50 protein-coding genes (2 of these 50 running past the window's edge) are annotated in these 57,671 nt (G+C 67.2%); 22 read left to right on the top strand and 28 right to left on the bottom strand.

Translation table 11 applies throughout. The features are described 5' to 3' along the window. Nucleotides 1–978: the 3' portion of an ABC transporter permease gene (locus F7O44_RS02840; protein WP_162448648.1), read on the top strand. Its footprint begins 690 nt before the window's first position; only the last 978 of its 1,668 coding nucleotides appear in the window; its start codon lies beyond the left edge, outside the window; its stop codon occupies nt 976–978. A gap of 239 nt (nt 979–1,217) precedes the next feature. Then, entirely contained in the window at nt 1,218–1,685 is a 468-nt protein-coding gene (locus F7O44_RS02835) for a hypothetical protein (protein ID WP_162448647.1), read from the top strand. 112 nt (nt 1,686–1,797) lie between these two features. Here the strand turns inward: F7O44_RS02835 and F7O44_RS02830 are convergent, their stop codons facing one another. The 3 genes from F7O44_RS02830 to pdxT all read right to left on the bottom strand — a co-directional run bounded on the left by F7O44_RS02830 (nt 1,798) and on the right by pdxT (nt 4,277). Then, nucleotides 1,798–2,835, bottom strand: a complete 1,038-nt coding sequence (locus tag F7O44_RS02830; RefSeq protein ID WP_162448646.1) for an ABC transporter ATP-binding protein — start codon at nt 2,833–2,835, stop codon at nt 1,798–1,800. A 70-nt stretch (nt 2,836–2,905) separates the two neighbouring features. Continuing rightward, complete coding sequence (locus F7O44_RS02825; protein ID WP_162448645.1) at nt 2,906–3,667, bottom strand: YebC/PmpR family DNA-binding transcriptional regulator; 762 nt, start codon at nt 3,665–3,667, stop codon at nt 2,906–2,908. A 4-nt stretch (nt 3,668–3,671) separates the two neighbouring features. Further along, nucleotides 3,672–4,277, bottom strand: coding sequence for a pyridoxal 5'-phosphate synthase glutaminase subunit PdxT (gene pdxT / locus F7O44_RS02820; RefSeq protein ID WP_162448644.1), 606 nt, complete (start codon nt 4,275–4,277; stop codon nt 3,672–3,674). Between the two features lie 282 nt (nt 4,278–4,559). Between pdxT and F7O44_RS02815 the strand changes: the two genes are divergently transcribed. From F7O44_RS02815 to F7O44_RS02805, 3 genes are read left to right on the top strand one after another with little or no spacing between them, the layout of a single operon-like run. Beyond that, a complete protein-coding gene (locus F7O44_RS02815; protein ID WP_162448643.1) occupies nt 4,560–5,531 on the top strand; it encodes a succinylglutamate desuccinylase/aspartoacylase family protein in 972 nt (323 codons plus the stop codon). Continuing rightward, nucleotides 5,528–6,616, top strand: a complete 1,089-nt coding sequence (locus F7O44_RS02810; RefSeq protein ID WP_162448642.1) for a pyridoxal-phosphate dependent enzyme — start codon at nt 5,528–5,530, stop codon at nt 6,614–6,616. The genes F7O44_RS02815 and F7O44_RS02810 overlap by 4 nt, the downstream gene beginning before the upstream one ends. 49 nt (nt 6,617–6,665) lie before the next feature. Next, complete coding sequence (locus F7O44_RS02805) at nt 6,666–7,697, top strand: NAD-dependent epimerase/dehydratase family protein (RefSeq protein ID WP_162448641.1); 1,032 nt, start codon at nt 6,666–6,668, stop codon at nt 7,695–7,697. A 100-nt stretch (nt 7,698–7,797) separates the two neighbouring features. On the opposite strand, the gene F7O44_RS02800 is transcribed toward F7O44_RS02805, so the two are convergent. The 6 genes from F7O44_RS02800 to F7O44_RS02775 all read right to left on the bottom strand — a co-directional run bounded on the left by F7O44_RS02800 (nt 7,798) and on the right by F7O44_RS02775 (nt 13,302). Next, nucleotides 7,798–8,376, bottom strand: a complete 579-nt coding sequence (locus F7O44_RS02800; protein WP_162448640.1) for an NUDIX domain-containing protein — start codon at nt 8,374–8,376, stop codon at nt 7,798–7,800. Nucleotides 8,377–8,403: 27 nt separating this feature from the next. Then, entirely contained in the window at nt 8,404–9,372 is a 969-nt protein-coding gene (gene pdxS, locus F7O44_RS02795) for a pyridoxal 5'-phosphate synthase lyase subunit PdxS (RefSeq protein ID WP_222850986.1), read from the bottom strand. A 586-nt stretch (nt 9,373–9,958) separates the two neighbouring features. Continuing rightward, nucleotides 9,959–11,209 (bottom strand): cysteine--1-D-myo-inosityl 2-amino-2-deoxy-alpha-D-glucopyranoside ligase, encoded by a 1,251-nt coding sequence (gene mshC, locus F7O44_RS02790; RefSeq protein WP_162448638.1) that lies wholly within the window; start codon nt 11,207–11,209, stop codon nt 9,959–9,961. 18 nt (nt 11,210–11,227) lie between these two features. After that, nucleotides 11,228–12,055: an SCO1664 family protein gene (locus tag F7O44_RS02785; RefSeq protein WP_174255870.1), complete on the bottom strand. Its 828-nt coding sequence runs from the start codon at nt 12,053–12,055 to the stop codon at nt 11,228–11,230. Then, complete coding sequence (locus tag F7O44_RS02780; RefSeq protein ID WP_162448637.1) at nt 12,033–12,602, bottom strand: DUF3090 family protein; 570 nt, start codon at nt 12,600–12,602, stop codon at nt 12,033–12,035. Before F7O44_RS02780 ends, F7O44_RS02785 begins: the two co-directional genes overlap by 23 nt. 10 nt (nt 12,603–12,612) lie before the next feature. Next, a complete protein-coding gene (locus F7O44_RS02775; RefSeq protein WP_162448636.1) occupies nt 12,613–13,302 on the bottom strand; it encodes an MSMEG_4193 family putative phosphomutase in 690 nt (229 codons plus the stop codon). A 390-nt stretch (nt 13,303–13,692) separates the two neighbouring features. Between F7O44_RS02775 and F7O44_RS02770 the strand changes: the two genes are divergently transcribed. Then, nucleotides 13,693–15,141 carry a M23 family metallopeptidase gene (locus tag F7O44_RS02770; protein ID WP_162448635.1) on the top strand — a complete coding sequence of 483 codons (1,449 nt, stop codon included), beginning with the start codon at nt 13,693–13,695 and terminating at the stop codon, nt 15,139–15,141. Between the two features lie 70 nt (nt 15,142–15,211). On the opposite strand, the gene F7O44_RS02765 is transcribed toward F7O44_RS02770, so the two are convergent. Then, on the bottom strand, nt 15,212–16,261 hold the full coding sequence (locus F7O44_RS02765; protein ID WP_162448634.1) for an LLM class F420-dependent oxidoreductase: 1,050 nt from the start codon (nt 16,259–16,261) through the stop codon (nt 15,212–15,214). 61 nt (nt 16,262–16,322) lie between these two features. Between F7O44_RS02765 and F7O44_RS02760 the strand changes: the two genes are divergently transcribed. Then, the gene (locus tag F7O44_RS02760; protein ID WP_162448633.1) at nt 16,323–17,288 is read left to right on the top strand and encodes an aldo/keto reductase; all 966 of its coding nucleotides are present in this window, start codon (nt 16,323–16,325) and stop codon (nt 17,286–17,288) included. Here the strand turns inward: F7O44_RS02760 and F7O44_RS02755 are convergent. Next, nucleotides 17,274–19,022, bottom strand: a complete 1,749-nt coding sequence (locus F7O44_RS02755; RefSeq protein WP_162449295.1) for a fibronectin type III domain-containing protein — start codon at nt 19,020–19,022, stop codon at nt 17,274–17,276. The genes F7O44_RS02760 and F7O44_RS02755 overlap by 15 nt on opposite strands. Before the next feature lie 275 nt (nt 19,023–19,297). Beyond that, complete coding sequence (locus F7O44_RS02750) at nt 19,298–19,915, bottom strand: hypothetical protein (protein ID WP_162448632.1); 618 nt, start codon at nt 19,913–19,915, stop codon at nt 19,298–19,300. Nucleotides 19,916–19,974: 59 nt separating this feature from the next. On the opposite strand from F7O44_RS02750, the gene F7O44_RS02745 reads away from it, so the two are divergent. Continuing rightward, nucleotides 19,975–20,196 (top strand): DUF5703 family protein, encoded by a 222-nt coding sequence (locus tag F7O44_RS02745; protein ID WP_162449294.1) that lies wholly within the window; start codon nt 19,975–19,977, stop codon nt 20,194–20,196. Nucleotides 20,197–20,261: 65 nt separating this feature from the next. On the opposite strand, the gene F7O44_RS02740 is transcribed toward F7O44_RS02745, so the two are convergent. The 3 genes from F7O44_RS02740 to F7O44_RS02735 form a co-directional block, all read right to left on the bottom strand. Further along, nucleotides 20,262–21,593, bottom strand: a complete 1,332-nt coding sequence (locus F7O44_RS02740) for a M20/M25/M40 family metallo-hydrolase (protein ID WP_162448631.1) — start codon at nt 21,591–21,593, stop codon at nt 20,262–20,264. 102 nt (nt 21,594–21,695) lie between these two features. Then, the gene (locus tag F7O44_RS30900; protein ID WP_281353367.1) at nt 21,696–21,827 is read right to left on the bottom strand and encodes a hypothetical protein; all 132 of its coding nucleotides are present in this window, start codon (nt 21,825–21,827) and stop codon (nt 21,696–21,698) included. 12 nt (nt 21,828–21,839) lie between these two features. Next, nucleotides 21,840–23,354, bottom strand: a complete 1,515-nt coding sequence (locus F7O44_RS02735) for a sodium-dependent transporter (protein WP_162448630.1) — start codon at nt 23,352–23,354, stop codon at nt 21,840–21,842. Nucleotides 23,355–23,793: 439 nt separating this feature from the next. Between F7O44_RS02735 and F7O44_RS02730 the strand changes: the two genes are divergently transcribed. Then, complete coding sequence (locus tag F7O44_RS02730; protein ID WP_343073824.1) at nt 23,794–24,267, top strand: GNAT family N-acetyltransferase; 474 nt, start codon at nt 23,794–23,796, stop codon at nt 24,265–24,267. 21 nt (nt 24,268–24,288) lie between these two features. On the opposite strand, the gene hemQ is transcribed toward F7O44_RS02730, so the two are convergent. After that, complete coding sequence (hemQ, locus tag F7O44_RS02725; protein ID WP_162448628.1) at nt 24,289–24,993, bottom strand: hydrogen peroxide-dependent heme synthase; 705 nt, start codon at nt 24,991–24,993, stop codon at nt 24,289–24,291. Beyond that, on the bottom strand, nt 24,990–26,420 hold the full coding sequence (hemG, locus tag F7O44_RS02720; RefSeq protein ID WP_162448627.1) for a protoporphyrinogen oxidase: 1,431 nt from the start codon (nt 26,418–26,420) through the stop codon (nt 24,990–24,992). The genes hemQ and hemG overlap by 4 nt, the downstream gene beginning before the upstream one ends. Nucleotides 26,421–26,616: 196 nt before the next feature. Here hemG and F7O44_RS02715 point away from each other — a divergent pair, with 196 nt between their 5' ends. Beyond that, the gene (locus tag F7O44_RS02715; protein ID WP_162448626.1) at nt 26,617–27,549 is read left to right on the top strand and encodes a DUF4349 domain-containing protein; all 933 of its coding nucleotides are present in this window, start codon (nt 26,617–26,619) and stop codon (nt 27,547–27,549) included. Here the strand turns inward: F7O44_RS02715 and hemE are convergent. Next, entirely contained in the window at nt 27,519–28,544 is a 1,026-nt protein-coding gene (gene hemE / locus F7O44_RS02710) for a uroporphyrinogen decarboxylase (RefSeq protein WP_162448625.1), read from the bottom strand. The genes F7O44_RS02715 and hemE overlap by 31 nt on opposite strands. Nucleotides 28,545–28,611: 67 nt before the next feature. Here hemE and F7O44_RS29400 point away from each other — a divergent pair, with 67 nt between their 5' ends. Beyond that, nucleotides 28,612–29,229, top strand: a complete 618-nt coding sequence (locus F7O44_RS29400) for a DUF3000 domain-containing protein (protein WP_222850982.1) — start codon at nt 28,612–28,614, stop codon at nt 29,227–29,229. Further along, complete coding sequence (locus tag F7O44_RS31555) at nt 29,226–30,440, top strand: HRDC domain-containing protein (protein WP_222850981.1); 1,215 nt, start codon at nt 29,226–29,228, stop codon at nt 30,438–30,440. Before F7O44_RS29400 ends, F7O44_RS31555 begins: the two co-directional genes overlap by 4 nt. Nucleotides 30,441–30,491: 51 nt before the next feature. On the opposite strand, the gene F7O44_RS02700 is transcribed toward F7O44_RS31555, so the two are convergent. Further along, nucleotides 30,492–31,895: a protoporphyrinogen/coproporphyrinogen oxidase gene (locus F7O44_RS02700; protein ID WP_162448623.1), complete on the bottom strand. Its 1,404-nt coding sequence runs from the start codon at nt 31,893–31,895 to the stop codon at nt 30,492–30,494. 194 nt (nt 31,896–32,089) lie between these two features. Between F7O44_RS02700 and F7O44_RS02695 the strand changes: the two genes are divergently transcribed. The 3 genes from F7O44_RS02695 to F7O44_RS02685 all read left to right on the top strand — a co-directional run bounded on the left by F7O44_RS02695 (nt 32,090) and on the right by F7O44_RS02685 (nt 36,390). Continuing rightward, nucleotides 32,090–32,797, top strand: coding sequence for a DNA alkylation repair protein (locus F7O44_RS02695; RefSeq protein WP_222850980.1), 708 nt, complete (start codon nt 32,090–32,092; stop codon nt 32,795–32,797). Between the two features lie 240 nt (nt 32,798–33,037). After that, nucleotides 33,038–34,279: an acetyl-CoA C-acyltransferase gene (locus tag F7O44_RS02690; protein WP_162448622.1), complete on the top strand. Its 1,242-nt coding sequence runs from the start codon at nt 33,038–33,040 to the stop codon at nt 34,277–34,279. Further along, the gene (locus F7O44_RS02685) at nt 34,279–36,390 is read left to right on the top strand and encodes a 3-hydroxyacyl-CoA dehydrogenase NAD-binding domain-containing protein (protein WP_162448621.1); all 2,112 of its coding nucleotides are present in this window, start codon (nt 34,279–34,281) and stop codon (nt 36,388–36,390) included. The genes F7O44_RS02690 and F7O44_RS02685 overlap by 1 nt, the downstream gene beginning before the upstream one ends. Before the next feature lie 137 nt (nt 36,391–36,527). Here the strand turns inward: F7O44_RS02685 and F7O44_RS02680 are convergent, their stop codons facing one another. The 3 genes from F7O44_RS02680 to dxs form a co-directional block, all read right to left on the bottom strand. Continuing rightward, nucleotides 36,528–39,392: a family 20 glycosylhydrolase gene (locus F7O44_RS02680; protein WP_162448620.1), complete on the bottom strand. Its 2,865-nt coding sequence runs from the start codon at nt 39,390–39,392 to the stop codon at nt 36,528–36,530. Between the two features lie 473 nt (nt 39,393–39,865). After that, complete coding sequence (locus tag F7O44_RS02675; RefSeq protein ID WP_162448619.1) at nt 39,866–41,101, bottom strand: AI-2E family transporter; 1,236 nt, start codon at nt 41,099–41,101, stop codon at nt 39,866–39,868. Nucleotides 41,102–41,104: 3 nt separating this feature from the next. Beyond that, on the bottom strand, nt 41,105–43,030 hold the full coding sequence (gene dxs / locus F7O44_RS02670; RefSeq protein WP_162448618.1) for a 1-deoxy-D-xylulose-5-phosphate synthase: 1,926 nt from the start codon (nt 43,028–43,030) through the stop codon (nt 41,105–41,107). A 107-nt stretch (nt 43,031–43,137) separates the two neighbouring features. Between dxs and F7O44_RS02665 the strand changes: the two genes are divergently transcribed. Continuing rightward, complete coding sequence (locus F7O44_RS02665; protein WP_162448617.1) at nt 43,138–43,605, top strand: hypothetical protein; 468 nt, start codon at nt 43,138–43,140, stop codon at nt 43,603–43,605. Between the two features lie 480 nt (nt 43,606–44,085). Here F7O44_RS02665 and F7O44_RS02660 read toward each other — a convergent pair whose 3' ends face one another. Then, the gene (locus F7O44_RS02660) at nt 44,086–44,991 is read right to left on the bottom strand and encodes an NADP-dependent oxidoreductase (RefSeq protein WP_162448616.1); all 906 of its coding nucleotides are present in this window, start codon (nt 44,989–44,991) and stop codon (nt 44,086–44,088) included. A 226-nt stretch (nt 44,992–45,217) separates the two neighbouring features. Here F7O44_RS02660 and F7O44_RS02655 point away from each other — a divergent pair, with 226 nt between their 5' ends. Continuing rightward, nucleotides 45,218–46,141 carry a helix-turn-helix domain-containing protein gene (locus F7O44_RS02655; RefSeq protein ID WP_162449292.1) on the top strand — a complete coding sequence of 308 codons (924 nt, stop codon included), beginning with the start codon at nt 45,218–45,220 and terminating at the stop codon, nt 46,139–46,141. A 284-nt stretch (nt 46,142–46,425) separates the two neighbouring features. On the opposite strand, the gene acnA is transcribed toward F7O44_RS02655, so the two are convergent. Continuing rightward, on the bottom strand, nt 46,426–49,242 hold the full coding sequence (acnA, locus tag F7O44_RS02650) for an aconitate hydratase AcnA (protein ID WP_162448615.1): 2,817 nt from the start codon (nt 49,240–49,242) through the stop codon (nt 46,426–46,428). A 221-nt stretch (nt 49,243–49,463) separates the two neighbouring features. Here acnA and F7O44_RS02645 point away from each other — a divergent pair, with 221 nt between their 5' ends. Then, nucleotides 49,464–49,889 carry a hypothetical protein gene (locus tag F7O44_RS02645; RefSeq protein ID WP_162448614.1) on the top strand — a complete coding sequence of 142 codons (426 nt, stop codon included), beginning with the start codon at nt 49,464–49,466 and terminating at the stop codon, nt 49,887–49,889. Here the strand turns inward: F7O44_RS02645 and F7O44_RS02640 are convergent. Beyond that, complete coding sequence (locus F7O44_RS02640) at nt 49,867–51,255, bottom strand: acyltransferase family protein (RefSeq protein ID WP_162448613.1); 1,389 nt, start codon at nt 51,253–51,255, stop codon at nt 49,867–49,869. The genes F7O44_RS02645 and F7O44_RS02640 overlap by 23 nt on opposite strands. Then, entirely contained in the window at nt 51,252–51,998 is a 747-nt protein-coding gene (locus F7O44_RS31550; protein ID WP_222850977.1) for a phospholipase A2, read from the bottom strand. The genes F7O44_RS02640 and F7O44_RS31550 overlap by 4 nt, the downstream gene beginning before the upstream one ends. 106 nt (nt 51,999–52,104) lie before the next feature. On the opposite strand from F7O44_RS31550, the gene F7O44_RS31545 reads away from it, so the two are divergent. Together F7O44_RS31545 and F7O44_RS02625 are read left to right on the top strand one after the other, a co-directional pair. Further along, nucleotides 52,105–54,009, top strand: coding sequence for a sensor histidine kinase (locus F7O44_RS31545; protein ID WP_222850976.1), 1,905 nt, complete (start codon nt 52,105–52,107; stop codon nt 54,007–54,009). Further along, nucleotides 53,999–54,676 carry a response regulator gene (locus tag F7O44_RS02625; RefSeq protein WP_343073801.1) on the top strand — a complete coding sequence of 226 codons (678 nt, stop codon included), beginning with the start codon at nt 53,999–54,001 and terminating at the stop codon, nt 54,674–54,676. Before F7O44_RS31545 ends, F7O44_RS02625 begins: the two co-directional genes overlap by 11 nt. 61 nt (nt 54,677–54,737) lie before the next feature. Here the strand turns inward: F7O44_RS02625 and F7O44_RS02620 are convergent, their stop codons facing one another. Together F7O44_RS02620 and F7O44_RS31540 are read right to left on the bottom strand one after the other, a co-directional pair. Continuing rightward, nucleotides 54,738–55,661, bottom strand: a complete 924-nt coding sequence (locus F7O44_RS02620; RefSeq protein ID WP_162448611.1) for an LLM class F420-dependent oxidoreductase — start codon at nt 55,659–55,661, stop codon at nt 54,738–54,740. A gap of 12 nt (nt 55,662–55,673) precedes the next feature. After that, on the bottom strand, nt 55,674–56,933 hold the full coding sequence (locus F7O44_RS31540) for a class I SAM-dependent RNA methyltransferase (RefSeq protein ID WP_222850975.1): 1,260 nt from the start codon (nt 56,931–56,933) through the stop codon (nt 55,674–55,676). Nucleotides 56,934–56,976: 43 nt separating this feature from the next. Here F7O44_RS31540 and F7O44_RS02610 point away from each other — a divergent pair, with 43 nt between their 5' ends. Together F7O44_RS02610 and F7O44_RS02605 are read left to right on the top strand one after the other, a co-directional pair. Beyond that, on the top strand, nt 56,977–57,642 hold the full coding sequence (locus F7O44_RS02610) for an NAD-binding protein (protein WP_162448610.1): 666 nt from the start codon (nt 56,977–56,979) through the stop codon (nt 57,640–57,642). Next, nucleotides 57,642–57,671: the 5' portion of an NAD-binding protein gene (locus F7O44_RS02605; RefSeq protein ID WP_162449288.1), read on the top strand. 633 nt of this gene lie beyond the right edge of the window; 30 of the gene's 663 nt are visible here — the first part of the coding sequence; its start codon is at nt 57,642–57,644; the stop codon falls past the right edge of the window. Before F7O44_RS02610 ends, F7O44_RS02605 begins: the two co-directional genes overlap by 1 nt.

Here is a 57,671-nt window from a genome sequence, read left to right as displayed (position 1 = left end):
CTGATCGACCGCTCGGGGGCGGCCGTGCTCGCACTGTTGCTCGTGGCGCTGGCGGTGGTGGTCCTGATAGCGGAGATGCGTTCGCGACGGGCGACGGCCGCCTCGCTGCACGCAGGTTCGCGTCGGGTCTGCCCGCAGCGGCTCGGAAGGTTGCGGTGGCCGGCGTTCGCGGCCGCCTCGGCCGTGTTCGTCGTCGGGGCTGCCCTGCCGGTGAGCGTCGTTTGCCTGTGGCTCGTGCGCGGTATACGTGCTGGCGAGCCGCTCCGGCTGACCGGCGAACTCGTCACCAACAGCTTGCAAGCGTCTACGCTCGCGGCAGTAGCGGTCGTGATCGCCGCCTGGCCGATCGCGCTGCTCGCGGCGCGGCACCAGAGCCGCACCACCCGGATGCTGGAGTCGGCCAGCTGGATCGGGTACGCGCTTCCGGGCGTGGTGGTGGCGCTCGGGCTGGTGTCCTTCGGGGCGCGGCAGGCACCGTTCGTCTACCAGACCATGACGATGGTGGTCATCGCCTACCTGGTGATGTTCTTGCCGCTGGCGATCGGCCCCATGAAGGCCTCGGTTCAGCAGGTCAACCCGGCGTGGGAGGAAGCCTCACGCACGCTCGGCCGGGGGTCGGCGCGCACATTCTTCGGTGTGGTGATGCCGTTGTCACGTTCCGGTGTGCTGACCGGCGGCGCGCTGGTCTTCTTGACCGTGATGAAAGAGCTGCCCGCGACGCTGATGCTGGCGCCCCCCGGCTTCTCCACCCTGGCTACACAGGTCTGGAACGCGACGTCGGAGAACTTCTACGGTCGCGCGGCCGCCCCGGCACTGGCGTTGGTGCTGCTGGCCAGCCTGCCCACCGCTCTGCTGGCGATCCGCGACGAGATCCGTCCGGACAAGAGTCGCCGGCCCGTCGAGCCGGCGCCGACCGGCCCGGTCGCGCCAGCTCTGCCGGAGCCGGAGCGCGTCCCCGTTGGCGCAGGTTCCCGCTAGCCATCTCCCGCTAAGACCCAGATTCGTCATCCCCTTTGTCGGTGATCGTCAGTGGGTTGTGGTCGTTGGCAACGGCCACAACCCACTGACGATCACCGCCGAGGTGGCGGCATGGTACGTGCTGCGCGGTATTCTCGAAGGCGATCCGGCCAGGGGCCGAATCGCCGCATCCGTACCGCGTCCCGGCACCGGATCACCGCGGAATCTCGACCGGCTGAACCACGAGAGGTGTGTTCCACGTGAGCGATCAACCCGGCTCGGCATCCGGCGGGCAGGCCAAAGGTCAGCAAACCCAGGGCGCTACGGCTCCGCCGGTGTCCGAAGAGGAAGCACGCCAGTATCTCGAACAGTTGCGAGGCGCCCCTGCCGAGCAGCTCCTCGCCGACGTCTTGTCCAGCCTGCTCACCGGGGCACAGGCGAAACTCGGCCGTCGTGATGCCCGGCTGTTGATCGACTCTAGCGGTCTCGTGGTGGATCACGCTCGGCCACACTTGCCGCAACAGTTCGTGAGCCAGGTTGACAACGTGCTCGCCCAGCTTCGGATGGCACAGATCGAGGCGGAGAAGAAGGTGGCCAGCGAGCAGCAGGACGAGCCGAACGACCTCGCGAGCGTTCCCGCGCCCCCGGCTCAGCCCGGAACGGCGACGCCCGCCCAGCAGACCCCGCCGCAGGCTCCCACCTCGAAGCTCTGGGTCCCTGGCCGCTGACCAGCCCGAAGTCGGCGCCTGAGCAGTCACCCGGCGGCAAATACCAAACCGTGATACCGCTGCGGACCTGAGTTCACCCAGCACACACGACCCGGTACGGGCTGCTTGGGCTTCAGGGCGTACGAGGATAGGCGACGGCCCCGGCACCGCTGTAGGTCAGCCGGACCCTGTCGTCGCGCCGGGCCACCGGCGCGCCGGGTGTACGGACCCGGATGATCTCATCACCGGCCAGCCGGACCAGGGACACGGTGTCATGACCGTAGAACTCCACCAGTTCGACCTGTGCGTCGCCGGACGGGTCCAGGGCGATCGCCAAAGACTCCGGGCGGACGAGTACGTCCACGGGCCCGGCAATGCTCTCTTCGAGTGTGACCGGCCCCAGCACGGTGGTGGCGAGCCGCCCGTCGGCGTGACCCGGCATCAAATTCGCGTCTCCGACGAACTCCGCCACCCATCGGTCGGCTGGCCGGGCGTACACAGCCGTGGGGGCGGCCTGCTGCACGATCCGGCCCTCACGTACCACGGCGACGTCGTCGCCCAGGACGAAGGCTTCCTCTTGATCGTGGGTGACGAACAGGGTGGTGATCCCCAGTTCGGCAAGGAGCTGGTGAACCTCTGTGCGGACCTGGCCACGCAATGCGGCGTCGAGGTTGGAGAACGGTTCGTCCAGCAGTAGGACCGAAGGGCGCGGCGCGATGGCGCGCGCCAGCGCGATCCGTTGCTGCTGGCCGCCGGAGAGCGTCTCCGGAGAACGGTCGCCGAGGTGACCCAGCCCGACCATGGCCAGGGCGTCAGCGACTCGCTCTCTGGTCTCGGCCGCCGGCAGTTTCCGCAACCCGTACCCGACATTGGCGGCCACGCTCAGATGCGGGAAGAGAGCCCAGTCCTGAAACACCATGCCCACATGCCGCCGCTCCGGGGGAACCACGTTCCGCCCGTCGGACAAGACGTGCTCTCCCACGAGGACAGTGCCGGCGTCCGGTTGCTCCAACCCCGCGATGATGCGCAGCAGGGTGGTTTTGCCGCACCCGCTGGGGCCGAGCAGCGCGAGCATCCGCCCTGCCGATATCGACAAGGAGACACCGTGCAGCACCTCGACCTCGCCGAACGACTTGGTGACGCCGACGACGTGCACGCCCGCAGTGTTCATGGGAGTCAAGGCGCCGGACACATCCAGGTGCCGGTGCCGGAGATGCGCGACACAGGTGTCCCGTGGCGCACTAGCCGACCGCCTCCATGACCTCGTCGGAGACATCGAAGTTGGCGAAAACGTTCTGGACGTCGTCGCTGTCTTCCAAGGTCTCGATGAGCCGGAAGATCTTCTTCGCGCCGTCTTCGTCCAACGGGACCGTGACCGACGGGACGAACGACGACTCGGCCGACTCATAGTCCAGGCCCGCCGCCTGGATTGCGCTTCGAACGTCGACCAGCTCGCTGGCCTCGCTGCGGATTTCGAACGACTCGCCGAGGTCTTCGACCTCTTCGGCGCCGGCGTCGAGCACGACTTCGAGCAGTTCGTCCTCATTGATGGCACGCTCGCCTTGCTGGCGAGGCACAACGACGACGCCCTTGCGGTCGAACAGGTAGGACACCGAACCGGGGTCGGCCATGGAGCCGCCGTTGCGGGTCATGGCGATGCGGACCTCGGAGGCAGCACGGTTGCGGTTGTCGGTCAGGCACTCCACGAGCACCGCGACACCGTTCGGGCCATAGCCCTCATACAGAATGGTCTGGTAGTCCGCCGCGCCGTCTTCGGCGCCTGAGCCTCGCTTGACCGCCCGATCGATGTTGTCGTTCGGCACGGACGACTTCTTGGCCTTCTGAATAGCGTCATACAGCGTCGGGTTGGCCGCTGGGTCTCCCCCACCGGTGCGCGCGGCTACCTCGATGTTCTTGATCAGCTTGGCGAACAGCTTGCCTCGCCGCGCATCGACGACAGCCTTCTTGTGTTTGGTGGTCGCCCACTTGGAGTGGCCGGACATGCGGCTAGGCCTCCTTGACGATCTCGAGGAAATGCCCGTGGACACGGGCGTCTGCGGTGAGCTCGGGGTGAAACGCCGTGGCGAGCAGCCCTCCAGCCCGTACTGCGACGATTCTACCGGCTGCCGGTCCGGTGGCGACTCGTGCCAGGACCTCTACCTGTTCTCCGACCCGCTCGACCCACGGGGCCCGGATGAAGACCGCGTGTAAGGGCGGCTGGCCGATCACCGGGAAGTCGAGTGGTGCCTCGAACGAATCGAGTTGACGGCCGAATGCGTTGCGGCGCACGGTGACATCCATACCGCCAACGGTCTCCTGGCCCGCGGCCCCGTCCTCGAGATGCTCAGCGAGCATGATCATGCCAGCGCACGAGCCATAGGCTGGCAGGCCCGCGTGTATGTGTTTGCGGAGCGGCTTGAGCAACTCGAACGAGCGCGCCAGGCGCCACATGGTGGTGGATTCGCCGCCCGGGATCACCAGGCCGTCGATGCGGTCGAGCTCGTCCGCCGTGCGTACCGCGATGGTGCGTGCGCCGAGCGACTCGAGAATGCGCCGGTGCTCGCGCACGTCGCCCTGGAGAGCCAGGACCCCTACCGTTGGTCCGTTCGACATAGGTGTGCCCGCGTTCCTATCCACTGGTGTGAACGCCGTTATCGCCGTTCAGATGTCCACCTCCACGGTAGCCGCTCGGGCGCGATCGCCAATTCGAGGCTGCGAAACCATTGAGAAGTTTTTTTGAGCAAATTAGACTCATCGCCAATCGAAACTTTGCTCTCTGCGCCTTCCGCTTTCGTCGCCACCATGCGTCATATCTCTGCGACACCCGGATGCCCGGCCGTTCTCCGGCCCGTCGATCCCTCGCCACGCGCGAACCCGTAAGGAGCATCATCGCGGATGACCAGTCAGCATTTCACTGGAATACACCAACAGGTCCTGCCTGGTGACGTGGTTCTGACCACAGTGTCTGGACGTAGGCCCGGGCCAGTGCTCGCCTTACTCGGCGGCGTGCATGGTGACGAGGACGAGGGCGTGCTGGCCGTGCTGCGGACCATCCGAGAGGTCGCAACGGCGCCACTGAGCGGCACCTTGCTCGCGGTCGCGCCAGCCAACCCGGGCGCATGGGCGGCGTCCAGCCGGCTCAACCCCCTCGACGGCGGCAATCTGGCCCGGTCGTTCCCGGGTGTACCTGGACAAGGTCCAACGGACACCGTGGCCGCCGCCCTGACCGAACACGTCATATCGGTGGCTCACGCATTGATCGACCTGCATTCGGCCGGGTTGCGTTACCGCATGCCGCTGATGAGCGGGTTCTGCCAGGGCGGCCCCGAAAGCTCACGGTCGCAACAGCTGGCCGAGGCTTTCGGCGCGCCGGTCATCTGGGCGCATCCGCGCACGGCGCCAGGACGCTCACTGTCCGCGGCGGCGGAGCACGGCGTGCCCGCCATCTACGCCGAGTGCTCCGGCGGCGGCAGCATCCGCAGTCGTGAACTCGACGCCTATGTCAGCGGCGTGCGGTCGGTCATGGCGGCGCTAGCCATGCTGCCCTCGGAGTACGCCCACGCGGGGGGCTTTCAGACCCGGGTCAGCGGCTCCGGCGATCTCGATCAGGGCGCCCAGGCGCCGGGGCACGGCCTGTTCGTCTCGTCGGTCCGGGCCGGCGCCGTGGTCACCCGGGACACCGAGATCGGCCGTCTTTACGGATACGACGGCGACCTCCTGCGCATCATCACCGCACCCGGCGACGGCATGGTCATGTTCCTGCGCCGCCAGGCGAGGACTCAGCAGGGTGATGTCTTGTACGTGATGGCCGCCGTTGACACCGACAATCAGGTCGTCACCAGCCGGCCAGAGGAGGCGGCGCAATGAGCCTCTACCAGCACGGCCTGGAGCGATATGCCGCGGATCTTCCCGATGCGGGAACTCTGGTGACTCTTGGCGAGGGCGGCACGCCGGTCCTTGACCTGCATGACACGGCGCGGCAGGCCGGGCTCGGCGGGCTGAGCGCGAAGATGGAGTCGGCCAACCCCACCGGCTCCTACAAGGACCGGGTGGCGGCCATGTCGATGTCGCTGGCCCGCCACCGTGGGTACGCGGGCTGGATCGCCACGTCGTCAGGAAACGCCGGCATGTCGCTGGCCGCCTACGGCGCCCGGGCGGCGCTGCGGGGCTTCCTGTGCCTGGTGTCCACCGCGCCGGCCGAAAAGCGGCTGCCCCTGATGCCGTACGGCGTCGAACTCGTCGCCGTACGCGGAACCGGCGACGGCGCAACCACGGCCGGAGCGGAGCTGATGGCGCAAGTACGCGCGGCGGCGGAGCGGCACAAGCTCTACCTGGGTATCACCGCCAACGCGTTCAACCCCGACGGCATGCGCGGCATCGACACGATCGGATACGAGCTGGCCGAGCAGCTTCCCGATGCCACCCACGTCTATGTCCCGGTGGGCGGCGGAGGCCTCCTGACGTCCCTGGCCCGTGGGCTGGCGGCTCGAGCCCATCCGGCAAAGGTGGTGGCTTGTCAGCCGACAGGTTGTGCGCCCGTCGTGCAGTTCCTCGACGGCGAGATCGGCGCGCCCGAGGTTGGCCGATGCGACACCATGATCTCCGCGCTTCAACTCCCCTACCCGCCCGACGGACCGGCGGCCGCGGCGGCGGTACGTGCGAGTGGCGGCTGGGGCACACATGTCAGCGACGACGAGATCCTCATGGCACAGCGCCGGCTGGCCGCCACCGAAGGGGTGTTCGTCGAGCCCGCGGCGGCGGCACCCCTCGCTGCCGTACTGGCAGATGCCGGCCGTGGCCGGCTCGGCGCCAGTGATCACCCGGTGCTGATCTGCACCGGAGCCGGCTGGAAGGATCTCGGTCGTTTTTCCGAAGACGCCCGGCGGCGGGCACCCACCGTCGGCGTCGTCGACGTTGCGGCGCGGGTCGCAGCCTGGGCTGGACAGTCATGACGTGCGTACATCTCCAACCGGACCGGCTCCACTCGAGAAGGGTTCTGACATGCGAGTTCTAGTCACCGGCGCTACCGGGCGCGTCGGAGCCAACATGGTCCGTCGGCTGCTGTCGTCTGGAGCTGACGTCAAGGCGATGGTGATGCCGGGCGATCCGCAAGCGGTGAAGCTGTCAGCCATGTCCGGTCTCGAGATCGTCGAAGCCGAGCTCACCGATCAAGCAGGCATCGACGCCGCCTGCCGCGATGTCACCCATGTGGTGCACCTTGCGGCACAGCTGGTGCGGGGCCAGACGCCGGTCGACAGGTTCTACGACATCAATGCCTTCGGGACGCTGCGGTTGCTCGAAGGCGTGGTGCGGGCCGGCGGTGTGGAGCGGTTCCTACTGGCCAGCACGGACGGGACCTACCGGCCGGGCGATCCGCCGATGGTCCCGCTGCCTGAAGACGCTCCGCAGGAGCCAGCGGACTACTACGGCACATCCAAGCTCCTAGGCGAGACGATCCTGCGAAACCATGCCGTGCAGTTCGACATCCCGTACGTCATCACCCGGTTCGCCACGGTTCTCGATCCGGTGGAGGCGTCAGGCCTGTTCCGGGTCGCGTGGCTGCGTTCGCTGCTGGGTAAGGCTGAGCTGGGCCGGGACACAAACATTTGGCAGCTGTTTCACAATCACCCGAATCTGCGACGAATCTTCGACGCCGGGGTGCAGGACGCACCGGACGACACCGCGGCCGGCCTGCTCGGGCCCGACGGCCAGCCGTGGAGTATCCACCTGCTGGATGTCCGCGACGCAGTCGAAGGGCTCTACCTGGCGCTGACCGTGCCGGGCGCCAGCGGCCGGGCGTTCAACATCACGGCGGCCGCACCGACGAAACATGACGACGGCGCATCGATCATCGCGGAGCTCTACGAAGTTCCCAAGATCATGGTTGAGATGCCGAAGACGTGGCGGCTGGAGATGGCCGTAGACGCCGCCCGCGACGTGCTCGGATACCAACCGAAGCACGATTTCCGCAGCATGGCCGAATCAGCCCGGCACGGCGGCTCTGGTGACGAGTACATTCCGGCCAGGGTGTGATCGCCGCTGACCACTCGCGACAACGACAAAGGGCAAGACGCATGGATCTGATCGGAGCGCGGAACGTGCGCGACCTGTGACGGGCAATGTACTGAGGGCACTAGCTGATCGTGAGCCTGGTGCCGTCCCAGCCGTCTGTCACCAACACGCGCACCAGCTCCGGCAACGCCGGCGGGTAGACCGTTTCCGACGTACCAGCGAGGTCACACAGCCGCCACCAGCGCAGTTCCGTCACCGATGCGCGCTCCACCGCCGTCCAGCCTCCGGTGTGGACGTCGTTGTGCCCGGTGATCGGCACGTAGTAGAACACCTCGTCCTGCCGGCACGGCCGGCCGAAGTACGGGAAGGACGCACTGCGCACCGCCACCGGGCCAACGAGGTCGTCGAGCCCGACCCGCAGGCCGCTCTCCTCGAACAGCTCGCGCACCGCGGCCGCCCGCGCTGACTCGCCCTCGTCGATGCCGCCGCCTGGTGTGAACCACCAGGTGTGCGACGGGTCCTGGACGTCGACCCCGCGAAGCAGGAGCACCTCGGCATCCGCCGCTCCACGTCCGCCGCCATGACCAGATGGGGTGCCGTCGGTCGCTACCGCGATGGTCCGGGCCGCGCGCCGGTTCCAGACCCCGTCGGCGTCCTGCTGCCATTCACGGAAAACGTGATCGGAGTCCTCCGGGTTCACCGCCGGTTCTCCGTACCCGTGGGGGCCTTACCAGCCGCGTTCAGCCAGCCGGTGCGGCTCGGGAACCTCTTCGACGTTGATGCCGACCATCGCCTCGCCCAGGCCACGGGATACCTTCGCCAGGACGTCGGGGTCGTCGTAGAACGTCGTCGCCTTGACGATGGCCTCAGCCCGCTTGGCCGGCTCTCCGGATTTGAAGATGCCCGATCCGACGAAGACACCCTCAGCACCGAGCTGCATCATCATCGCGGCGTCCGCGGGCGTGGCGATGCCGCCGGCAGTGAAAAGCACCACCGGCAGTTTCCCGGCCTCGGCGACCTCCTGGACAAGTTCGTAAGGCGCCTGGAGCTCTTTGGCCGCGACGAAGAGCTCGTCCTTGGGCAGAGACTGCAGCCGCCGGAGCTCGTCGCGGAGCTGGCGCATGTGTGTGGTGGCGTTAGAGACGTCGCCGGTGCCGGCCTCGCCCTTCGAGCGGATCATGGCCGCGCCCTCGGTGATCCGGCGCAGCGCCTCGCCGAGATTGGTGGCGCCGCAGACGAACGGCACGGTGAACTGCCACTTGTCGATGTGGTTCGTGTAGTCGGCCGGGGTGAGCACCTCGGACTCGTCAATGTAGTCAACGCCCAGGCTCTGCAGTACCTGAGCCTCGACGAAATGCCCGATCCGGGCTTTGGCCATGACCGGGATGGAGACGGCGCTGATGATGCCGTCGATGAGATCGGGGTCGCTCATACGCGCGACGCCGCCCTGGGCCCGGATGTCGGCCGGCACCCGTTCGAGCGCCATCACGGCAACGGCGCCGGCGTCCTCGGCGATCTTCGCCTGATCGGGCGTGACCACGTCCATGATCACGCCGCCCTTGAGCATCTCGGCCATGCCGCGCTTCACGCGGGCGGTGCCGGTCTGCGGCCGGGCCGGGGCCGTTGGTTGCTGCGCCTGAGTCGACGGGGTCTGCTCGGACACGGGTAATCGAACCTCTTCGTCTGAAAGGGACATGCTCCTGCCGTGCCTATCTTACGACCCGGATGGAGGTCGGCGTTGTTTGCCGGTCCGGCCGGGTGGGCCGCCCTGCCGTACCAGGAGTTGTCTGGCGTCACCATGGCCGGAGAGATGGTGAGGCAAGTGAAAACCCACCAGACATGATCATTTAGTGCGGTTCTTGATTCATCGGCGGCCGTCGCACAGCATAGCGCCGTTGTCCGCGGGCGGGTCGCGGGTTGTGCCGGACCTGAACCGAGCGCTCTGGGGGGCGAGGCGGCCGGGCTTGCCCCGGCCATGGCTGGCCGGGCCTTGCTGGCGACCGGCGTGGTTTAACACGATAATCTTCACGACAGGTATGTGCGCGCTCGTGTGAATCCTGACGGTGTCCAGCGGCGTTTTTCACCACGACGATCTTCACGACCCCGAGTATGGCGAAGCGGGCCACCCATACTCACACAACGATCTTCACGACTGGCGAACACCACAACCCGGGCGCCCCCACCGGCCCGGAAGAACCCACCCCGGTGACCACTCACGAACTCACGTGCCCCAAGAGCCCTGAATTCTCAGGTGGAGCGGAGGCTGGACGTAGCGGGGCGGGTTAGAGGTGGATGCCGAGCAGAGTGTCGGTCGTGGCGCGGATCAGCGGCGGGGCTGACGGGTCGGCCGCGGCTGAGGTGGAGCCGCCGCGGACTTCGAGGGTTTCGGCGGCCCACGTGTCGATCGCGTGCACGGCGCCGACGGTGTCCAGATCGTCGGCCAGCCGGCGGCGGACCTCCTCGATCACCGGCTCGGCCGGCGGGCCGGCCGAAGCCGAGGCTGCCTCGCGCCAGCGCCGCAGCCGCAGGGAGGCGTCGTCGAGCATCTCCTCGGTCCATTCCCAGTCGGAGCGGTAGTGCTGTGTGTAGAGCGCCAGCCGGACCGCGCCCGGGTCCTGGTCGGAGCGTCTCAAAGCGGCGGCGAAGACGAGGTTTCCCAGCGACTTGGACATCTTCTCGCCCTGGTAGCCGACCATCCCCGCGTGCACGTAGGTGTGCGCGAACGGCCACCGGCCGGTGGCCACATGCGCCTCGGATGCGCACATCTCATGGTGCGGGAACACGAGGTCGCTCCCCCCGCCTTGCACGTCGAACCCGCCGCCCTGGTCCAGGTGATGCAGCGCGATCGCCGTGCACTCGATGTGCCAGCCCGGCCGCCCGGCCCCGTACGGGCTCGGCCAGGACGGCTCCCCCGGGCGCTCCAGGCGCCACACGAGGCAGTCCAGCGGGTCCTTCTTGCCCGGTCGGTCCGGGTCGCCACCTCGCTCGGCGAACAACGTGCGCATGGTGGCGTCGTCGAGGTTGCAGATCTCACCGAATCGCGGATCGGACCGGACCGAGAAATATAGGTCTCCCTCGACTTCGTAGACCGCTGCCTTGTCCTTGAGACGGGCGATCAGCTCGATGATCTGCGGGATCGAATCGACGGCGCTGACGTAGTGATTCGGCGGCAGCACCCGAAGCCAGGCCATATCCGATCGGAAGAGGTCTGTCTGCTCGGCCGCGAGCTCGGCCCAGTGCTGTCCGGTGCTGGTCGCGCGCTCGATCAGGGGGTCGTCGATATCGGTCACGTTCTGCACGTAGCGCACGTCGTGACCCGCGTCCTGCCACACGCGGTTGAGCACGTCGAAAGCTACGTACGTCGCCGCGTGGCCGATGTGGGTGGCGTCGTACGGAGTGATACCGCACACGTACAGCGAGGCCTGCGACGCCGGGGCTGCCGTGCGCATCGAGCCTGACGCAGTGTCGAACAAGTGAACGGGAAAACCTTTGCCGGGCAATGGCCGGCGGTCTGGAGCTGCCCAGGCACGCATATCTCTGAGCCTAAGGGTTCAGAACACCGGCCACGGCACCGGCATCCGGCCTTCAGGCTCGGGCAGCCGGTTGAGCTGCAACAACGCCGTGATCCGGTCGCCGATCGCCGCTAGCTCGGCTTCCTCGAGCAGCTCCGCCAGCCGGGCGCCCACCACGTTGCCGAGGGCGGAGCGCAGCCGTTGCAGCGCTTCGCGTTCGGCTTCAGTCAGCTCCTGACCCGCCCACCCCCACAGCACGGTGCGAAGCTTCGGCTCACGGTGGAACGAGACCCCATGGTCGACACCGACGACGGCGGCCATCTCCTCGTCCAGGCCGGGGTCTCCGGTCAGCACGTGCCCGCCCTTGCGATCGGCATTGTTGACCACCGCGTCGAACAATGCCAGCCGGCGCAACCCGGCATGATCGCGATGCACGAGCACTACCGCCTGGCCCTCTGCGTCCACCGCCTCGAGGATGGGTAGCGCTCCCTCCGGGACCGCGTCCGGCGCGACGACATCAACCCAGCTCGGTGCTCCTTCCGGCTGATCGACCCAGAGCTGGCACATGCCGGCGCCGAACGGACCGTCTGCACGCATGACGGTGGGTGGGACGACGTGCCAGCCCAGGGCTTCGGACACGATGTACGCGGCCACCTCACGAGCGGCCAGTGTGCCGTCCGGGAAATCCCACAACGGCCGCTCGCCCCTGATCGGCTTGTACACACACCGGGCCCGGCGCTCGCCGAGGGCGACCTCGCCGAGCAACGTGACATTCGATGCCACGACGAGGCGGCCCTCGACCGTGAGTTCGCCGCGCGCCAGCAATCCCAGCAGATCCACAGTGTCAGTCCCGCCGACGGTAACCATTCTGGCGCGGGCAGATGTGGCCGTCCGGATCGAGAGAATGCCCGCACAACGGGCACGGCGGCCGGCCGGCCGCGACCAGTGCCTGGGCCCGCTTGGCGAAGGCTCGCGCCGCACCACCAGTGAGTTTGACCTGAAAGACGTCCCGGGTGGATTCGTCGAGATTCTCCGGCGGCTCTTCCTCCTCGGCTCCGGGCTCCCCCGCGGCGTAGGCGGTGATCACCACCTTCTCGGTCTCGCCTTCCCACGCCAGGGTGATGGTCCCCACCCGGAATTCTTCGACAATGGGCTGTTCGAGCGGCTCGAGGTCTTCGTCGTCGGCAGGGGGCACGGCAGGCACGGATGCCTGACCGCTGGTGCGGCGCAGGATCTCGTCGAGCATCGCATCCACCCGTTCGGCCAGCACCGAGACTTGTTCCTTCTCCAGTACGACGCTGGCCAGCTGCCGTTCGTCACGTGCCTGAAGAAAGAACGTACGCTCCCCCGGCTGGCCGACCGTACCGGCGACGAATCTGTCCGGAGATTCGAATCTGAAGACCTGAGCAGCCACGTCGTTCACCCTATCCCGCGCCGTGCCCCGCTCCTCCACCGACGACGCCGTCGCTGGAAGGTGCCCGCCGACGGCGCCGCGCTGACCACAAAGACCGCAGGTCATCGCCGGTGTCGTTGAGCCGGAGGACGAATGGGCGGCGCTCGGTATACGAGATGGCCGTCACCGATCCGGGACTCACGGTGAGTCTCTGGAAGTGATCGAGATGCATACCCAGCGCGTCGGCGACCACGGACTTGATCACGTCGCCATGAGAGACCGCGATCCAGGTCGCATTGGCGCCGTCAGCGGAGGCCACCTGCGCGTCATGGTCGCGGATCGCCTCGACCGCGCGGGCCTGCATCGCGCGCATTGCCTCACCGTCGGGGAAGACCGCCCCGGACGGATGTTCTTGAACCACCTTCCACAAAGCGGTGCGGCGCAACTCGTTCAGCCGTGCGCCGGTCCACTGCCCGTAGTCGCACTCCAGGAGCCGCTCATCGAGGCGCACATCACCGGAGAAGAAGCCGGCGGTCTGCACACACCTTTCGAGCGGGCTGCTGACCACCCGCGCCGGGATTCGGCCGCCGAGGCGAGCGCTGAGCTGCCGGATCTGTTCCTCACCGGTTTCGTCCAACGGGACTCCGGGCGCGCGCCCAGCCAGCGTCCCGGAAGCGTTCGCATTGGTACGGCCGTGGCGGATGAGTAAAACGACAGGCACGTTCCGAAGCTTAGAGCCCTCGAGATCAGGGGCGCGGGACAGGGAGCGGATTCGGGAACCTTGACCACCAGATCACCGTTTCCTTCCCATGGTGATCGACAGTGGGTTGTGGTGGGCGACACACCGCCACGACCCACTGACGATCACCAGATCGCGACCACAGCGCACTGTCGATCACCGGGGGAAATGTGGCCGATTCACCCGATGTCGTGACCATTTTGCAACTGTCTGTACTATTGACCCGGTTCATCCCGGTGGGATATCGAGCGTCCAGCTCGCGAACTCCGTCGGAATGCGCTATGCAGTACAGGGACACACTTGACGTCCGCCTCCGGCGCCGGCGGCCCACAAGGCTCAGCGCACCGGTCAGAAAGGAGCAGTAGCACGTATATGCGGCGCCCACGACGTGACGTCCTCGCGGTTGCGGCAGCTTGTGCCGGCCTGACTCTCGCTGCAGTCGGCCTGCCGGCCAATGCCGGACCTGCCAGCCCACTGATCCCTTCCTCGACAGCCGCCGGCGGCACCCCAGCCTTTACCTCATGGCTGACGACGGCCGACCAGCCGACTCAGGAGCCCACCGAGGAACCGACCGAGGAACCGACGGACGGCCCCAGCGACGAACCGGCCGACGATCCCGCGGACGATCTGGACGACCAGCCCACCGCCCCGCCCACTGACAACCCTCCCCAAGATCCTTTCGAGGGTGAACGGCAAGATCCGGGTGAGGCTTATGAAGCAGCACTACGCGACGCGCAAACCGTGGCGGTAGCCGAGGCGCAGCGCCTCTTGCAGAGTGCGCTGACCGACATCGACGAGGCCGCGGCCGGCGTGGAACAAGCCCGCGCCGACGCCGAAGCGGCGAGGGAAGCCGAAGAGGCCGCCCAGCGTGAGGCGAAGGTGGCCGCCGAGGTCGTCGAGCGCACCCAGCGCGAGATCGAGGCCATTCAGTCGAACACCACCGGCGCGAAGGCGGCTGTCGGTACGGTGATCCAAGAGGCGTACCAGAACAACGGTCTTTCTACCGTCGGAGTGCTCCTGGGTGCCGATAGCCCGGAAGAGCTCAGTGACCGATACGTAGGCATGCAGACGCTACTGCGCGCCAGCGACACCGCACTCGGGCGCCTGGCGGCGGACGAAGCCGACCTGCGTAATGCGCTGTCGACCTTGGAGGGGCAGCGCAAGGAGAAAGAAGACCTCGCGGACGAGGCCGCCGAGAAGTCCACCGAGCTCGAGGCCGCCGAGGCCGCGGCGGAAGAAGCTCAAGCGGCGCAAGAAGAGAAGCTCGAAGAGTACGAACACGCGCTAGCGCTGGCCGAGGAGGCCGCGCTCGAGGACTACCAGCTCTACATGGAGCAACTGGACGAAGCCACGGCCGTCGGCGAGTACCTCGACAGCCTGACCGAGGAGGACTTCGGGCCCAGTCAAGGCACCGGCTCGTTCGTCCGGCCGGCGACGGGCCAGGTCACCTCACCTTATGGGCAGCGGCTGCATCCCATTCTGGGCTACGTCAAGGTGCACACCGGCATCGATTTCGCCCGCGGTGACGGCAACATCTACGCCGCCGACTCCGGGACCGTCGTCGAGGCCAAGTTCAACCGGGCCTACGGATACATGGTGATCGTCGACCATGGCGTGTTCGACGGCCAGCGACTCAGCACGCTCTACGCCCATCAGACCGGTTTGAGCGTCAGCGCCGGACAGCAGGTCCAACAGGGCCAGGTAATCGGCAAGATCGGATCCACCGGATACTCCACCGGGCCCCACCTGCACTTCGAAGTCCTTCTCAACGGCCAGCACACCGATCCTGGCCCTTGGCTCGCAGGGGCGTCGCGGCCGTGACGTATCGGCGCTGACCTTCAACGCTCGCGGCCGGTCGCCTATCGGGCGCCCGGCCGCGCTTGCCATGGCTTCACTCCGCCAAACCCGCCGCTTCCACGGATTCGGACATGACACGAAGGGTTTGCCGGCGTTCGTCGGCAGAGCCGCTCAGGACCGACACGGACAAGGTGCTCACCCCGGACTCGGCATAGGCTTGCAGGCGGTCGGTGATTCGCTCCGCCGGACCGATGAGTGAGGTCTGGTCGATGAACTCGAGCGGCACCGCCTCGGCCGCCGCTCGGTACTGCCGGTCGAGGAAGAGCTCCTGAACGCGCGCCGCGGCCTCCTCGAACCCCATCCGTACCGCGAGCTGGTTGTAGAAGTTCTTGTCCCGGCTGCCCATACCGCCCAGGTATAGCGCGGTATAAGAGCGGATCGGCTCCGCACACGCCTCGACGTCAGGCCCGACGACTACCGGAACGGTGGGGACGACGTCGAACCCGGCCAGCGTCGCCCCGGCCCGCCGCCGCCCCTCGGTGATCCGCTCCAGCGCGGCGCCCGCGTGCTCCGGGGCATAGAAGATCGCCAGCCAGCCGTCGGCGATCTCCCCAGTGAGCTCAAGGTTCTTGGGTCCGATCGAGGCGAGGTACACCGGGATGTGCTCGCGCTCGGGACGCACGGTGAGCTGTAAGGCTTTCCCCGGGCCGTCGGGCAGCGGCAGCTGCACGTGCCGGCCGTCGTAGCGCAGCCGCTGGCGAGATAACGCGAGACGGACCACATCAACGTACTCGCGGGTTCTGCCGAGCGGGCGATCGAAGCGCACTCCGTGCCAACCTTCCGACACCTGCGGCCCGGAAACGCCTAGCCCCAACCGGAACCGGCCGCCGGAGAGCGCGTCGAGGGTCGCTGCCGTCATGGCCGTGGTGGCGGGGGTACGAGCCGGAATCTGCATCACGGCGCTGCCGATGTCGATCCGTTCGGTTTGCGCCGCGATCCAGGAGAGAATCGTCGGGGCATCGGAGCCGTAGGCCTCGGCGGCCCACACACTCGAGTACCCGAGCTGATCGGCTTCTTGCGCGAGCGTCAGATGGTCGCGAGCGTTCTCGTTTCCCCAGTACCCGAGGTTCAGTGCCAGCCGCATCTGACGACTCTACCGGCCGCGTCTGCGTGGTCCGCGCCGGTCGTACAGGTAACCTCGCGGTGTGGAACTGCGAAGACTCGGAAGAAGCGGGTTGCTGGTGTCCAGAATGGCTCTCGGCACCCTCAGCTGGGGACGTGACACCGACGAGCACGAGGCCCGCGAGCAGCTCGAGGCCTTTGCCGAGCACGGCGGCACGCTCGTCGACACCGCGGCCTCCTACGGCGACGGCGCGAGCGAACGGGTGCTTGGCGCGTTGCTCGACAAGACCGTTTCCAGGAGCGACCTCATCATCGCCACCAAGGCGGGCCGGAGCGGTCCGTTCGGGCAGGACATCACCGATGTCTCGCGTAAGGCCATGCTCGACCAGCTCGACGATTCCCTCGACCGCCTCGACGTGGACTATATCGACCTCTGGCAAGTGCACTCCTGGCACGACGGCACCCCCCTGGACGAGACGCTCGGCGCACTCGACCACGCTGTCGCCTCTGGACGAGCACGCTACGCCGGTATCTCCAACTACGCAGGCTGGCAGACCGCGTGGGCCGCCGTGCACCAGAGCCAGGGATCCGAGCGCACCCGCCTGGTGTCGACCCAGATGGAGTACTCGCTCGTGCAGCGCGACATCGAACGGGATGTCGTTCCGGCCGCTCAGGAGTTCGGCCTGGGAATCCTGCCCTGGTCTCCGCTGGGCCGTGGCGTGCTGACCGGTAAGTACCGCAGCGGCACCCCCGCTGACTCCCGCGCTGCCACACCACACCTCGCACGTTTTGTGGACCGGTATCTCGATGTCCGGTCGAGGCAGATCGTCGAGGCGCTTTGCACGGCGGCTGACGGGCTGGGTGTGCAGCCGCTCGAAGTGGCGCTGGCGTGGGTCCGGGACCGGCCCGGCGTCGTCGCGCCCGTCTTGGGTGCCCGCACGGCCGCTCAGCTCAACACCCAGCTGGCGGCCGAAGACCTCGAGCTTCCCGAGGAGATCCGCACCGCGCTCGACGACGTCTCGGCACCAAGCGCGTCAGCCGGCGGCTGAACGAACCACGCCGTCGGTGTCGAGTTCGAGCACTACTTCGTCGTCGTAGACGCGTCGTTCGGTGCGTACTAGTTCGTAGTCCTGGTCCAGCACCGGAAAGACGTAGACCGGCGTCAGAGTGACGCGCGCGCCGTCGCGCAGGTTCTTGACGTTGACCTCGAGGTGGCCGTAGTGCTTGCCGCCGTCGACCAGCTGGAGGGTGCCGTCGATCAGCTCCCATTGTTCGGGCTCGTCCTGGTCCGCTGTCCACTGACTGTACGGGTTGTACTTGAGCAGCGGATCATTCAGCGACGGGCCGTCGCGGCGCTCGCCACGCAGTCCGTCCCCGGCGACGCCCACATCGTAGTAGTGCACACCTGGTCCGTCGCCCTCGTTGACATAGCTGCGCTCGAACATCTCGCTGTGACCGGACAACACAACGGTCACACCGTACTCCTCGAACATCGGGTGATACTGGCGCATCGGCGTGCCGCCCTGCCCGCTGGTGAATTCGTGATACATCGGCAGACCGTGTTCGCCACTGCTGAAGGGCGCGTGGTGGAACTGCACGAAGATGATCTGCCCCTTGCTGCGGGCGTCGGCAAGCTGTTCTTCCGCCCAGTTCCACTGCGGGCTGCCCGGGTTGAAGTCCGCCAGGTCGGTCCCGCCGGCAGCTTCGTACTGCTCTCGGGTGTAGTTGTTCTGCGTATCGGTGCCCGGCCCGCGATACTCCTGTCCGGTGGCTTTCTCGGCGTCGGGATAGTTGCCCGGAGCGTCGTCGGGCTCCCCGTTGGAGCTGTCCAGCGTGATCAAGGTGATGGGCCCGTAGTCGATGCGGTGGTAGTTGTCCCGGTGCGCCTCGGTGCCGTTGTCCGGAGAGTCGAAGTACACGTGGTACTTGGCTCGGGCCTGGACCACCGGCGAGCGGTCGTCGGGCGTGCCGTAGCCGCCGTTCAAAGCGCCGAAGTTCTCCCAGTTGCCGATGGCCGGGATCAGCGGCCGATGTGACAACCCGCTGGCCAGCTCTCCGGCGTTGTGCCGGAAGAACTCGTCCCACCCAGGCTGGTACCCGCCGCCTTGGACCAGGTCGCCCGGCATGGCGACGAAGTCCGGCTTCCGGCTCTCGATCACCTCGAGATTGCGCCGGTAGCCTTCGTCCTCCGTGAGGATGTAGCGCAGGGTGCGCACCTGCGACAGCACCGTCGTGCCGAAAGCCTCGTCCCATACGCTGCCTTCGTCGGCGCTCGGGCGCTGCGCTCCGGTCTCGTCCAGCGCCCCCGGGGCCCATTCGCGGCGCAGCACACGCCCGAGCGGCTCGGTCTCGGAATCGGCCAGGGCCACGAACCGGATATTGCCCCAACGGGCGGTGGACGGCGCCGTGGTGAAGTGCGCGTTGAACCGTGCCGCCCCGGCTCGCACCTGATAGTTGTAGCGTTTTCCGGCCTGCAGACCGGTCACCTCGACCATGTGTTTGTAGTTCACGCCTTCGCGCAGCCATGAACCTTGCTCGAGCCCGTCGATCTGTTGAGAAAGCTCTGCCTCGGTGTAGTCGAGCGCGGCCTCGTGGGTGGGTGTGGTGGTGTAAGTGGCACCACCACGCAACCCCGGTCCACGCACCGTCAGCTCAGCGGGTTCGGCGGTGTTGGTGAACCAGGTGATCGTCATGCTGTCGGTGGACGGATTCTGCAGATACGGATTGACCCGGAACTCGGTCTCCGGAGTCTGCGCCTGCGCGGGCCAGCCGACGGCGATCATCGCCATGGCGACCCCCAGGACCAACAGACGGGACTTACGAGACGTACGCATCCGACACACCACTCCTCACGCCCGGCCGACCTCAGCGGAACCGCTGGCTTCCGCCAACTTCGCAGACCTCTGCCGCCAGCAGGCCAACGGACGGCGAAGCGATCATGAAATCCTAGTGCCTGTCGAGAGGTTCCGGTACCCGGTCCGGGGTGCCAAGATCGCAGCGCCCGGCCGACGGGCTTCAGCGGCGGCGGCATCGGGCATGCGCGGCACCGAATCTCGTCTCACAGATCGCCGTCGGGCTCGATCACCTCGTCGAGGCGGTAGATGAGCATCTCGTCGTCCACTATCGCGAACGGCTCGTCCACCAGGGTCTCGGTGTCGCCTTCGGCGAGCTCCTGAACCCACACTGTGCCACCGCGGGAAAGCAGTCCCGAGGGCTCGGCTCGCTGATCCAGCCCGTCCACTCCGTAGGCGTGCAGAAGCTGGTACAACGCGCGACCGGCATGGGAGACGTCTGCCTCGGCCGCCTCCCTCGGGTGGGCCGGATACAGCTCGCCGTAGGCTTCGCGGCCGGCCCGCAGTAGCTCGTCGTGCTCGGTGATGTCGTAGTCGCGGCGGACGAAGACACCGACGGCCGCCGGTTCGGCCTCGGCGTTCTCATACTCGATGTCGACGTGTGGACCTTCAGGGAACTCCCACGGCGTCACTTCGTCGCGGACCTCGAACAGCAGGTCGTCATACCGCTCGGCGGCGTGCCGCAACGCGGTATAGGCGGCTTGCACCCCGGCGTCGGCCTCGCCGGTGCGGGCCAGGCACGCTTCCATGTGGTTCTCTAGAGCATCGGTGAGGTGGTCGAGCGCAGCTTGAAGGCGTTCACGCTCTGGAGGCACAGTCGTCACAGTGTCAGACCGTACCTGGTGTGCGCGACAAGTCGTGGCAGGATGGTGCAATGGAGCAGATGGTGGCGACGGGCAGAACCTCGGCGTTCGCCCACGCCACCGAATATGAGTTCCGCCACCTGGTCCTGCCTCGCGACACGTCGCGCGGCGCGGCGCGCAGGCTCCTGACCGAACATGCCGAGTACGGGCGGTGGGAGCTGGCTCGATTACGCCGCTTCCCCGACGGCAGCCGCAAAGTCACTCTGCGACGCAAGATCCTCCGCGTCCGCCGCACCCTCTGACCCCCGATGATCATGAACACTAATCGACGAATACGGTCACTTAGTGTTCATGATCATCGGGGAGGTCAGGCGAGATCGAGGAAACGGTCCAAGACCCTCGCTCCGAAACGCAGGCTCTCCGTGGGGACCCGCTCGTCCACCCCGTGGAACATGCCGGCGAAATCGAGGTCGGGCGGCAGCCGGAGTGGAGCGAACCCGAAACACCGCGCGCCGATCGTGCTGAATGCCTTCGCGTCGGTGCCGCCGGACAGGGTGTACGGAATTGCGCGCGCCGCTGGGTCTTCCGCGAGCAGCGAGGCCGACATCGCGTCCACCAGTGACCCGCTGAACTCCGTTTCAACAGCGATGTCGTAGACCATGTAGTCGCGTTTGACCCGCGGACCGAGCACCTCGTCCAGCGTCGCCTCGAACTCGTCCTCGTAGCCGGGCAGGAAACGGCCGTCGACGTAGGCCTCGGCCCGGCCGGGGATCACATTGTGTTTGTACCCCGCCTTGAGCATGGTCGGATTGGTGGTGTTGCGTACCGTCGCACCGACGATGCGGCCGATGTTGCCGAGCGACTTCAGCAGTTGTTCGGGTTCACCGGGATCCAGCTCGACCTCGAAGGCCTCGCTCGCGGCATCGAGGAACGCCTGAGTCGACGGAGTGATGCGCACCGGCCATTCGTGCCGGCCGAGCCGGGCGACCGCCTCCGACAGTTCGGTCACCGCGTTGTCGTCAGACAGCATGGAACCGTGCCCTGCCCGGCCGTCGACCGTCAAGCGCATCCAGGCGATACCTTTCTGCGCCGTCTCGATGAGGTAGAGCCGGAGATCGTCGTTGACGGTCAGGCTGAATCCGCCTACCTCCCCGATCGCCTCGGTGACCCCGTCGAACAGCTCACGATGGTGTTTCACGGCCCAGTGAGCGCCCAGCACTCCCCCGGCTTCTTCGTCAGCCAGGAAAGCCAGCACCACGGGCCGCGCCGGGCGCCGCCCGGTGCGCAGCCGGTCCTGGACGACGGAAAGGATCATGGCGTCCATGTCCTTCATGTCCACCGCGCCGCGGCCCCAGACGCAGCCGTCGGCGATCTCGCCGGAGAAGGGGTCGTGCGTCCAATCTGGAGCGTGCGCTGGAACGACGTCAAGATGGCCGTGGATCAGCAGAGCGTCAGTGCGCCGCGGGTCGGCGCCCTCGATCCGGGCCACAACGCTGGCCCGGCCCGGCTCGGACTCGAAGACCGTGGGCTGCAGGCCGGCGTCGGAGAGCTGCTGCGCGACGAACTCCGCGGCTAACCGCTCGCCGGGTCCGGAACTGTCACCGAAGTTCGAGGTGTCGATCCGGATCAAGTCCCGGCACAGCTCGACGACGTCGGCATCCGGCGCGGGCGTTGCTTCGGGCGTGGGCGGTCGGCTCATACCGACAGCCTAGAAGGTAGGTGTGAGCGGGCGCAGGCTGGCGTGCCCGATGTGACAGCCGCACGAAACTGCGGGCGGCACGGTGCTATCGCGCTGGCGGAACTACTCCTCGTCCTCCGAGGTGGCGGCGAGGCGCTGCTTCTCGCGGTCCTTCCGCCATGCCCAGATCAGCAGGAAGGTCACCAGCACCACCGAGCCGCCCAGGAACACCAGGGTCCAGATCACGACGTCCATCTCCGGACCTCCTCACTCGTCCGTGGAGACCGACCCGGGGCCGGTCGGCGTGGTCATCGGGCCGGACCAGACCTGTCTGGCGAGCCAGCCGTTGAGCACGAGCATCACCACAGCCAGGATGATCCATTGGATCAACATGGTGGCCAGGCTGAATGGCTCGAACGGATTCCACCAGTCGTCCGGCGCGAACACCGTCACGGTCTGCTGGATCCACCAGCCCAGCAAGATCACGAATACCAGCGGGAAAATCCGGATGAGGCCGGTCCACCACCACGTGACGGGGAAGTCGCTGTCGGCGTCGAGCTCCTGGCGGGCCCGTTGCACACCGAACTTCATCATGGCGATGGCGCAGAACAGTCCGCCGATCAGCAGCCCGACACCCCAGACGAAGTCCTGGTTGGCGAAGAAGTCCAGGCTGATCGCCGACGGAATACCGGCGGCGAACGCAACCAGCACGATCCACGGGACGGCCCGCCGGCGGGGCAGACCGAGGTCCTCCACGTTGCGGGTGGTCAGCTCCATCATCGCGATCAAGCTGGACAGGGCGGCCAAGGCGAGTGCGAGGAAGAAGATGGGGGCGAAGACCCATCGTCCGCCGGGCATCTCCCCGAACAGCTCGGCGAAGAAGATGAACGCCAGCCCTTCGTTACCGGCGGCCAGCGCCTCTTCGGCGAACTCGCGGGTGCGCAACGCGAAGATGGTGCCCATGACGGCGGTCCCGGCCAGCGTGGCGGCCAGCAGGTCGCCTGCGACGAGAGTCGTCGAGTTCAGTGCGAAGTCCTCGCGACGGCGCATATAGACCGAGTAGGTCAGGTACAGGCCCCAGCCGGCACCGGTGGAGAACGCCATCTGGCTGAAGGCCCGTAGCCACAGCTCAGGATCGCGGAGCAGACTCCAATCCGGCACGAACAGGAAGCGCAGCCCTTCGGAGGCGCCTGGGAGCGTCATCCCCCGGATGGCCAGCACCACCAGCAGCACGAAGAGAACCGGGATGGCGAACTTCAGGATCGCCTCGAAACCGCGCTTGAGACCGCGGTAAATGATCAAGCCGACTGAACCGATGGCGATGGCATGGAACAGGATGGTCTGCCATGGGGTGCCGGTGAAGTTGTCCCAGATGCCCTCGGTGTCGGCGCCGGTCTCGAAGCGACCGGTGACGGCGTGCAAGAAGTAGCGGATCGCCCAGCCACAGACCACCGAGTAGTAGAACATGATGCCGACGGTGACGAAGCCCATGAAGCCGCCCATCCAGGCGAACTTGCGGCCCATGAAGTCCCGGAAGGCCCCAATGGTGCCGAGGCGCGACCGCGAACCAAGCAGTTGCTCGGCCATGAGAATGGGGATGGCCCACACCAGGAAGGCGACCACCATGGCGAACAGGAATGCACCGCCGCCCCAAGCACCTGCTTCACGGGGGAATCGCCACATGTTTCCGGTGCCGACGGCCATTCCTACCGCCACCGCGATGAAGGTGAACCGGCTGCCGAAGACTTCGTGTGTACGGGATGAACTGCGCTCAGTAGCCATCGCGAACCTCGCCTCGTTGCGCTGTCCCGGGTGGCCAAGATAATGCACCCGGCAACCGATTCCTGGCAATGGTTGTCGCGAAGTTGTCACAGAATAGTGGCTGCTTGGAAGCCGGTGATCGTCAGTACGTTGTGGCTGTGATCCCGCGTCCACAACCCACTGTCGATCACCTCACAGCGACCACAACGCCCTGTCGATCACCGAACAAGGGTGGGTGGAACGCGTGAAAGGGTGGGAGGAGTGAAAGGGTGGGAGGGGTGGCGAAAAGTTGTGGAGAGGCGGAAGTGCGGCGTTCGCTCTTATGCTCGGCATCGTGGCCACCGAACCAGACCCGCGTACCGAACCAGACCCGCGTACCGAACCAGCCTCCCGTACCGAACCAGCCTCCCGTACCGAACCAGACCCGCGTACCGAACCAGCCTCCCGTATCGAATCGGTCTTGCGCGCCGAACCGATCTTGCGAGTGGCATCGTTCGAGGAACTCGACCTGGACACGCTGTACCGGATTCTGCGCCTGCGCGTCGACGTGTTCATCGTCGAGCAGGAATGCCCTTATGCCGACCTGGACGGACGCGATCGCGAGCCGGGAGCGTTGCACGTCTGGTTCGAGAAGTCCGGCGAACCAGTCGCGTATCTGCGCGTGCTGGAAGAGCCTGACGGCGCCGCGCGGATCGGGCGCGTTGTAGTGGCGCCCGGGTCTCGCGGCAATGGCCTGGCAAGCGCACTGATGCGTGCTGCCATCGACCGATTGGGCGGGCGGGCGAGCCGCTTGCACGCGCAGGCGTATCTAGCCGATTTCTACACCCGCTACGGCTACGTCGTCACCGGTCCTGAGTTCCTCGACGACGGCATTCCCCACGTCCCCATGGCCCGGCCCGCGGCGACCGGTGGCCGCGGTGAGCCGAACCACTGATTCAGGCCCGAGCGGGCCGGCTCACGGCAGGTTGGTGATGAGCTCGCCCACCGGCAATCGGCGCCCGGTGTAGAAAGGCACCTCTTCGCGGACGTGCCGGCGTGCTTCCGACCCCCGCAGATGCCGCATCAGATCGACGATCCGGTGCAGCTCGTCGGCCTCGAATGCGAGCATCCACTCATAGTCACCCAGCGCGAACGACGACACCGTGTTCGCCCGGACATCCGGGTAGCCACGGGCCATCTGGCCATGCTCGGCGAGCATCGCCCGGCGCTCCTGGTCCGGCAGCAGATACCACTCGTAGGAGCGTACGAACGGATAGACACACACGTACGCGCGTGGTTCCTCATCGGCCAGGAACGCCGGGACGTGGCTCTTGTTGAACTCGGCCGGCCGATGTAGTGCCGCCTGAGACCAGACCGGCTCCAGGTGTGTTCCGAGGCTGGTGCGCCGGAACCGGTGGTAGGCAGCCTGTAGGTCGTCCATGGCCGGCGCGTGCCACCAGAGCATGAGATCGGCGTCGGCACGTAGACCGCCGACGTCGTACGCACCGCGAACGACGACGTCCTTATCGGCCAGCTCGTCGAAGAGCCCGGCGACGCCGGCGGCAATCGGCTCTCGGTCGATGTCACCCAGAGGATCTCGGACCCGGAACACTGACCACATGGTGTAGCGGATGACCTGGTTGAGATCGCGCGCCTTAGGACGCGGAGACTGCTCACTCATGCTTTGATCCTGACATGGCGTTCTCGCACGTCGGCGACCACCCTCCCTGCTGCTTCACGCGCCGTGCCGATACAGGCGGCAACGCCCACACCTGCGTAGACGGCGCCACACACGGCTAGCCCCGGAACCGCTGACACCGCCGCGCGGATCCGTTCCACCCGGCCGAGGTGACCAACGGCATACTGCGGCAGCGCACCACCCCAGCGGGTGACCCGAACATCGACGGCTGGGCCACTGACGCCGGTTGCGGCGCGGAGCTCGGCGAGGGCGATCTCCGCCAGCTCGGAGTCATCTCTCTGCAGATCGTGTGTCTGCCCATGGCGGCCGATCGAAGCCCGTACCAGCACCAGGTCGCCAGCCTGGTCGCGCAGCCAGGGCCACTTCGCCGACGAGAACGTCACTGCCTTGATCATCCGGCCCTCGGCTGGTGGGACGAGGAATCCCGACGACGCCGGCGCCACTGGAAAGGCCGACGCGGGCAGTGCCAGGGTGACGATAGCCATGCTCGCGGTCTCGACCGCGGCGAGTTCAACAGCCGCCGCGTCGGCCACACCGCGCAACAACCGGGCCGCCGGCGCGGCCGGCACGGCGAGGACCACGGCGTCGGCCGTCATCACCTCCGGTTCGGGAACCGGCCCGGTGACCAACCGCCAGCCGCTTGCCGTGCGGCTCAACTCGCGGACCGTGACGCCGGTGCGAACACCGGCCCCCGACGCCTTGGCGACGGCCTCCGGCAGCCGTCCCACTCCCCCGGCCACACCCGCGAAGACGGGGCCGCCACCGGCGGGAGCGCTCTGCCGGACAGACTGAACGGCCGCGGCGAGACTGTGATGCTCGCGTGCCGCGGCCCCGAGCGCGGGCACGGTGGCGTCCAGGGAGAGCTGGTCCGCGCGACCGGCATACACGCCGCCGAGCAGCGGCTCGACCAGGCGGTCGGCCACGGCGCGGCCCATCCGCTCGGCGACCAGCCGGCCGATGGACACATCAGCCTCGATGGGCATGCCAGGCACGGCTGGCCGGTCGCGCTGCGCCGCCTCGGCGATCTCGGCGTCGGTGAGCAGTCCACCCAACGACGACGGATCGGCGGGCACCCCCATCACCGTCGCCTTCGGCAGTGGCCGGATCTCGCCGCCGCTCCAGATCCCGGCCCCGACGTCCGCGGGATGAACGATGCTGTCGCCGAGGCCGACCGCCCGGGCCAGGTCAACCGCCTCAGGTCGGCGGGCCAGCAGAGATTCCGCGCCCTCGTCGACCGGAACACCGGCCACCTCGGATACCCGCAGGTGGCCGCCGATGGCGCTGCGTTGCTCGAACAGGATGATGTCCGCGTCAGCGCCGAGCCCTTCACGGAGAAACCACGCGGCCGCGACGCCGCTGATCCCACCACCCACCACGGCGACGCGCACCCGATCCGGTGGTCCGGCCATGGCCGCTTCACCAACCCTTGCTGACATGTGCCCGCCGGCGGCGGGCGGATCTCTCTGACTCTACGAACCTGTCTACCGTCTCGTGGCCTGATCGTGACCGGACGGGTGCAACCACGGCCGCGGGCATGCCGTCTGAGTTGTCAACCGCGCTGGGCCCGGCGACGGCGGTCATCCATCCCTCAGTTGTGGAGGCGCCATGAAACGACAGACCGTAGTAGCTTACGCGGTGGCCGGTGCGGTGGTGGCATTGGCCGGGTGCGGAACGGAGCCCGACTCCGACGCCGCGGCAGCGGACTCGCTGACACCCCAAGAATCCGCGGCGGTGGACCGAGCGGAGTACGAGGACGCCGACGCGCAGGACGACTCCGCGGCCGTAGACGACGAGGCGCCCGACGCTACCGGCGTTCTCACGCAGGTCACGAGTGAGACCTTCGACCGGGAGATCATCTACACGATCGGCGTCGACATCGCCACCGAGGATGTGCAGGAGGCTTCCCGGCAGGCGGCATCGCTGGCCCATGACGCTGGTGGTTACGTCGCTGACGAGTCCACGTCGGCGGAACGCTCCACCGTACGGCTCCGGGTACCCGCCGACCAGCACGCTGACGTCGTCGGCGAACTTCAGCAACTAGGCACCGTGCTCGACCGCAGCCGTTCCACCGAGGACGTCACCCAGGACGTCGTCGATACACAGTCACGAATCTCGTCGCAGCGCGAGAGCATCTCCCGGATCAGAGCACTGCTGGACGAAGCCGGTGATCTGAGCGACGTCATCGACATCGAGGCCGAACTGGCCAGCCGGGAGGCCGATCTGGACGCGCTGCTCAGCCGCCAGGCGCGCCTCGCCGACCTGACCGCCATGGCGACGATCAACGCCACGTTTACCCTCAGTGACCCCGACACCAGCGACGAGGATGAGGGCGAGCAGGCGGCCAGCGGCTTCGTCGCCGGATTGAGCAACGGCTGGAACGCCTTCGGCGACGGCGCGGCCGTGGCTCTCACCGGGTTAGGCGCGGCGTTGCCGTTCCTCGCCTTCGGCGCGCTGGTAGGAACGCCCCTGGCAGTGTGGGCGCGTAGGCGGCGGCCGGCACCGCCGTTTCAGGCCCCGCTGTCTCCGCCCGCCGCCTGAACGCGATCGACGACGTGGGCGAGCACGTCTGGATCAGTGGACGGCAGGACGCCGTGGCCGAGGTTGAACACGTGACCCGGTGCCGACCGGCCCTCGGCGATGATCCGGTCGACCTCGGCGTCGATCACACTGGTGTCGGCCAGCACGAGCGCGGGATCAAGGTTGCCTTGCAGCGCCTTTCCCGGCACCCGGCGAGCGGCTTCGTCGAGCGGGAGCCGCCAGTCGACGCCCACCACGTCGGCTCCGGCCTCAGCGATCAGAGGCAGGAACTCGGCGGTGCCCACCCCGAAATGAATGCGTGGCACGCTGGTGATCTCGCGCAGGATGGAAGCGCTGTGCGGCAGCACGAAACGCTCGTAATCGGATCTGGACAACGCACCGGCCCAGGAGTCGAACAACTGGATCGCACTGGCCCCGGCATCGATCTGTACCTGCAGGAAGGTGCTGGAGATCCGCGCCACTCGGGCCAGGAGCTCGTGCCAGAGGTCCGGGTCGCTGTGCATCAGCGCTTTGGTGCGCTCATGGTGGCGGGACGGACCGCCTTCGACGAGGTACGAGGCCAGCGTGAAGGGCGCGCCGGCGAATCCGATCAGCGGTGTGGTGCCCAGCTCCTGGACCAGAGCACCGACGGACTCGGTGATGAACCACACGTCATCACGTTCGAGCGGGCGCAACCGTGGTAAGTCGGCGCGAGTGCGGATCGGCTCGGCCACCACCGGTCCGACGCCGGGCTGGATCTCGACGTCAACCCCCGCGGCCTTGAGCGGCACCACGATGTCGGAGAAGAAGATGGCGGCGTCCACCCCGTAGCGGCGAACCGGCTGCATGGTGATCTCGACCACCATGTCCGGCCGCTGACATGACTCGAGCATCGGCACGCCTTCGCGCAGTTTGCGGTACTCGGGCAGCGAACGCCCGGCTTGCCGCATGAACCAGACGGGTGGACGCTCGGTCAGCTCTCCGCGACATGCTCGAACCAGAAGGCTGCTGTTCACGCATCAATCGTGTCACGTTGGGCGTGGCTGCCTGACAGCGGCCGCAATCCGGCCTAACCTGCATTGTGTGGCCAGGAGCAATGAACGTCTCCAGCCGGAGGCACCGGCCGCCTTCATCCAGGCGGTTGAGACGTTGCGGGCTGCTCGGTTCCGCTCCGAGATGCATCTCGAGGAACCGTCGGCGCCGAAACGGCTGGCGACCTTCACATTCGCGCTAAGTGCCGATGTGTTCGTCGACGACGCGGAGCCGGAACCCGACCCTGATCCGGTCGCCACCGGCCGCCTGGTGCTGCTGCACGAGCCCGGCGGACACGAAGCGTGGCACGGGGACTTCCGGCTGGTCACTTACATTCGAGCCAGCCTCGAACCCGACATCGGCGCTGACCCGATGTTGCTACCGGTCGCATGGACCTGGCTGACCGATGCCCTCAGCACTCGCTCGGCCCCCTATACCGCCGCCAGCGGCACGGTGACTCGGGTGGCATCCGAAGGGTTCGGCGGAATGGCCGGCCAATCCGCCTCCGCGGAGGTCGAGATCCGGGCCTCGTGGACACCACTCGAACCCGACCTCGAACCACACGCGCTCGCGTGGGGCGATGGTCTCACCACGGCTGCCGGCCTGCTGCCGCTGCCCGCGGGCGTGGTGGCCATGCCCAGCCTCCGACCAAGGCAGCACCGCAGGTGACCTCTCAAGACCCTCCACCCTCGATTCCCCTCACCGAGCCACGTGACGGCCTCCCCGAGGTGGTCAACAGCCCGGCCGCGCTCGAATCCGCGGTTGCGGCCGTGGTGGCCGGCAAAGGTCCCGTGGCCATCGACGCCGAACGGGCCTCCGGCTACCGCTACGGCCATCGGGCCTATCTGGTGCAACTGCGCCGGCTCGGCACCGGAACCATCATGATCGATCCGCTGGGTGCGCCGGACCTGTCGTCTTTGGGCCGTGCGGTCTCCGACGTCGAGTGGGTCCTGCATGCCTCCACGCAGGACCTACCCTGTTTGGCCGATATCGGGATGCGGCCGGCCAAACTCTTCGACACCGAGTTGGCCGCGCGTCTGCTGAGCCTGCCACGGGTGGGTCTTGGCCCACTGGTCGAGAACATCCTCGGCTTTCAGCTGGAGAAGGGTCATTCGGCAGCCGACTGGTCCAGCCGCCCGTTGCCGGAGTCATGGCTGCGCTACGCCGCTCTCGACGTGGAACTGTTGCTGGAACTCAGAGACGAACTCGAGCGGCGGCTGCGTGACGCCGGGAAGCTCGAGTGGGCCGAGGAGGAGTTCGCCGCCATCGCGGCGGCTCCGCCGCCGGAGCCGCGCGCTGATCCGTGGCGGCGCACGTCGGGCCTGCACCGGGTCCGCGACCGTCGCGCGCTCGCCGTTGTACGTGAGCTCTGGTACGCCCGCGATGATCTCGCGCGGAAGCGCGACCTCTCCCCCGGCCGGGTGCTTCCGGACGCGGCCATCGTCGAGGCGGCAATCGCCGCACCCGCCACGGCCGAGGAACTTGCCGGTATGCCGGTCTTCCGGGGGCGCGCCCAGCGCCGCGAATCGGGCCGCTGGTTCACCGCCATCGCCCATGCCCGAGCACTTCCGGACGACCAGTTGCCGGCGCACACGGCGCGCTACGACGGCCCACCGCCGGCTCGTACCTGGGTGTCCCGCGAACCTGAGGCGGCAGCGCGGCTGGCGATCGCGCGCACGGCCGTCGCCGAAGTCGCCGAGGCGCACACTCTGCCGGTCGAGAACCTGCTGACGCCGGAGACGTTGCGCCGGGTCACGTGGTCCCCGCCGGATCCACCGACCGAGGAGAGCATCGCCGAGGCCTTCCGGCTCCGTGGGGCTCGCGAGTGGCAGATCCGGCTGACGGCGGGACCGGTGGCGAAGGCCCTGGCCGCTTCCTGATCGGTTGCTCCGGGACCGGGGCGCCCGGCCACGGTGGGTTTGAGTCGCGGCTCAGTGCTGCCCGGCACCCTTGGCGAAACGCTCCCGCGCCACCGTCCAGGCATAGCGGTCGAAACGGCCATCGTCGCGGATGGCGTCAACGGCGTCGTAGGCCATGAGTAGCGCTTGATGGATGTTGTCGAAGACGAACAGGCCCTGCCGGCCCAGCGTGACGATACGGCGGATCATCCGCGCCCACGCGTCTACCTCGCTGAGGTCGTTCTCATAGCCGAGCCGGTAGATCGGATACACCTGGCCGAGCCGCCGGGTCTCGACGTGTGAGCGTTGCACACTGGGCAGGCCGGTGAGGCCCAGAGTTTCGTCGACCAGGTCGGCCAGCGACTCGTCGTCGAGGCCCCAGACCTCGTCGGTCATATTGCAGGGGATCTCCGCGCACAGGACCGAGCGCCCAGGCGGGTCGTCCGGGTTCTCCCGGTAGTTGGTCGGCTCGGAGATTCGCAGCACAGGCGTACGCGGGTCGGGGATGTCGTGTGAATCGAACCGGCTCCAGCGGCCGTTCTCGTGCACCACGTACACGAGCAGCATGGCGCGGTAGCGAAGCCTGGCCGCGGACTCGATGGACGTCAACGACGGCGCCGGACGTGAGATTCGGGCGAGCACAGGCAGCGGGAGGGTGGAGAACACGAGGTTCCCGGTGACGACGTCGCCGTCCTGGGTGCCGACCTCGACCTCGTCCTCGTAGACGTTCACCCGGTCGACCTCTGCCTCGAGCTTGATGTCGACGCCGGCCTCCACAGCGGCATCGGCGAGCGCTTCGACCAGCTGGCCGAAGCCGTGGCGCGGATAGAAGTACCCGCTGGCTACGGTCTGCTTCTTCCGTCGCACCCGGCCGACGGCGCGGCCGGCCACCTTCCAGGCGCTGAGCCGTGCCGCCTGCCGGTGCGCCTGCATGGCGCTCAGCGCGTCGCCGGGCACCCCCCATTGCTTCTCGGCCAGCGGGCCGTACACGGAGTCGTACAGTGCGGGGCCGACCCGGCCACGGACCACAGCCGCGTAGCTGTCGTCCTCGGAGCGACGGAACGACAGGGTGGCGGAGTCTTTCGCGATGCGCGCCAGCATGGACGGGGGCAGCTTGCGGGTGACTTCGTCGGCGCGCAGCGGCACGCTGAGCCACTGATCGCCCACCCGGATGCGGCTGTTGCGGTGCCGCAACTGCAGATCCTCACCGAGTAGTGCGCGGAGGTCGTTCAACAGGCCGGCGGGCGTGGCCCGGTCGAGACGATGAGACCCTTGGTCGACGCGGATCCCGGCGACGTCGACCGAAGCCGCCATCCCACCGACATGGTCGGCACGCTCCAGCAGGGCGACCTTGAACCCGCGCTGGGCGGCGCGCCAGGCGGCCACCAGGCCAGCCGGCCCGGCGCCGAGGACGATGAGGTCGTGAGGTGTACTCATGAGAACGGCCAGCCTATCGCTCCTTGAGTGCACCGATGTCAAGACACACCGGCCTGGCACGGCGCTGCGCCATGATCGTTGTGCTGTTGTGGGCGCCATATCACCCACAACCGGACAACGATCACTCGCCGGCCGTCATCGTGCAGCCGCTACCCCCCGATCTTGCGCGCTGGCCAACATCTAAGGTTGTCGCCGTGAGCCGTGACGACGGTCGGCTGGTCGCCGATATCCGCGCCGCCCTGCGAGCTGCTGCTGACCCGATCAAGGCCGGACCGATGCAGGCCTACATGAAGTCGGAGATGCCGTTCCTCGGCGTTCAGAAGCCGACGCGTGCCCGAGCGCTCCGGCCGGCATTGCAAGCCAACCTGCTCGGCTGCCGGACAGACTGGGAGGCGGCCATCCGGGAGCTGTGGGACGACGCGGCCTACCGGGAAGAACGCTACGCCGCCACCGATGTCGCGCAGGCTCGCGCGTACACCGAATGGTCGCGTGATCCCGCCTCACTCCCCCTGTACGACCACCTCATCGTCACCGGCGCCTGGTGGGACCATGTCGATGACATCGCGATCCGGCTCGTCGGGCGCGTGCTGCGTCACGATCCCGTCGCCACGGCGCCGCTGATCCGCGCCTGGTCCCGCGACTCCGACCGGTGGCGGCGTCGTACCTCGGTGATCTGCCAGATCGGCTCCGGAGAAGAGATCGACGTCGAGCTCCTCCGCGAATGCGTGCTGGCCAACATCGACGACCCTGACTTCTTCCTGCGCAAAGGCATCGGCTGGGCGTTACGCCAGCATGCCAAGCTCGACCCCGCGTGGGTGCGCACGTTCGTCTCCATCCACCACGACCAGCTCTCCCCTCTCTCCCGCCGTGAGGCTCTGAAGAACATCTTCACCGGCGCCTGATCACCTTCGGCCAGCACGCAGCGTCCGGCGCCGACGAGAGAGCGGTCGAGGCTCGTGGACTCCCGGCCGACCGTCCGTAGGCGCCGGCGCAGGTGCGCAGCGCGAAGGCCGCCGCCGGAGGCCAGGGAGGCCGGGAGTCCACGAGCCTCGACCGCTTCCCCTACCCGGATGGCGACGGTTGTTACTCGCGAGTAATATGGCGTCAACAACCATCGCCGTCTGCCCATGCAGGAGGGTCTCGTGTCCCCGACCACCAGGCAAGTTCGTGATGTCGCGTTCATCGACGGCGTGCGTACGCCGTTTGGCAAAGCGGGCGGCATGTATGCCGAGACCCGCGCCGATGATCTCGTCGTCAACTGTATCCGCGAGCTCATGCGCCGCAACCCGTCGCTGCCGCCGGAGCGTATCGACGACGTCGGAATCGCGGCCACCACCCAGACCGGCGACCAAGGCCTCACACTCGGCCGCACCGCCGCCATCCTCGCCGGACTGCCCAGGTCCGTGCCGGGATTCGCCATCGACCGGATGTGTGCCGGCGCGATGACGGCCGTGACCACCGGCGCCAGCGGCATCGCTTTCGGCGCCTACGACGCGATCATCGCCGGCGGCGTGGAGCACATGGGCCGCCACCCGATGGGCGAAGGCATGGACCCGAACCCGCGCTTCATGTCCGAGAAGCTGGTCGACCCTTCGGCCCTGGTCATGGGCAACACCGCGGAGAACCTGCACGATCGGTTCCCGCACCTGACCAAGGAACGCGCCGACGCCTACGCCGCCGCCAGCCAGGCGAAGCTCGCGAAAGCCTACGCCGACGGCAAGATCCAGCCCGACCTGGTGCCGGTGGCCACCCGCAGCAAGGAAGAAGGCTGGGGCCTGGCGACGGTCGACGAACCACCCCGTCCGGATACGACGGTCGAAGGTCTGGCCACGCTTCGCACCCCGTTCCGGGCACACGGCCGGGTCACCGCCGGAAACGCCGCCGGGCTCAACGACGGCGCGACCGCCGCGCTGCTGATGGACACCGAGACGGCGGCCGAGTTCGGGCTCACCCCGAAGATGGTTCTCGTCTCGTACGCCTTCACCGGTGTGGAGCCTGAAGTCATGGGTGTCGGTCCGGTCCCGGCCACTGAACGTGCGCTGCGTCAGGCCGGGCTCACCATGGACGACATCGGGCTCATCGAGATCAACGAGGCATTCGCGGTTCAGGTGCTGGCATTCCTCGACCACTTCGGCATTCCCGACGACGACCCGAGAGTGAACGCCTACGGCGGAGCCATCGCCCTTGGTCATCCCCTGGCATCGTCAGGTGTGCGTCTGATGAACCAGCTGGCCCGACAGTTCGAGGAGCGCCCGGACGTCCGATACGGTCTGACGACGCTGTGCATCGGACTGGGCATGGGCGGTGCCGTCGTCTGGAAGAACCCGCACCATCCCGACCATCAAGCCGAGACCAGCGCCGACTCCCGGGAGGCCGCAGCCTGATGACCACGACCGACACCTTCCCCAACTTTCCGGACGAAGTCGTCAGCCACGCCTATGTACGGTTCGTCGACCTGCCGTTGGGCGCCGGCAAAGCCGCACTCATCACCATTGACAACGGCTTCGACCACAAGAAGCCGAACACCCTCGGCCCCACCACTCTGCGTGGCATCGAGCGAGCCATCGACACCGCCTACGCCGAGCCTGGCGTGGTGGCTGTCGCCATCACCGGCAAGCCGTTCATCCTGGCCGCCGGTGCGGACCTCAAGGGCATGGCGATGATCACCGAACACGACCAAGCCGTCGAGGTCGCCCGGCTCGGTCACCGCGTCTTCGGCAAGCTCGCCGACGGGCCGGTTCCCACGTTCGGTCTCATCAACGGCCTGGCCCTCGGCGGCGGCTTGGAGATCGGCCTCAACTGTACGTACCGGACAGTGAGCAAGGCGGCCTCAGGACTGGCACTTCCCGAGGTCTTCCTCGGCCTGATCCCCGGGTGGGGCGGTGCCTGGCAGGTACCGAACATCGCCGGGCCGGAGACAGCGGTCACCGTCATCATCGAGAATCCCCTCAATCAGAACCGGATGCTGAACGGCCCCAAACTGGCCCAACTGGGCCTCGCCGACGTCGCGCTCGACGCCGCCGATTTCATCGAGCAGTCGCTGCTCTGGATGGCTCAGGTGGTCCGCGGCGACATCACGGTCGAGCGGAACAGCATCGACCGCAGCGAGTCCGCCTGGGAGGCCGCGGTGGCCCGCGGGAAAGCCATCGCGGACAACAAGGTGCACGGGGCCGCACCCGCCCCCTACCGGGCTCTCGAGCTCATCTCCGCGGCGCGCACGTCCACCATGCAAGAGGGGTACGCGGCCGAAGACCAGGCCCTCGCCGACCTGGTGATGAGTGAAGAACTACGTTCTGGCCTCTACGCCTTCGACCTCGTGCAGCGCCGTGCCAAACGGCCCGCGGGCGCGCCTGACAAAGACCTCGCCCGGCCGGTGACCAAGGTGGGCATCGTCGGCGCCGGCCTGATGGCTAGCCAGCTCGCGCTCTTGTTCGCCCGCCGGCTCGAAGTGCCTGTGGTGATGACCGATCTCGACGACGAGCGCGTGAACAAGGGCGTCGGTTACGTCCATGCCGAAGTCGACAAGCTGCTCGGCAAGTCCCGGGTGACTCCTGATCAGGCCAATCGCTACAAGGCCCTGGTCAGCGGATCGACCGACAAGTCCGTGTTCGCCGATGCCGACTTCGTCATCGAGGCCGTCTTCGAGCGCATGGACATCAAGCAGCAGGTCTTCACCGAACTGGAGTCCATCGTCTCGGCCGAGTGCATCATCGCGACGAATACCTCGTCACTGTCCGTCACCGAGATGGCCTCGGTGCTCAGGACGCCCGAACGGGTCGTGGGATTCCACTTCTTCAATCCGGTTGCTGTGCTGCCGCTGCTGGAGATCATCCGCGGTGAGCACACCGACGACGCCACCCTGGCCACCGCATTCGCGACCAGCAAGGCGCTGAAGAAGTCGTCGGTCCTGGTCAAGGACGCTCCAGCATTCGTCGTCAACCGGCTGTTGCTCCGGCTCACCGCGGAGATCCTCACCGCCACCGACCGGGGTACCCCGCTGGAGGTCGCTGACAAGGCCTTGCTCAAGCTCGGCCTGCCGATGTCGCCGTTCGTCCTGCTGCAGCTCGTGGGGCCGGCCGTGGTTCTGCACGTGCTGGAGTCGCTGAACGCGGCATTCCCGGACCGGTTCCCGGTGTCGGAGAACCTTCGGCGGCTCGTCGAATCAGGCAAGCCGGGTGTCTGGTCGTGGGACGAGAAGGGCAAGCCGTATCTCGAGGATGACACGGCCGCGCTGTTCGAACAGGGTGATACTCAGCTGAGCGAGGAGGAAGTCCGCGAGCAGGTGCTCTCCGCGCTGGCCGAGGAGATCCGCCTGATGCTCGACGAGGACGTCGTGGCCGAGCCGCAAGACATCGACCTGTGTATGATCCTGGGCGCCGGCTGGCCGTTCCACCTGGGCGGTATCACGCCCTACCTGGACCGCACCGGGGTCGCGGAGAAGGTCACCGGGCGCCGGTTCCTCGAACCTGGCGTAGCCAGCCTGCCGTCCGCCTGACCAGCAGTATTCCAACGACCCTGGACGCTGGCTCGTGACCCAAGCGAGCACGGGTGCGCAGTTCGCAGCACCCGTGCTCTTGGGGATGGTGTGTTCAGTCTATTGGAAGGACGTCCACGTCGTGGAGGAAGCGTCCATTATTGAAGAAGCCTCCACAGCTCCGGTGCGGTGGCCGGGGTCACGCCTTCCTGGGCGATATGCGGCTGCTTGGCGTTGAAAAGCTCTCCGCGGTACCTGACCACCGACCACGCATGGTAAGCGTTGCCGGCCTCCCAGTTCTCGACATCGACCGGCGCTATCCTGCTGGTCCGCCCGTCCGGCGCGACGGTCCGGACCAGCGCGGAGGATCCGACGGGCGTCGGGCCCGGATAAGCCGACCAGTGTCGCCCGCCGGTGCTCGAATACTCGAGCTTCAGGCCAGGATTACGCACGTTGGCGGTGAGCAGGCCGTCGTCGTCGATCTCGGCGCCAGGTAGCGGGATGCGATAGTTCACGCCGACATCGGGCAGCCCGACGGCTGGGTAGAACGACAGCAGCGGCAAAGTGACCTGGCCGAGGGTGTTCAGCCACACGTCCCAGTGTTCGTCCATTTCGTCCGGGCTGGGTGTGTCCCGGACCCAGGCCCGCTCCGCTACGCCCAGCAGCCGTGGGAATGCCTGGTATTCGCGGATCTCCGGGGCTTTGGCGTTCTCACCCCACAGCTGCGCCTCCAGGCCGAGGATGTTCGCTTTGCCCTCCTCGGTGAGTTGTTCCCAGCCGGGGTTCGGCGTGAACGGGTTACCCCACCGGTCTTCGACGGCGTTGGCGTAGACGTTGAACGGCTGGTAGGTGAAGGTGCTTTCCTCGTCCACGTACGCGGCCCAGTAGTAGCCGGGCTCGTCCGGGTCCTTGTTGTAGGCCAGGTCCAGGTACAGGTTGGTGGCGTGGGCCAAGATGACCTCGCGGCCCTCGTTGGCGAACTGGTAGGCCAGCTCCTCCAGCCCCCAGCCCCAGACGTTCTGCCACGCCATCGGTGCGTATCCGGGCAGCTCCGGCGCGGACCCGACGGTGAGGATTTCTTCCCAGCCGGTGGTGGTACCGGCCACGCTCAGGGCGATCTCGTGCCAGCGGCCCATGAACAGGTCCCACAATTCGGCATCGCTCTTGCCAGCCGTGTCCGGGTTCTCCTGGCAGATCGGTGACTTCTGCCACCGGTCCGGTCCAGGTGGCTCATCGCCACCGAGGTGGATCCTGGTCAGCTCCGCCCCGGCCATGTCATACATGACCGCCACCTCGTCGACGACCTTCTGCAGGAAGTCGTAGCTGCTCTGGCGGCAGACGTTGATCATGTTGTCGTTGTACGCCTGCACACTTCGGTACTCGGCCTCGTCATCCGGATCGAGCAGCCGGAACTGTTCGGCCGCCTCCGGGTCCTCGTCTTTCAGCCGCTCGTAGCGCCGTTCCATGGCCTGCACCGACGAGCGTGCGTGCGCGGGGAAGTTGAGCTCCGGGTAGACGTCGATGTGGCGCTCCGCCGCATACTCGAGGATCTCGACGAAATCGTCGACCGTGTAGTGCCCGGTACCTTTGCCCACGAGGTTGGCCGTAGCCTGCTCCATGCCCTGAAAGCTCGGGACACGTCCCAGGTTGGCCTCCTGCCGGTCCCGCGGTTTGCCCTCGATGTTGTCGCCCGGCAGCAGGTCGTTGCCCGATCCGAGGCCCATGTGCAGCATCTCGTCCTCGTCGAGGTCGAAGCCACGGCGAGCGCCGAACTCAGTGAGCTCCGGCAAACCCGGGATCTCCAGGCGCCAGCCCTCGTCGTTAGTGAGACCGATGTGCAGCGTGTTGAGCTTGCTGAAGGCCATGAGATCGAGGAACTTCAGGATCGTCTCCTTGCTCTCGAAATGCCGCCCGACGTCGATGTGCAGCCCCCGGAAGCCGAACAGCGGCGCGTCGGAGATAGTCCCGCGGGGCAGTTCGGCGCGCTTGGCCTTGGCGCCGGTCGCGGCCTGCTCGTACACGCTGACCGGGATCAGCTGACGTAGCGTCTGGATCCCGTACAGCACCCCGGCCGGGTCCGCGCCGACGATCTCGATGTCATGTTTGCCGACGTCGAGGGTGTAACCCTCCGGATCCACGCTACCGCTGCCGTCCACATCGAGCTCCGGATCGATCGACAAGCTGATGATCCGTTTGGATTTCCCTTCGTTGCGTGGGAACTCGCCCTCCAGGACATCGCCCAGTGCCGAGCGCAGATAGCCGGCCTCCGCGTCGAGCTCGGCCGGGTGCAGGATCTCGAACCGGTTGTCCAGGCGCAGGGTCCCTTTGCCCTCAGTGACACTGAGCGGCCGCGGCTGGATACGGTCGGCGAGATCCAATTCGATCAGCTGGGCGGTGTTCTCTTCGAAACGAGTGGCCGACGACTCCACCGGCCGCACGTCGCCGCTGAACGCGGTGGTCTGTGCCGGGTCGGTCGGATCGAGCAGCGCCTTGCCGGGCACCCAGTGCGGCGGGGCGCCGTCATAGGAGATGTGGTAACCCTGCGGCGCATCGGTCTTGTGGATGGTCCACAGCTGGACCAGGAAATCGACCTCGCGGGCCTCCCCCGGATCGAGCGGTTCGAAGTCCTCCGTTGGCCGGAGCACGTAGTAATCGCCACTCTCGGCGGTGTCGGCTCGGCTGACTTCGAGACCTTGCGCAGCGAGTTCCTGGCGTGCGTCGTCGCCCGCTTCGCCGGCGACGACCGCCACCGGTTGCCGGACGAAGTTGAAAAACAGCTCCCAGTTGTCGCCAAGCGTGCAGGAACCGTCGTTGTTGTTGATGGTCAGCGCCGTCCTGACGGACGAGGCGTTGGGTGAGTGCTCGATCGGCTGGTAGCTGATCTGCAGGTCGCGTGGCGCCGGATCGCAACTGTTCTGTGCTCCGTCGCCCGCGCTTGTTGTCACGCTGGCGACCACCAGGGCCGCGGCCAGGGCCGTAGCAGCGAGCAGGCGTGGAAATCGTGGTCTGATCGAGGTGTTCAAGGCAAGGGCCTCCCGGAGAAACCATGATGAACGTCATCGGTCTGGACGTGGGGAGGGACCACGGGCAATCCCGCCGGCATCGAGGTCGCGACCTCGGAGCATTCCCGGGCCATGTATCGGCAGAGCCGCAATCGGCTGAATGTCCCGGGCGGCGACGGTGACGCCAGGAACCACGCACCCAGCACCGGACCCGGTACGGCGGCGTGTCAACAGCAAATAGGAAAGAGCCCTGCCAGTTGCTCTGGGTACGTGTCTACCGTTCTGATCATGCCGGTGTCAAGGTCTCGACCGGTGCTCGGCGATTGCGGATTCCGGACAGCATCACCACGCCGGGGCCGCTCACATGGCACGTCCGGCCACGCCCTCGAATGTCGCGCCCGTGGCGTCAGCTGATACATCGGTCGGGCCTGAACCGGGCCCGAGAAGCACGCGGCGTCGCAAGGAGCGCAAGCGCCCGCGCGGCCCGGCGTCGTTCAGTCGTCCGACGCCGACGGACGCCTCGCCGGCGCCTTGGCACGCAGCGCGGTGCCAGGCCGATATCGCGGTTTGTCGAGATCGTTGTCTATGTCCGGCACATCAGCACCAGGCATGGCGACCGCGCCGTCGCGGTGATCCTTGCCCCCCTTTTGAGCTTCTTCCTGTTCTCGTATCTTGCGCCGCCAGCCGATGACCGCGGCCGTGATCGCGCCGGCCACCGGGATGGCCAGGAAGAGGCCGACGAGGCCGAACGCGAAGCCCGCGCCGGTGGTGAGGACCAGAGTGAGGAGGGGATGGAATCGCACCGCACGCGACATCAGCAACGGCGAGAGCAGGTTGCCCTCGATCTGCTGGACGGCCAGCACGATCAGCAGCGCCCAGATGGCGGTGCTCAACCCGCCGGAGAAGAACGCCACCAGGACGGCGAAGGCTCCCGCGAGCGTCGCGCCGACCAGCGGCACATACCCCATGACGAACGTCAGCGCCCCGATCGGAATAGCCAGCGGCACGTTCAGAATCGTCAGTCCGAGTCCGATGAAGAACCCGTCCACCAGGCCCGTCACCGTGGAGGCGTAGAACCAGTTCCCGGTGGCCTTCATCGATGCCTTGAAAGCGACGTGGGCCGGGGCGCGGTGCTCGGCCCGGAGGGTGCCGACGAACTGTGCCCACAACTTGTCGCCACTGGTCAACGCAAAGATCGTGAAGAAGATGGCGATCAGCAGAACCGCGGCGAAGTTGCCCACCACGGTCAGTCCGGTAGCGGCGGCCTGCCCCACGCCGGAGAGCACGTCGCCCAATTGGTCCTGTACGTCGTCGAGCAGGTCCTGGATGTTGGCGGTATCGAGGCCGAAAGGACCTTCCTCGAACCACTCCGTGAACTCCTCGACGGCGCCGGTGACTGACCTGACCATGTCGTCCCACGAGTCGATGACCTCATAGACGACGAAAAAGACGATCCCGGAGAAGAAACCGAGAAAGACCAGCACCGATATCAGCGACGCGAAGACCGCCGGGATCTTGAACGAACGAAGCAGCTTCGCCAGCGGCCACAACAGCGACACCATGGCGAAGCCGAGCACAACAGCCATGACGATGAACTGGATCTGCAGCGCCAGGTAGATCGAGGCGGCGACCACCAGGCCGACACCCAGCAGGCGCCAGGCTACCGCGCCTTCACGCTGTAAAAACTCTGTCTCCGGCAGCTTTCGCTCCCCGGGCGATCGATTGGTCACCGTCTACACCGTCTCCGAGGAAGCAAGGGAAGAGTCGGATTCCAAGGCGGCCACCAAACCTGAGATCTCCCGTGCGAGGCCCTGACCGGTGAGGCCGAGCTCGTCGAGAATGCCCGCCCGCTTGCCGTGATCGAGGAAGCGCGCGGGGATACCGAAGTTGTGAACTGGCACGTCGACGTTGTGGTCGCGCAACTCCTGGGCGAGCACGGATCCGACACCGCCCACCCGGCAGCCGTCTTCGGCCGTGACGACGAGCCGGTGTTCACCGGCCAGTTCTATCAATGCCTTGTCGATCGGCTTCACCCAGCGTGGGTCGACGACGGTCACGCCAACCCCCTGGGCCTGGATCCGCCGGGCCGCGTCGACTCCGGCCCCGGCGAGTCCGCCGACGGCCACGAGCAGGACGTCCGGGGTCTGCGCACGGGCCAGCACATCAGCCGTGCCGAGACGTTCGAGCGCGTCGATGCCTACGTCGGCCGGCTCCTTGCCAGGAAACCGGACGACCGTGGGAGCATCGCTCACGTCGAGCGCCTCGGCGAACAGCTCGGCCAACTGGTCGGCATCGCGCGGTGCGGCCAGCCGTAAGCCGGGCACCACCTGCAGGATCGACATATCCCACATGCCGTTGTGGGACGCTCCGTCGGTGCCCGTGACCCCGGCCCGGTCGAGGACGAAGGTCACCCCCGTCTTGTGCAAAGCGCAGTCCATCAGCACCTGATCGAAGGCGCGGTTGAGGAAGGTGGCGTAGATGGCCACCACCGGGTGCAAGCCCATCATGGCCATGCCGGCGGCCGACGTGGCGGCGTGTTGTTCGGCGATGCCGACGTCGAAGCAACGCTCAGGGAAGGCTTTGGCGAACGGTTCCATTCCGGTGGGACACAACATCGCGGCAGTGACCGCAACCACATCGCGACGACGCCGGCCGGCGTCGAGCAGCGCGTCGCTGAAGGCATGTGTGAGTGTGCGGGTGGGATCGCCGATCGGCTCGCCGGTCAGCGGGTCGAATGCCGACGGGCTGTGCATGTGGTCGACTTCGTCGCGCACCGCGACGTCGTATCCATGCCCCTTCTGCGTGACGCAGTGCACGATGACCGGCCCGCCGAAACGCTTGGCCTGCATCAGAGCGTTCTCGACCGCGTCGCGGTCGTGGCCGTCGATCGGGCCGATGTACTTCAGGCCGAGGTCTTCGAACATGCCCTGCGGGGCCAGGAGGTCCTTGAGCCCCTTCTTGAGTCCGTGCAGAGCCTCGTACGTGACGTGGCCGACCAGTGGGGTGCGGTTGAGGGTGCGCTTGACCAGATCGAGGGCTTGTTCGTAGCGCGGATCGGTTCGCAGCCCGGACAGATGCTGGGCCAGCCCTCCGACCGTCGGCGAATACGAGCGCCCGTTGTCATTGACCACCATGACCAGCGGCCGCCCGTCTGGGCCGTTCTGCGGTCCGCCGGCGATGTTGTTCAATGCTTCCCAGGCCATACCGCCGGTCAGCGCGCCGTCGCCGATGATGGCCACGGCGGTGCGCTCCTTCTCGCCCCGCACCGCGAACGCCTTGGCCATGCCGTCGGCGTACGAAAGCGACGTGGAGGCGTGTGAATTCTCCACCCAGTCGTGCTGGCTCTCCGCCTGGCTCGGGTATCCGGAGAGGCCGTCCTTGGAACGGATGGTGCCGAAGCGCTCCACCCGGCCGGTGAGCAGCTTGTGCACGTAGGACTGATGCCCGGTGTCGAAAACGATGGGATCACGGGGCGAATCGAAGACCCGGTGCACGGCAAGGGTGAGCTCGACAACGCCCAGGTTGGGGCCCAGATGGCCGCTGGTACGCGACACCGTCCGGACAATGAGGTCCCGGATCTCAGCTGCTAGCGAGTCGAGTTCTGCCGTGGAGAGTCCTCGCAGATCTCGAGGCTCACTCACACGTTCGAGTACGCCCAACGCGTCCTGCCTCCTCGCAATTCACGGCCATCGGAAACGAGTCTAGTGTCCACGATCTGATGGGACACTGGTGCCTCAAACCCGTCCGATATGCAACGGTAGTGCCTGTGAGGCCAAGGATCACTCAAAGACGACGGTGGATCGGCGCCGGTATCGCTCTCCTCGGCGCCGCTGCCGTCGCGGGCAGCGCCTACCCCGCCTGGTATGAGGGCCAGGGACCGCGTGATTGGCCGCTGGAGCAGCTGTTCACGGCCAGCCCTGCAGGCACGGCCACGGCGTTCTGGGGCTCGGTGGCCGCCCCCCTGGCCGTGGTGGGCCTGCTGGGTGCACTCGGCGCCGTACTGAGGTTCAGGTTCATACTCGGCCTCGGCTGGCTGGTGGGCAGTGCCACGTTCGCGCTCTGGGCGCTGATGAGCATCATCGGCGGCAACTGGTCGCCGGACGGGCTCACCGCCGGCGCCTGGCTGTGCCTGTCCGGGCTTGCGGTTCTCCTCGGCGGCATACTCGGCATGGGCCCACGGAAAGAAGGGGTCGAGGCGCCGTTGTCGGTGTTCGAGGGCGATCCACCCCAATGATCGGTGATCGTGTGCAGAATTGCGTTCTCAGCTCTGGTGATCGAGATCAGAAACGTGTCGCTATAGCGACCGAAACGTGCTCTCGATCACCGAGGACGAGTGCGTGATTCTGCACACGATCACCATGAACTCGGTGGGCCGCGGGGGTCAGACCAGGTTGCGCAGCACGTACTGAGACATGCTTCGATAGCCCCTTACATCGCGTGACGGTCTCCGGTTCTGCCTCGCTCACCCGCGCCATGATCCAGGTATCGGTGTCGCATTGGGCGGTGGGGATGCCCGACATCGCGTCGTGTCAGTGACGACCGATGTCACAGTCGGGGACAGCGGGCAGTCGATGGTCAACTGTTCGAAGCGTCGATCAGGCCCTGAAGGGCGTACCGCCTTCTACGTAAGCATTTCCCAGTGAGTTTCGCAGGCAGGGGCGATGGGGTGACGGTCGTGGCGATCGTGACCAGGATGCGCTTGGAAAGCCCGCCCTTAGAAGACCAGTGCGATCTTTCCCTGAAGATTCCCCGCGGCGAAGCGTTGATGGGCGCGAACAACGTCTGCCGCTGAGAAAACGGAGTCGACTCGTGGACTAATGACGCCACTGTCGACCAGGCCCACCAGTTGACGGAGAACATCACCGTCGGCGCGGACCTGGCAGAGTTCGCTGTCGATAGTCCGAGCAGTGAGGTCCGGTGCCGGTCCCGCTTGCGTGGCGACAGTGGCGTACCGACCACCATCGCTGATCGCCTCCGAGGCATCTGCACCGTATGTATCGAAAACTCGATCATAGGAACGGGCAGGGAGCTCCTCGACGTGGGTGACGACAGATTCGGCACCCAAAGAAGAGACGTACTCGATTTGTGACGGCCGGGAGACCACAGCATCGACGTGGATGCCTGTGCTGGAGGCGATTTGGACGGCGATGCTGCCCACCGCTCCGGCAGCGCCCGTGACAAGGAGACGACTGTCAGCATGAATGTCGAGCCAATCGAGTACTTGCAAAGCGGTCGCCCCTGGTAGTGGCACTGTCCCTGCTTCTACGAGTCCCACGGAGGTTGGCGCGACGGCGACTTCCGTGACAGGCAGAGAGACCAGATCCGCCCACGTCCCACGGCCCGTGCCCAACTGATGGGACATGCCGATTACTCGGTCGCCAGGCCTGAAGCGCCCTGTTGGGTCTTCGACAACAATGCCCGCCAATTCCCACCCGAGCGTGAATGGAAATGGTGGCGTGGAATCTCCGATGTCACCGTTTCGTGTTTTGTCGTCTACGGGGTTGATAGCGCTCGAAACGACGCGGATCAGAACTTCGCCCGGGGTAACTTCAGGATCTGGCATCTGGATCAGACGGAGATCCTCGATGGGGCTGAAGCGGTCGATCGATAGTGCTCGCATATGGGTTCTACTTTCGGGGTTGTTAAGGATCTGAGGAGTGGTTGCGGAGGTCGGTCGGCTCGACGTGCTGCCGATCCGGCTCCTCGGAGCCGTGCCGGGCAGCACCGAAAACCCAGTGTCGTTCCTGGCCGGGCAAGTCAGCCAGACACCGGCTGGTAGTGCGACCGGGGTTCCTACTACCGGCAGGGTCACGCTCACCCCAGACGGACTGCGTATCGTGGAAGACATGAGCAGTTCACGGCGATCACCTGCGCAGGGCAGCCTGGGCGAGTTCTTGAAGTCTCGCCGCGCCGAGCTCACCCCCGCCCGGGCCGGGATCGAGGACTGGGGTAAACGCCGCCGCGTGCCCGGCCTGCGTAGAGAAGAAGTCGCCCACCTCGCCGGGGTCTCCGTCGCCTACTACGTCCGCCTCGAACAGGGCCAGGCCTACAACGCCTCCAACGAGGTGCTGCTGGCCCTCGCACGGGCGCTGCACCTGAGTGCGACCGAGACAGAACATCTGCTCGATCTTGCCAAACCCTCACCGATGCGGCCCTCCCCGCGCACCCGGCCCGAGCACCCCCACCCGCGAGCCCTGGCGATGCTGGATTCCATCGGGGATCGACCGGCGGTGCTGCTGGGCCGACGCAACGACGCGCTCGCGTGGACGCCGACCGGCCATGCGCTACTTGCTCCACACCTGCCCTTCGACGTGAGTGACCCGCGGACTCGCCCGTCGTTGCCGAGGCTGCTGTTCCTCGACCCGCAAGTACGCGGCGCGTACTCGTACTGGCAGACGGAGGCCCGCGCCTACGTCGCCCACCTGCGGCGGATCAGCGGGAAGTACCCCGATGACTCCCGGCTGGCGGAGCTCGTCGGTGAGCTGTGCATGAAAGACGTCGACTTCGCCGCGATGTGGGCCACCGGACGCGTCGGCGGATGCACCTCCGGCAGCAAACACTTCCAGCACCCCCTCGTCGGCCCACTGACGGTCGAGTTCCAGATTTGGCTTCAAGCCGACAGCCCTGACCACCGGCTCGAGGTCTACACACCAGCCGACCAGCCATCAGCCGATGCCCTCGCACTCCTGAACACCATCACCCAAGAGAGAACAGCCGCAGCCAGACACCTGCCGCCTGAACGAGAGACGATAGGCCGCGTCGACCCGTAGTCCGTGCGAGGTTTGGCCGACAGGACGCTCGTACTTTCCGACCTACGGGGTTCCATCGCGGAGGTAGCGCCATGCGTCTTTCATTTTGGGGCCTCGCAACTCTGCTGGGCTGGTCACCATCCTACGGTCCTGCGTGATGGCCGCACCCGTAAGCGCGACCGGAGAGCGCCAGGTGATCCTGGCCACTACACGACGTCCCAGGTAACGTCACAGCACGAGACTCGAGAGCACCGGCCGGAGGTATTTCGCCAACGACCGGATGCTCTCGTATCCCAGCCGATCTGTCAGCTACCGACGAGTTGCCGAAGCACGTACTGCATGATCCCGCCGTGCCGGTAGTACTCGGCCTCACCTGGTGTGTCGATGCGCACGACCGCGTCGAACTCGACCTCGCCGCCCGCACCGCGAGCCTTGACCCGCACCGTGGACGGCGTCTCCCCGGCGTTCATCGCCTCGACGCCGGTGATGTCGAAGGACTCCTCACCGGTCAGTCCCAGCGACTCGGCGTTCTCGCCCTCGGGGAACTGCAGTGGCAGCACACCCATACCGATCAGGTTGGACCGGTGGATGCGCTCGAACGACTCCGCGATCACCGCACGCACCCCCAGCAGCGCGGTGCCCTTGGCCGCCCAGTCGCGCGACGAACCCGAACCGTACTCCTTGCCGGCCAGCACCACCAGCGGGATACCAGCATCAGCGTAGGAGACGGAGGCGTCGTAGATGGACGTGACCGGGGCGTCGGCCGGAGACTCAGCTTGGGTGAAGTCCCGGGTGAAACCGCCCTCGGTGCCGGGAGCCAGCAGGTTACGCAGCCGGATGTTGGCGAAGGTGCCGCGGATCATCACCTCGTGGTTGCCGCGCCGGGAACCGTAGGAGTTGAAGTCGCGCCGGGAAATCCCGTGCGAGGACAAGTACTCCCCCGCCGGCGAGTCCTGCTTGATCGCTCCGGCCGGGCTGATGTGGTCGGTGGTCACGGAATCGCCCAGCTTCGCAAGCACGCGTGCCGCGGCGATGTCGGTGACCGGTGCGGGCTCGGCCTGCATACCTTCGAAGTACGGAGGCTTGCGCACGTACGTCGACTGCGGGTCCCACTCGAAGGTGCTGCCCGTGGGCGTCGGCAGCGACTGCCAGGTCTCGTCGCCGGCGAAGACGTCGGCGTAGTCGCGGGTGAACATCTCGCTGGCGATCGCGGAGTCCACAACCTCCTCGATCTCGGCCGGCGACGGCCACAGGTCGCTCAGGTACACCGGCTCGCCCTGCGCGTCCGTGCCCAACGCTTCGGTGGTCAGGTCGAGATCCATGGTGCCAGCCAGCGCGTATGCCACGACGAGCGGCGGCGAGGCCAGGTAGTTCATCTTGACGTCGGGGTTGATCCGGCCCTCGAAGTTCCGGTTGCCGGACAGCACCGAGACCACGGCGAGATCGTGCTCGTTGACCGCGGCACTGATCTGCTCCGGCAGCGGCCCGGAGTTGCCGATGCAGGTGGTGCAGCCATAGCCAACCAGGTGGAAGCCGAGCTTCTCGAGATAGGGGGTCAGCCCGGCGCGCTCGTAGTAGTCCATGACCACTTTGGAGCCTGGGGCCAGCGTCGTCTTCACCCATGGTTTGCGGTTCAGGCCGCGCTCGACAGCCTTCTTGGCGACCAGGGCAGCGCCGACCATGACGGACGGATTGGACGTGTTGGTGCATGACGTGATGGCGGCGATCACGACGGCCCCGTGGTCGAGTTCGAACTCGTTGCCGTCGTCGAGGGTGACTCGCACCGGCTTGGAGGTGCGTCCGTTGGCGCGGGCGGCCGCGGAGACGAGCTCACGTGGAGACTCTCCACCGTTGCCGTCTCGCACCGATACGGGGTCGCTGGCTGGGAAGGTCTCCTCGACTGCTTCATCGACGTCGGTGTGCGGAGTGCCGTCTTCGTCGGCGACGTAGTCGCGCAACGACGTCCGGAAGGCGACTTTGCCGTCCGACAGCGACACGCGGTCCTGCGGGCGCTTGGGACCGGCGATGGACGGAACGACGGTGCTGAGGTCGAGTTCCAGGTACTCCGAGTACTCGGGCTCCACCGACGGATCGTGCCAGAGACCCTGCTCTTTGGCGTAGGCCTCGACCAGTGCTACCTCGTCCTCACCGCGGCCGGTCAGCTGCAGGTACCGTACGGTCTCTTCGTCGATCGGGAACACCGCGATGGTCGAGCCGTACTCGGGGCTCATGTTGCCGATGGTGGCGCGGTTGGCCAGCGGCACCTCGGCGACGCCGGGGCCGTAGAACTCGACGAATTTGCCGACCACCCCGTGCTGCCGGAGCTTCTCGGTGATGGTGAGGACCAGGTCGGTGGCCGTGGCGCCGTCCGGTAGCGCGCCGGACAGCTTGAAGCCGACGACGCTCGGGATGAGCATGCTGACCGGCTGGCCGAGCATCGCGGCCTCGGCCTCGATGCCGCCGACCCCCCAGCCGACGACACCCAGGCCGTTGACCATGGTGGTGTGGCTGTCGGTGCCGACGCAGGTGTCGGGATAGGCCACCCCGTCGCGGACGATTACGGTGCGAGCGAGGTACTCGATGTTCACCTGGTGCACGATGCCTGTGCCGGGCGGGACGACCTTGAAATCGGCGAAGGCGCCCTGGCCCCAGCGCAGGAACTGGTAGCGCTCCCTGTTGCGCTGGTACTCGAGTTCGACGTTGCGGTCGAACGAATCCGGCGCCCCGAAGACGTCGGCGATGACGGAGTGATCGATCACGAGCTCAGCGGGCGCGAGCGGGTTGATCTTGTTCGGATCACCGCCGAGGTCGCTCATCGCCTCCCGCATGGTGGCGAGATCGACCACACACGGCACGCCGGTGAAGTCCTGCATCACAACGCGGCCCGGCGTGAACTGGATCTCGGTGCTGGGCTTGGCCTTGGCATCCCAGTTGACCAGCGCACGCACATGGTCCGCGGTGATGTTGGCGCCGTCCTCGGTGCGCAACAGGTTCTCGAGGAGAACCTTGAGGCTGTACGGGAGCCGTGCGACATCACCTGCCGCAGCCAGCCGGTAGATCTCATAGGAGGATCCCCCGACATCGAGGCTGCCCCTGGCGCCAAAGCTGTTCTTGCTGGCCACGTCCGATCCCAACCTTTCGCTTCACAAGTCTTCAGCCCAATGGTGGCGCAACGGCGACACCGCACACCTCGTCAGGTTGCCCTTACCCGCAACCGGGCTACATCACACAACTTATCTTGAGTTCAAGATACATGACGCGAAGATAGACCGCCAGCACCACCGTCGAGTCGCTCTGCTTGGATAATGAGACACCATCACCAACTGATGAAGGAGAACTACCGATGCCCCGGACAACCCGGTTGCCGCACCTCGCCGCCTTGGCCGCAGTCGCCCTGATCGGCCTGGCCAGTTGCAGCGAGGGCAGCGACGAAGACCAGGCGATTGGTGTCGCCGAGGATTTCTTCGCCGCACTGGCAGATGTCGATGCCGCCGAGGCATGCGAGCTGAACCTCGGCGACGACGGTCAGCCGCTGGACGAGGATCATCACAGTTGGGATGTATGCCTGAACGCGGTCGAGACATGGGCGAACTCGGTCGCCATACCGGTCGACGAGGAACTTCCCGAGGTCACCTTCGAAACCGCGGAAATCGACGGTGAGACTGCTCATATCCCGGACTCGGCGCCGGCCATGTACGGCTTCCCCTACGCCTTCGATCTCCGCAACGTGGACGGCGACTGGTACATCAACGGCGACTGGTACCTCTGAACGAGCGCCGCGCCGCCGACGTCAACGTCCAGCCACCGACGAGGCACAAGGTGCTGGGCAGCCAGCTCACCGGAAAGCCCGCCAGCCCTTCGCCGGCCGATCCGAAATACTCCAGGCCGGACGTCGCGTAGCCGAACAGGCCCGCCATCACCAGCGCTACGCCTGGTGCCAGCAGGCGCGGCACAACCACGCTGTGCGTGACGTCGCGGCGCTCCGGGGCGCGCCGGCCGGCGCCGGCAGCACGCCACGCGATGCTGAACCGTTCCAGGCGGAACATCGGCACCACGAGCGTGGCGAGGACGCCTGCGAGGACTGCCAGCCAAACCGGCCTCGTCAGCCACCACGCAACCGTGCCGGGCGCCGGGAGACCAACGCCGAACAGAAGTGTGAGGCCGACGACGGCGACCAGCGCGGCCAGGTGCCATAGGTAGAGCTGCATCGCTCGCGCTCCCAGGACGACGACGACGGCCCACGTCCCCGGCCGCCCGAGCCAGCGCAGCAGCCGTGGCCGGACCAGCACGATGAGGGCAGTCTGCGCCACGGCCAGCAACATCAGGCAGACCGACGGTGGGTTCATGTTCGATGTCTCCCCGGGCAACCCGATCATGCTCACCGGATACGGGCCTGGCACTGTCAGCACGAGCAGTGTGGCCAGCGCCAGGCCCAGTACTGCGCCCAGAGCACGTCGCGACATACCCGTCAGGTGGCCGTCGGCGTACCAGACGCCGAGTTGCTGTACCGCCAGCCACACGAGCGCGAAGTTGACGTACGCCGGGCCGTCAGCGGCCAGCCGGCTGACGTCGGCGACCGCCGCGGCGCCGGCCGGCACGATCAGCGCCATGACCGGCGCCCGGGCGTGCCAGGCCGCCATCACTGGTGCGAGGGCGGTCACGAGGAGATAGATGACCAAGAACCAGAGTGGCCGGCCCAGCAGGCTCGCGACGTAGTCCAGATCGTCGGCCGGCAGCCCGGCGATCCAGGCGGCACCGAGCAGACTCTGAGCGATCAGGACGAACACCAGGACTGGCCGGAGCAGCCGGATCGTGCGATTGCGCAGGAACTCCGGGTACCCGTAGCCGCGCCGCACGGTGCGTCGCCACACCGTGACGTTGGCGAATCCCCCGGCGACGAAGAACAGCGGCATGACTTGGAAGACCCACGTCAGAGGCTGCAGCGCCGGGATCTCCGTCAGCGTGTTCGTGCCCCGCACCTCGCCGCCGTCATTCGTGACACCGGCCATCAGCCAATGCCCCACCACCACGACCAGCAGACTCGTCACCCGCACGGCATCGATCACCCGGTCCCGATCCATGGGTGTCACACCATCGAGGTCCGCTGCCTTGGCCGCCCATGCCGCCCTTCTCACGTCGCTGTCCCTGGCCGCGATGCCGGGTGGCGGAGCCGATTCCCCGGCGGCGGCCCGGCCCCGGCCGCGGCGGTGGCCTCCCGGGAGCGAGCCTGCCGGACTCGCGCGGCCACCGAGGGGCCGGCTGCCGCCAGCAGAATCATCACCCCCGAGACCAGGTAGGGCGTCGGGTCCTCTGCTCCCGGGTTTCCCTGCCCTTGCCGCCAGGAGTTCGCCTTGACCGCTGATTCGCCGATCCCGGCCGTCGTCCGGCACCCCGCGCCCCCGCCAATGGCGTCGCAGTGATCCCGGAGGTCGGACCCGAACTGATCATCGATCGCGACCCGCGCCCACGGGCCAAGCTCCGCACCCTTCGCCGTCGCGTACCTGAGCAGGTCGTAGCCGTAGTCATGCGCCTTACAGGCGAAGCTGAAGTCGTACGCCGTGGGGCCGGCCGGCGACGAGCAGTCTCCATGCGGCTGGATCACGCGCATCGAGCCGGCGGGCGTGACCACGGTCCGTGGCCGATATCCCATCACGTCGGCGAAGTCCTCCGGGATCGCCTCGGCGACGCCGGGACCGTCGTCGAGCCCGGTGATCGCGACGACTGCCGCGGCGGCCGCCGTGTCTTCCGGTCCCGCGGTCGTCCGGTTCACCTGCCCGGCTCCGGTGAGGACGAATGACACGAGGACCGCGCTCAGAATCCACCCGATCCGTGCCCACATGAGGTTCCCTTCGACGACGCCGGCCGTTCCGGCGAGCACCAGAGACGCTAGGGAGCTGCACGCACGGATTCGTCGGGCTGCAGAGCCGTCTACCCCCTGCCGCGCTGGTATCGCGTGCCGGGCCGTATCACTCCGGAGAGCTACCGTGCGTGTCACTCTGGAGTGCGACGATTCGCTCGTCGGCGATGGCTACCCTGAACGCGTGGTCGACGATCAGACGCAGTGGCACGCTCGCAGCCGGTCACCCCGTTGGACGAGGCTGACCCAGCGTCCCTGGTGGCCCTGGCTCGGTGCGCTCGGCCTGTTCGTGGTCGCCCTGGCGAGCGTCACGGAGGTTCTCGAGCTCGCAGGCATCGCGATCCCGGTGGCGGCGGCGCTGGCCGCCGCGCCGTTCGGCCTGATCGCTACCCACCCGGCGACCGGATGGGTTCTCTCGGCCGCCGGCGCGTTACTCGTCTCGCGAGTGTTCCCGGTGGTGGACGGCGATCCCTGGCCCTGGCCGGTGATTCACGGCATCGTCCTGCTCGCTTTGCTGTTCGCTGTCGGCTTCGCGCGCGCGATGACACCCCGTCGTGGCCTTCGCCTCGTGACGATGTTCGGCACGTGGCTCGCGACGGCCGTCCTGTTCGCGGTGTCCGTTCCCGGTGACCTTCGTGCCGGATGGGCGCTGGGGGCGATCCTGGTCGGAGCGGCCGGGTTCGTCGGCCGGCTGGCCGGCCTGACACCGGCCCGGAGCACACCGGCGGAATCGCCGATATCGCCGGCTGCCGTCCCGGCCGCTCTGCTCCGCGCGTTCCGTGAAGCGTTCATCGACTGGATTCCGTCGCCGCCGGCCGGCCGCCCGTTCGCCGAGCGACTGCTGGCCCGGTTCGGCTGGGCTGAGCGGGTCCGTCAGGTGCTGCCCTGGCTCTTGGCGTTCGGAGTCTTCTGGATCGCCGTCGCCTCGATCCGCGAGACGCTCGAAGTACACGACCTCGTCCGCCCGTTCTTCGCGGCGCTGATTGCGCTGCCGGTCGCGCTGTCCCGACGGCACGCGCTGCTGGGCTGGCGGCTCATCACCGCGGTGGCGATCGTCGTCGCCGTCGTCGGCACGCCGAGCGGCGGCCTCGACCCCGGCACCTGGCCGGTAGTCATGCAATGGGTCTGGCTGGCGATGACGTTCCTGGTCGCCCTGCGCCACAACCGGTTGACCATGATCTGGGTGTGGATCGCCACGGTGACGACCCTGTCGGCCGGGGCCGCCGATGACGCCGGCGTCACCGTGACGCTCATCGTCGCCGCGTCGGCGCTGGTGCTGATCGGGGACCTGCTGCGCGCCCGGCGGCTGGCCAGCCGGGAGGCCGAGCGTCAGAGCGAGCTGAGCGATCTGGAGAAGGCCCGCCGCACGGTCTTGGAGGAACGCACCCGGATAGCGCGGGATCTGCACGACGTGGTGGCGCATCACATGTCGATGGTGGTGGTGCAGGCCGAGACCGCGCCCTACCGTCTGCCGGACCTCTCCGAGGCCGCCCAGGCGGAGTTCAATGCCGTCAGCACATCGGCTCGGGAAGCCCTCAACGAGATCCGCAGCTTGCTCGGAGTGCTGCGCAGCGACGATCAAGCAGTCCTCACCGCACCGCAGCCCGGAGTTGAGAATCTCGAAGAACTCGTCGAGAGCGTCGCCCGCTCAGGAGTGCCGGTCCGCTTGGTCACCAGCGGCAGCCCAGCTGGGGTGGAAACGGCCGTGGGCCTGTCCACGTACCGGATCGTCCAGGAGTCACTGGCCAACGCCGCCCGGCACGCTCCAGGTGCGCCGGTGACCGTACATGTCGGATACGCTGCCGGGTCGGTGGACCTGCGCATCGTCAATGGCCCCCCGGCCGTGCCCACCCAGCAGGGGCCGCCAGGACACGGTTTGATCGGCATGCGAGAGCGGGCGAGCGTCGTCGGCGGAACTCTCGAAGCAAACCCCCTGCCGGATGGCGGATTCGAGGTCTCCGCCGTTATACCGATCAATGCCCACGCCGATTCGAATGCGGTCGACATGGAGGAGCCTTCTGGTGAACAGTGACCAGCCCACGCGGGTGCTGATCGTCGACGATCAAGCGATGGTCCGGCAGGGTTTCGGCGCGCTGCTGGCCGCCCAGCCCGACATCGATGTCGTGGGCGACGCCTCCGATGGCGCGGCCGCGATTGACGCCACCCGCAGGCTCACCCCCGACATCGTGCTGATGGATGTCCGGATGCCGGTGCTCGACGGCCTCGAGGCGACCCGCCGGATCCTGCGGGCGCCGGGCAATCGGCACCCGCGCGTCGTCATGCTGACCACGTTCGATCTCGACGACTACGTGTACGAAGCCTTGCGTGCGGGCGCGAGCGGGTTCCTGCTGAAAGACGCCCCGGCCGCCGACCTCGTACACGCCGTGCGCGTCGTCGCCGCCGGTGAAGCACTCTTGGCGCCGTCAATCACGCGGACCCTCATCACCGAGTTCGCCCGCCGCCCAGTGGCCAACCGGCCCCACCCGGACCGGCTGCGCGCGCTGACCCCGCGGGAGACCGAGGTGCTCAAGCTGATCGCTACCGGCATGTCCAACACTGAGATCGCCGAGACACTCGTGCTTGCCGAGCAGACGGTGAAGACACATGTCGGGCGGATCCTCACCAAACTCGACCTCCGTGACCGGGCCCAGGCCGTCGTCATCGCCTACGAGACCGGCCTGGTCCAGCCCGGCTCGTGACCCCCACCCCGATGATCATGAACACTAGTTGACCAATATGGTCAACTAGTGTTCATGATCATCAGGTGACGTGCGGGGCTACTTCGGCGGCCACCAGCTCGAGGTGCTCGATGTCCGAGAGATCCATGACCTGGAGGTACACCCGGCTGGCGCCGAGCTCACGCACGGCGTTGATGCCATCCACCACTTCCTGCGGCGTACCGGCCAGTCCGTTCTGCCGTACCTCCGCGGGCTCGCGGCCGATGGCGGAAGCCCGCCGGGCGAACTCGGCTTCGTCCTGGCCGCAGGCCAGCACCAGCGCCACCGAGTACACCAGGTCGTCCGGGTCCCGGCCGGCGTCCTCACACGCTTTGCGCACGGCGTCGAACCGGGCACCGATCTGGTCCTTGGGCGGGAACGCGGTGTTGAATTCGGAGGCGAACCGCGCGGCCAGGGCAGGGGTGCGCCGCGGCCCGTGTCCACCGATGATCACCGGCACGGAGTCCTGCACGGGCTTCGGCAAGGCCGGAGAATCGGCGATCGTGTAGTGCTCTCCGGTGAAATCGAAAGTCTTGCCCACCGGGGTGTTCCACAGCCCGGTGACGATCTCCAGTTGTTCTTCCAGCAGACCGAACCGCTTCGGCGGGAACGGGATGCCGTACGCGGTGTGTTCGCCCTCGAACCACCCCGTCCCCAATCCGAACTCGACGCGCCCGCCGGACATCTGGTCCACCTGCGCCACCTGGATCGCCAGCGGACCCGGATAGCGGAACGTCGCTGATGACACGAGAGTGCCCAGCCGGATCCGAGAGGTCTCCCGGGCGAGCCCGGCCAGCGTCACCCAGGTGTCCGTCGGTCCGGGCAGCCCGTCCGAGCTCCCCATGGCCAGGTAGTGGTCGGAGCGGAAGAAGGCGTCGAAACCGAGACGTTCGGTGGCCTGAGCTACCCGGAGCTGGTCGGCGTAACTGGCACCTTGCTGGGGTTCAGTGAAGATTCGCAACTGCATGCGCCCAGCATTTCACGGCACAGGTTTCAGAATTGCCACGCACTCCACATGGTGGGTCATGGGAAACAGGTCGAACGCGCGCAAACCGGTCAGTTCGTAGCCGTGCGCGGCGAAGGTGCTGATATCGCGGGCAAGCGCGGCGGGATCGCACGCCACATAGGAGATCGCGCGTGGGCCTCGCCTGGCTATCTCGGCGACGACCGGCAGCTTGGCACCCGCTCGCGGCGGGTCGAGCACGACGATGTCCGCGGCGAGGTCGCTCTTGCGGCCCAGCACCCGGTCGACTGGGCCAGCATGGACGCTCACGTGGGGCAGGTCGCTCAAGTTGTGCCGGGCATCCGTGACGGCCACCCGGTCACCCTCGACGGCGGCCACCGAGCCACCGTCGCCTACCGCGTCCGCCAGGACGCCGGCGAACAGGCCCACGCCGCTGTAGAGATCCAGCACCCGTTCTCCGGGCCGGGGACGCAACGACTCGATCACCGCCTCTACCAGGGTCTCCGCCGCGCCGGGATGGACCTGCCAGAAGCCCCCGCCGGTGACCCGCCAGCGGCGCCCAGCCGCGGTCTCGGTGACCGCTCCGTCTCCGCGGATGATCCGAGGCCGGCCGCGCTCGTCGAGCATCGTGACGGAGACATCGTCATCGAGATCCGGGGGCTCGACGTCACGCTGGCCGGGCTCGACGATCACCTGACGCTCCCCGGAGACCGACCCGACGGCCTCGACCGACGTGACGCCCGGCCAGCTTCGCGATTCGACCCCGATGGACCGGACCACCGGGTGAGCGATGGCGCACCGGTCGATGGGGATCACGTCGTGCGACCGGTGCCGCCGCAGCCCTGCGTGATCGTCGTCGCCGATCGCGTACGTGACCCGGGTACGCCAGCCCAAGCCGTCCTCGTCGCCAGGTACTGCCTCCACATGTACTTCGCGGGTGAGCCCGGCGAGGCGTCGAAGCTGTTCCTCGACGACCTTCGCCTTCAGCTTCCGCTGAGCAGGCAGGTCGACGTGCTGCCAATCGCAGCCCCCGCACCGGCCAGGTCCGGCATACGGACAGGGCGGACGGACCCGGTCCGGTGACGGCGACAGGATCTCGACGGCGTCGGCGCGCCAGTAGCGTGCCTCCGCATCTCCCGCGGTCACCCGGGCTCGAACCCGCTCACCGGGCAGCGCGTGGCGGACAAAAACCACCCTGCCTTCGTGCCGGGCCACAACTGAACCGCCATGAGCCACACCCACGACGTCGACAACGATCTCCACACCGGCACTCACACGGGATATCTTAGAAACCTCGCCGGGAGGGGAGGGCATCAACGTGCACATCGTCATCATGGGATGCGGACGGGTAGGGTCGTCGCTCGCGCATAGCCTCGAGAAACGCGGCCATACGGTCGCTATCGTCGATCGGAACCCGGACGCCTTTCGCCGGCTGCATCCCGGCTTCGAGGGCCGCACGGTCACCGGCCCGGGATTCGACCGCGGTGTGCTGCGCGAAGCCGGCATCGCCGAAGCTGCTGCCTTCGCCGCGGTCAGCAGCGGAGACAACTCCAATATCATCTCGGCCCGGGTCGCTCGTGAGACATTCGGGGTTGGCAACGTCGTCGCCCGCATCTACGACCCCGGGCGCGCTGAAGTCTACGAACGGCTCGGCATCCCGACGGTGGCCACGGTGCGCTGGGCGGCCAATCAGGTGCTGCGCCGCGTTCTGCCCGAGGATGCCGGTGCTGAGTGGGTGGACCCGTCCGGGGTGATCCGGTTGACCGAGTCGCCGCTTGGATCCAAATGGATCGGAACCACGATTCGTGCGTTGCAGCAAGCCTCAGGCACTCGAATCGCGCTGCTCAGCAGGCACGGCAAGAGTGTGCTGCCCACCGAAGAGACCATTGTCGAAGAAGGCGACCGGGTTCACGCCATGATTCTCGACACCGACGTGTCTCGGGCCATTCGGGTGTTCACCGGCGGATCGGAGTTCTCAACATGATGCGCGTCGCCATCGCCGGCGCCGGCAGC

Source organism: Phytoactinopolyspora mesophila (assembly GCF_010122465.1).
GTDB classification, from domain to species: domain Bacteria; phylum Actinomycetota; class Actinomycetes; order Jiangellales; family Jiangellaceae; genus Phytoactinopolyspora; species Phytoactinopolyspora mesophila.
Note: the sequence above shows the minus strand (reverse complement) of the source record. Positions and strands in the feature narration are given on the sequence as shown.

Excerpts from the sequence above, each read along its gene's own strand:
- F7O44_RS02830 (WP_162448646.1), bottom strand. The coding sequence starts at position 2,835 with ATGAACACTGCGGGCGTGCACGTCGTCGGCGTCACCAAGTCGTTCGGC.
- F7O44_RS02740 (WP_162448631.1), bottom strand. The coding sequence starts at position 21,593 with ATGAGCCGACCGCCCACGCCCGAAGCAACGCCCGCGCCGGATGCCGAC.
- F7O44_RS02645 (WP_162448614.1), top strand. The coding sequence starts at position 49,464 with ATGCCCCGGACAACCCGGTTGCCGCACCTCGCCGCCTTGGCCGCAGTC.
- F7O44_RS02755 (WP_162449295.1), bottom strand. The coding sequence starts at position 19,022 with ATGATCGCCGTCGGCTGGCCCGCGCAGGCGCAGACTCCGGAGACCGAG.
- F7O44_RS02655 (WP_162449292.1), top strand. The coding sequence starts at position 45,218 with ATGAGCAGTTCACGGCGATCACCTGCGCAGGGCAGCCTGGGCGAGTTC.
- F7O44_RS02805 (WP_162448641.1), top strand. The coding sequence starts at position 6,666 with ATGCGAGTTCTAGTCACCGGCGCTACCGGGCGCGTCGGAGCCAACATG.
- F7O44_RS02715 (WP_162448626.1), top strand. The coding sequence starts at position 26,617 with ATGAAACGACAGACCGTAGTAGCTTACGCGGTGGCCGGTGCGGTGGTG.
- F7O44_RS02620 (WP_162448611.1), bottom strand. The coding sequence starts at position 55,661 with ATGCAGTTGCGAATCTTCACTGAACCCCAGCAAGGTGCCAGTTACGCC.
- F7O44_RS02765 (WP_162448634.1), bottom strand. The coding sequence starts at position 16,261 with ATGCGGCTGGCACTGAACCTCGGGTACTGGGGAAACGAGAACGCTCGC.
- pdxT (WP_162448644.1), bottom strand. The coding sequence starts at position 4,277 with ATGTCGAACGGACCAACGGTAGGGGTCCTGGCTCTCCAGGGCGACGTG.
- F7O44_RS02785 (WP_174255870.1), bottom strand. The coding sequence starts at position 12,055 with ATGGTTACCGTCGGCGGGACTGACACTGTGGATCTGCTGGGATTGCTG.
- F7O44_RS02815 (WP_162448643.1), top strand. The coding sequence starts at position 4,560 with ATGACCAGTCAGCATTTCACTGGAATACACCAACAGGTCCTGCCTGGT.
- F7O44_RS02825 (WP_162448645.1), bottom strand. The coding sequence starts at position 3,667 with ATGTCCGGCCACTCCAAGTGGGCGACCACCAAACACAAGAAGGCTGTC.
- F7O44_RS02810 (WP_162448642.1), top strand. The coding sequence starts at position 5,528 with ATGAGCCTCTACCAGCACGGCCTGGAGCGATATGCCGCGGATCTTCCC.
- F7O44_RS02660 (WP_162448616.1), bottom strand. The coding sequence starts at position 44,991 with ATGCGAGCACTATCGATCGACCGCTTCAGCCCCATCGAGGATCTCCGT.
- F7O44_RS02745 (WP_162449294.1), top strand. The coding sequence starts at position 19,975 with ATGGTGGCGACGGGCAGAACCTCGGCGTTCGCCCACGCCACCGAATAT.
- F7O44_RS02700 (WP_162448623.1), bottom strand. The coding sequence starts at position 31,895 with ATGAGTACACCTCACGACCTCATCGTCCTCGGCGCCGGGCCGGCTGGC.
- F7O44_RS02770 (WP_162448635.1), top strand. The coding sequence starts at position 13,693 with ATGCGGCGCCCACGACGTGACGTCCTCGCGGTTGCGGCAGCTTGTGCC.
- F7O44_RS02735 (WP_162448630.1), bottom strand. The coding sequence starts at position 23,354 with ATGGCTACTGAGCGCAGTTCATCCCGTACACACGAAGTCTTCGGCAGC.
- hemQ (WP_162448628.1), bottom strand. The coding sequence starts at position 24,993 with ATGAGTGAGCAGTCTCCGCGTCCTAAGGCGCGCGATCTCAACCAGGTC.
- hemG (WP_162448627.1), bottom strand. The coding sequence starts at position 26,420 with ATGGCCGGACCACCGGATCGGGTGCGCGTCGCCGTGGTGGGTGGTGGG.
- F7O44_RS02685 (WP_162448621.1), top strand. The coding sequence starts at position 34,279 with ATGACCACGACCGACACCTTCCCCAACTTTCCGGACGAAGTCGTCAGC.
- mshC (WP_162448638.1), bottom strand. The coding sequence starts at position 11,209 with ATGCGTGCCTGGGCAGCTCCAGACCGCCGGCCATTGCCCGGCAAAGGT.
- pdxS (WP_222850986.1), bottom strand. The coding sequence starts at position 9,372 with ATGTCCCTTTCAGACGAAGAGGTTCGATTACCCGTGTCCGAGCAGACC.
- F7O44_RS30900 (WP_281353367.1), bottom strand. The coding sequence starts at position 21,827 with ATGGACGTCGTGATCTGGACCCTGGTGTTCCTGGGCGGCTCGGTGGTG.